Origin of the sequence: Arthrobacter ipis (genome assembly GCF_014694315.1) — a bacterium.
Taxonomy (GTDB): Bacteria; Actinomycetota; Actinomycetes; order Actinomycetales; family Micrococcaceae; genus Arthrobacter; species Arthrobacter ipis.
Genome location: NZ_JAAOXD010000009.1, coordinates 1 through 44900, shown reverse-complemented (window position 1 = coordinate 44900; position 44900 = coordinate 1). Strand labels below are relative to the sequence as shown.

Here is a 44900-nt window from a genome sequence, read left to right as displayed (position 1 = left end):
GTGTCGTTGCCGACGATCCAGACGTTGTTGTCCACATCCCAGGTCCCGCCGTCGAGCGAGAACGTGCCGGAGGTGACGAGGTTTTCGATCGTGACCCTCATGCGGAGGCCACCGCCGGTTCGGCAGCAGCGGCTGTGGGGGCTCCCGCCGGCTGGATTTCCACAACTGAGCGGAGGACTTTGCCTTCGTGCATTTTGTCGAAGGCTTCCTCGACCTGGTCGATGGTGATGCGTTCGGAGACGAACGCGTCCAGGTCCAGGTTGCCGGCCTTGTAGTGGGCCACGAGCATGGGGAAGTCGCGGGAAGGCAGGCAGTCCCCGTACCAGGAGGACTTCAGCGACCCGCCCCGCCCGAAGACATCCAGCAGCGGCAACTCCAGGACCATCTCCGGGGTCGGGACGCCGACCAGGACCACGCGGCCGGCCAGATCCCGGGCGTAGAAGGCCTGCTTGTAGGTTTCCGGGCGGCCGACGGCCTCGATCACGACGTCGGCGCCGTTCCCGTTCGTGAGGGCCCGGATCGCCTCGACCGGGTCGGAGGTGCGGGAGTTCACCCCGTGCGTGGCGCCCAACGTCTTGGCCATCTCGATTTTGTTCTCGTCGATGTCCACGGCGATGATCGTGGTGGCCCCGGCGAGCTTAGCGCCGGCGATCGCGGCGATGCCCACCCCGCCGCAGCCGATCACGGCCACCGATTCGCCGCGCTTGACCTCACCGGTGTTGATCGCCGCGCCGATGCCGGCCATCACACCGCAGCCCAGCAGCCCCACCGCGGCCGGGTCCGCGTCCTCATCGACCTTGGTGCACTGCCCGGCAGCGACCAGGGTCTTCTCCGCGAACGCCCCGATCCCCAGCGCCGGGGACAGCACGGTGCCGTCCTCCAGGGTCATCTTCTGCGTCGCGTTCGCGGTGTTGAAACAGTACTGCGGCTGGCCCTTCGCACACGCCCGGCACTGCCCGCAGACCGCACGCCAGTTCAGGATCACCCGGTCACCCGGGGACACCTCGGTGACACCCTCACCCACCGCCGAGACCACACCGGTCGCCTCATGGCCCAGCAGATACGGAAACTCATCCCCGATCCCGCCCAGCTTGTAATGCAGGTCCGTGTGGCACACCCCGCACGTCAGAACATCCACCAGGGCCTCGCCAGGACCCGGATCCGGCACCAGGATCGTCTCCACCGACACCGGAGCGTCCTTCGCCCTGACAACAACAGCCTTGACTTTATGAACCATGAGTCAATGTTCCTTTCCTGAGTCCCGGGGACTCGTTGGCAACGGCACCCGTTGCCAATCTAGCTGACTCGTTGCGGTTCAAGATCATCTTCCATCGGATCAAGGCCACCCTCCGCGCCTCCGCCTGCCCTGACCGGCTGCGGCTGCGGCTGCCCAGCCTCGCCCGAGGACGGGTGGGCCGCCACGGCAGCTGCATGCTCGGCCAGGACACCGGTCTGGTGCCTGATCTTCAGGCGGTAGAGCAGCGTGCCGCCAATGGTCACGGCGGCGACGAAGAGGACGCCACCCCACTGGAAGTACCACTCGAACGGCGGCACCGAGTTGTAGATTTCCGGCCGCGGCCAGATGAGGTTCAGCGTCATCGCCCCGCCCCAGAGCACGGCGAGGATGTTCACCGGAAGTCCCCATTTGCCCATGCTGAAGCCCACTTCATCCTGGCCTTCATGGCGCAGGGGCCACTTCTTCAGGAACCGCTTGCGCAGCATGGGAACGGTGACCAGCAGGTAGGACAGGTAGATCAGGACGATGCTGATGCTGGACAGAATCGTGAAGATCGCGGGCTGCATGACATTGACCAGCAGCGGGATAACGGCCAGGACGCCGATCACGATGGCCGCGATGGTGGGCGTCTTGCGGACCGGATCCACCTTGCTGAGCTGGCGGCTGAAGGGCAGGTTGTTGTCCCGGGCCATAGCGAACATCATGCGGATGGCAGCGGCGTGGACGGCCAGTGTGCAGACCACCACAGCCACCACGATGCACACCAGGAAGGCCTTGCCGAAGGGTCCGCCGAGGACAGAGAGGACGATGTGCTGCAGTCCGCCATCCGCCGCACCGATCTTGGGGTCGGTGAGGTCCGGCGCCGCCAGGATACCGAAGAGCAGGATCAGCCCGCCCAGCAGGAAGGAGGCGGTGACGGCCCTCAGGATTGCCTTGGGTGCCGTACGCTTGGGGTCCTTCGTTTCCTCGCCGAGGGAGCTGGCGGTGTCGAAGCCGTACATGACGTAGCCGGAGGCCATCGCGCCGATGAGGAACACGCCGAAGAATCCCAGGTCGTGGCCTTCGCCGAACCCGGCGGTGTCGAAGAAGACCTCGGGTCCCCGCGCCACATGCCAGCCCAGCGCGAGGATCAGCAGCACGGCCGCGACCAGCTCGACGAACACGCCGATACTGTTGATCATGGTCATGAGCTTCACGCCAAAGGCGTTGATAAGGGTGGAAATGGTGATCATGATGGTGGCCAGCACGACGCCGTTCATGGCGAAATCAAAGGGGCCGGTGCCATCACCGACGATCTGGAATCCGGACCACAGCTGCGGCAGGGTGATCTGCAGTGCCAGCGCCACGGACCCCAGCGCCATGATGGAGGACAGCAGCAGCAGCCAGCCGGCGAGCCAGGCCGAGGTCCCGGAGGCGAGGCGCTTGGCCCAGTTGTAGACCGAGCCGGCCACCGGGTAGCGGCCTGCCAGTTCGGCAAAGCACAGCGCCACCATCAGCTGGCCGACGAAAACGATGGGCCAGGACCACGCGTATGCAGGGCCGGCCATGGAGAAACCAAAGTAGAACAGTTGAAAAACGCCGGTGAGGATGGAGATATAACTGACGCCGGCGGCGAAGCTGGCGAACTTGCCGATGCTCCGGTCCAGGGTCTGGGCATAGCCGAACTCGTCCATGCCGCTTGAATCAGTACTCTTGCTGGGTTCCAACATCTGAACTCCTAAGTAAGAAAAGCACGATGGTGATGACCCGCGGCCGCCTTTGGACGCGGGTAACACTACACGCACATGAAACCGAATGCAGTTGGAATCATGCAGGTGTATCGACGGCCGGGCACCGCGCTGCAGCGCCCGGCCGTCTCCCCCAAAGTTGATGCCTAGCCGGCTGCGCCGAACCAGCCGCTGGGGGCCGGGGCGATGTTCTGCCAGATGTGCTTGGCCTCGCGGTACTCAGCCAGGCCGGCCTGGCCGAGTTCACGTCCGATCCCGGACTTCCCGAATCCGCCCCATTCCGCCTGCGGCACGTACGGGTGGTAGTCGTTGATCCATACCGTGCCGTGCCGGAGGGCGCCCGCGACGCGCTGCGCCTTGGACGCGTCCGAGGTCCACACCGCGCCGGCCAGGCCGTACTCGGTGTCGTTCGCGATCGCGACGGCCTCGGCCTCGGTCCGGAACGTCTCAACCGTCAGCACCGGTCCGAACGATTCCTCCCGCAGCACACTCATCCCGGACCGGCAGTTGCCCAGCACCGTCGGCGGGTAGAAGAAACCGTCAGCGAGCGGCCCGTCGTCGGGCATATAGCCGCCACACAGCAGCTCCGCGCCCTCCGCGATGCCGGCCTGCACGTACGCGTGGACCTGGTCCCGGTGCCTGGCGGAAATGAGCGGCCCCGTCTCGGCGTCGGAATCAAACGGTCCGCCCATCCGGATCTTCTTCGCCCGCTCCACCACCTCGGCCACGAAACGCTCCGCGATCGTCTCCTCGACGACGAGCCGCGCACCTGCCGAGCAGACCTGGCCGGAGTGCAGGAACACCGCGGTCAGCGCGTTATCGACTGCGGCATCCCAGTCCGCGTCCGCGAAGACGACGTTCGGGTTCTTCCCGCCAAGCTCGAACGCCACCCGCTTCACCGTTTCCGCGGCGGCGGCCATGATCGTCTGCCCCGTGGCAAGGCTTCCGGTCAGCGATACCAGGTCCACGCGCGGGTCGGAACTGAGCGGTCCGCCCACCTTCGAGCCGGACCCGGTGACCAGGTTCGCGACGCCGGCGGGGACGCCTGCCTCCGCGAGGGTCTCCATCAGCAGGATCGAGGTCGACGGCGTGAGCTCGCTGGGCTTGAGCACGAACGAGTTCCCCGCCACCAAGGCCGGGGCGACCTTCCACGCCGCCTGCAGCAGCGGATAGTTCCACGGCGCAATCAGCGCGCAGACCCCCAACGGCTCGTACACCACACGGCTGATCGCATCCACCCGGCCGGTGTCGATGACCCGGCCGGCGTCCAGCCCGGCGACCTTGCCGTAATACCGGAAGCATGCGGCGATATCGTCCATGTCGTATTCCGCCTCGACGAGCCGCTTGCCCGTGTCCAGCGCCTCCGCCCTGGCGTACGCGGCCTTGTCCCGCTCGAGCAGATCGGCAACGCGCAGCAACACCGCACCCCGCTCAATATCGGTCAGCCGCCGCCACGGGCCGTCGTCGAACGCCGCCCGTGCGCTGGCGATCGCCCGCTCCGCGTCCTCCACCGTCGACGAGGCGACCACCGCCACCTCGCGCCCGTCTGCCGGGCAGCGCACGTTGGTGGTCCCGCCGTCGGACGCCTGTTGCCAGGCGCCGTCGATGTACAGGCCCCGGGCGAGCTTCAGTTCAGTATCGATCGTCACACTCATCCCCTAGCCCTTCGCCGCAACGGCAGCTGCTGCTACTGGCATGGATCCGCCGCGTTCCAGCGGGCTCACGCCGTGCCGGTAGAACTCGGCGTGCTGGGGCGCGAGCGGCGCCTTGCCGGCGATCAGGTCGGCGGCCTTTTCGGCGAGCATCATCACGGGAGCGTAGATGTTGCCGTTGGTCACGTAGGGCATGGCGGACGCGTCGACCACGCGGAGGCCGCGCGTGCCGTGCACGCTCATGTCCAGCGGGTTCACCACGGCCATGGGATCGGAGTCCGGACCCATCTTCGCGGTACAGGACGGGTGCAGCGCCGTCTCGGCGTCGCGGGCAACCCAGTCAAGGATCTCCGCGTCGGTCTGCACGCTCCGGCCGGGAGAAAGCTCGCCGCCGCTGAAGGGACCCATGGCGGACTGGCCGAGGATGTCGCGGGCAACGTGGATCGCCTCGACCCACTCGCGGCGATCCTGATCGGTGGAAAGGTAGTTGAAAAGCATGGACGGGTGCACCGTGGGGTCAGTGGACTTGATCTTCAGGCTGCCGCGGGCGTCGGAGTACATGGGTCCGATGTGCACCTGGTAGCCGTGCTTGGCGTCCGCCTTCTGGCCGTCGTAGCGGACGGCGACCGGGAGGAAGTGGAACATCAGGTTGGGGTAGGCCACGTCGTCGTTGGAGCGGACGAATCCGCCGCCCTCGAAGTGGTTGGTGGCGGCGGGACCCTTGCGTCCCAGCATCCACTGGAGCCCGATCAGGGGGTAGCGCCACAGGTCCAGGTTGGGCTGCATGGAGACCGGCTGGGTGCAGGCGTGCTGGATGTAGACCTCGAGGTGGTCCTGGAGGTTTTCGCCGACGCCGGGCAGGTTGACCACGGAGTTGATGCCCAGCGAGTTCAGGTGGGCGGCATCGCCGACGCCGGAGAGCTGCAGCAGCTGCGGCGTGTTGATGGCGCCGCCAGCCAGGATCACTTCACCCGCGGTCACCTGGTGGGTCTTGCCGTTGCGGCGGTAGGTGACGCCGGTGGCCACGTTGCCCTTGAAGTTGACCTTGGTGACGAGGGCCCGGGTCAGGACGGTCAGGTTCTTCCGGCCGAATTCGGGCCGCAGGTAGGCGCGGGAGGCGGAGAGCCGCTGGCCCTTGTGGACGTTGCGGTCGAACGCGGCGAAGCCCTCCTGGCGGTAGCCGTTGACGTCGTCGGTCAGCGGGTAGCCGGCTTGCTGGGCGGCGGCGAAGAAGGCCTGGAACAGCGGGTTGGTGGCGGGGCCCCGTTCCAGCACCAGCGGGCCGGAGTGTCCGCGCAGTTCATCGTCGGGATCGGCTGCGAGCGCGTTTTCCATCCGGTTGAAGTACGGAAGGCAGTGCGCGAAGTCCCACGTTTCCATGCCGGCGTCGGCGCCCCAGCGTTCGTAGTCGAGCGGGTTTCCGCGCTGGAAGATCATGCCGTTGATGGAGCTGGAGCCGCCCAGGACCTTGCCGCGGGCATGCGCCACGCGGCGGCCGCCCATGTGGGGCTCGGGATCGGACTCGTAGCGCCAGTCATAGAGCGGGTTGCCGCTGGGGAAGGTCAGCGCGGCGGGCATCTGGATGAAAAGGTCCCAGGGGTAGTCGCTCCGTCCGGCTTCGAGAACCAGGACGCTGCTCTGGCCTCCGTCGCTCAGGCGGTTGGCAAGCACGGAACCCGCGCTTCCGCCGCCGACGATGACGTAATCGTAGTTGGTCTGTGTCATGAAAAATCTCCTTCTACCTGGTGCAGATCAGCGTTCACGAAGGTGTGAGTCCTTGGTTTGCCCCGGGCTCTTAGGTGACCGGTGGCCCATAACGCGATGTGGGGGTTGACGGGTTGGTCAGAAGCTGTGGCGAGTGAAGTGCCTGGGCCGGAAATCGGAGGCCGCCGATGAAACGCCTTTATTTCCGCGGGACCCCGTTTGTGTGGTGTAGGTCATACACATGCAGAATAGTCCAGCTTGAACAAGTGTTCAAGGTTAAAACTGAACCGATGTTCAAGAATTTTTGTTCATGGGCTGCCGGGGCCGTGTGCGCGTGTTTTAGCTTGGGCTTGATCCGCTAGCCGGCGAAGGCGATCTGCTCCGTGCGGGCGAGGCTCCTCCGGATGGATGCCTCGTCTACCCCAAGGAGCGCCGTCAGCCACATGCCGTTTTGCACGACGACGATGTCGGCTGCCCGCTCCCTGCATTCATCGCGGGAGAGCTCGGGTTTGGCATTCCCTATCAGCGTCGCGAGCCCATCGAGATACCGCTCAAACGCCGCCGCGTTGATTAATCCAAAGTCTTCATGGGCTTGCGCCAGCGCCCAAAGATGGAGGCGCAGTGACAGATATTGTGTGGTCAGGAGTTCCGGGCCGGCAACGCGCCGGAGGGCCGTGCGGAGCTGCTCGTCGGGGGGCGACGCGGGGTCGGCTGCGACCAGCCTGAGGTCGTGCTCGTCGATCCGGTGCAAGGCCGCACGGATCAGGCTCGACTTGTCTTCGTAGTAGTAATTCACGAGCCCCAGTGCGACGCCGGCTTCCCGGGCCACAGCGCGCATATTCACACCCGAGATGCCGTGGCGTGACAGCAGGCTGAGCGCCGCTTCAAGAATGCGTGCCTGCCTGTCGAGCTGTTCGCCGGAGTTCACGGTGCTTGTATCCACTTGGCCAGACTATGGCGAAACCCGTCAGGGTGCATCCGTCAGGGGCGCGGGGCGGCCTTGAATGTGACGCGCGCGTCCAGGCCCCGGGCTCCCGGCCTGGCGTGGAGGGAGGCGGCGGCGCCGCTGGCTTCGGCGAGCTGCTGGACGATTGCCAGGCCCAGGCCGCTGCCCTCGGACGTCGACTGGCCGCGCCAAAAGCGGTTGAAGGCCTTCTGCCGGTCTTCCTCGGAAAGCCCGGGGCCGTCGTCGAGCACGTGAAGCTCATAACCTCCCGAGGTACCGTCAGGGCGGACCACCAGCCGGACTTCCGAGTCCGGCGGGGCCACGGCCAGGGCGTTGTCGATGAGGTTGTCGATGATCTGTTCGGCCGCGCCGGGCATGGCCACCACCCTGGCCTCCGGGACCGCGTCCAGTACTGTCCGCACCCCGCTTTCCTCGGCCAGCGCTTCCCACTGATCCACACGGTTCCGGGCGATCACGCTGAGGTCCACATCCTCCCGGTCCATATGGCGGCTGTCCGCCCTGCTCAGGAGGAGCAGGCCCTCAATGATGCGCTGTAGCCGGTATGTCTCTTCCAGAGAGTCGGCCACCATGACGCGCGCGCCTTCCGGATCATTGCCGACGGCATCCACGGCGTTCTCCAGCCGCAGCCGCAGCCCCGTCAGCGGGGTGCGCAGCTGGTGCGACGCGTCGCTGGCAAACCCCCGCTGCTGCTGCAGCAGGTGCTCCAGGCGGTCCGCCATCCGGTTGAAGGACCGGGCCAGGGTGCGCAGCTCCGGCGGCCCCTGTTCCTCCTCGGTGCGGGTGTCGAGGCTGCCTTCCGCGAGCAGTTCGGTGGCCTTCTGAAGCCGCTTGATCCGCCTGGTCACGGCCCCGGCCATCAGGTAGGCCAGCAGTCCCGCGAGCAGCACGGTGATGCCCGCAACCGCCCACATCACCCTCAGCTGGCCGGAGACGCGGTCATCCACTACGGACGCAGGGTAGGTCAGGCGCACCGCACCAGTGATGTTCTCGCCGCTGAGGACGGGAACGGTGACGTAGACCAGGTCGAACCCCAAGGTGTCGGAGTGCCGCTGGCCCGAGGTGATCTGGCCGGCGAGCGCGGCGGAAATCTCGGGGCGCGAAAGGTAAGAGGCCCCGGTAGCCGACTGGTCGTCGTCGGACGTTGCCACGGCTGCACCGGAACGGTCCACCACCACCACGCGGGCCCCGCTGGCCTGGCCGTAATCGCGGACGGCGGCGGCCACGGTGCCGGGTGCCGGCCCGCCCGCTTCGAGCAGCTGCCGCGCCCGGCCGCTGAGCAGGAAGGCGTCACGTTCAAGTGAGGTGGCCAGCCGGTCGCGTTCCACGCGGACCAGGTAGCTGCCCAGCGGTACGTCCTGCACCAGCACCACCAGAAGCGTGATGGCCATGAACACGGAAATCAGCCGCCACCTCATCCGGGCACGTCCAGCCTGAACCCTACGCCGCGCACCGCCTCGATCCAGCGGGGGTCGCCGAGCTTCTTGCGGATGGCTGCCACGTGCGCGTCCAGGGTCTTGGTGGTTCCGTACCAGGTGCCGTCCCACACCGCGCGCAGAATGTCGCCGCGCTGGCACACGGCGCCGGGGTCCTCTGCGAGGTAGTACAGGAGCTCGAACTCCTTGGCGGTGAGGTGGATTTCGGTCCCGTCCACCTGGACCCGCCGGGAGCGCTGGTCAATGCTCAGGGTGCCGATGACCCGTGTGCCGTCAACCGGCGGGGTGGTCCCGGACTGCGGGTCGGCCGTGCGCCGGGCCACCGCCCGGATCCTGGCGACGAGCTCCCGCATCCCGAACGGCTTGACCAGGTAGTCGTCCGCCCCCAGCTCCAGTGCCAGCACCCGGTCGATCTCCTCGTCGCGGGCACTGACAACGATGATCGGCGTCTGTGTCAGGGACCTGATGGACCGGCAGACGTCCGTGCCGTCCATGTCCGGCAGGCCCAGGTCAAGGAGCACGAAATCAGGGCTGGAGGAGCGGACCTCGGCGAGCGCCCCTGCCCCGTCGGCGACGTGCCGGGCCTGGAAGCCGGCCCTGGTGAGGCCCTCCAGCACGCCGGCGGCCACCGATTCGTCGTCTTCAACCACCAGGATCTGCATATCCGATTATCTTCCGGCCGGAACGGTGCCGCGGCGGATAGCCACGGCCTGGACAGGCTACTTCTTTGAGCTTTGACAATTCTTGGCCCCTCAAGGTCCCCCAACCACCCCTCTCCATCCCCCAAAACCCTTCCTCAGATCCTGCAGGAAAAACCCAAACGGGTCCGCACCGATTGCGGAAGGGTTGGCCAAAAGCCTGCAAAAGCTGAGGGAGCGTCGGACGCCTGTCCGCACCCAACCCCTGCGGTAGTCTCTTGACACCGGCAGACATGCTCGGCTTCACTATTACGTATGCTGAAATAACAGTTCCATGATGCGGAACTCGATGATCCCTCGGAGAGGGGTTGCCGATCGCCGGGAGAAGACCCGGACCTCCGCATAGCCGTCACCATGGATGCCAGCATCTGCTTGAGGATCACAACGTGAAGCTTGCCGAATTCAATGCCGCGGACAGGGACGCTGCCAACGCAGTCCTGCGCCCCTGCATCGACGTCCCCCGCTGGGTGGACCAGATCGCCGCTGGGCGCCCCTTTGCCTCCCGCGAGGAGCTCCTCGCGGGAGCCCGGGCCGCCGCCGCGCCGTTCACGCCGGACGAGGTGGAAGGCGCCATGGCCCACCACCCCAGGATCGGCGAACGCCCCGCCGCGCAGACCACCGAGGCTGCCATGTCCCGGTCCGAGCAGGCAGGTGTGGACCCGGCGGACACCGGCGTGGCGGACGCCCTGGCGCGCGGCAACCGCGCCTACGAGGAAAAGTTCGGCCGCGTCTTCCTGATCCGCGCCGCCGGACGCACGGCCCCCGAAATCCTGGCAGCGCTGAACCTGCGCCTGGCCAATACCCCGGCGCAGGAAGATGCCATCGTCGCGCAGCAGCTGCGGGAAATCGCCCTGCTGCGCCTGGAAGGAGTGATCAGCGAATGAGCGTTTCCCATGTAACAACCCACGTCCTGGACGCCGGCGCGGGACGCCCGGCGGCGGGTATCGCCGTCGTGCTTTACGCGAACGACGGCGGCAGCTGGACAAAGCTGGGCACCTGCACCACCGATGCGGACGGCCGCGCGAAGGACCTGGGACCGGAGGTCCTGGCCCCCGGCAACTACCGGCTCAACTTCGCTACCGGCGACTACTACGCCCAGCAGGGCGGCACCACGTTCTTCCCGGAGGTGGACCTGGTCTTCGAGGTCACCGGCACCGAGCATTACCATGTGCCGCTGCTGCTGAGCCCGTTCGCCTACTCCACCTACCGCGGCAGCTGAAAGGAAACAGAATGCGGCTGATGCGCATTGGCCCGGCGGGCAACGAGGTACCTGTGGTCATCGACGACGACGGCCAGGCCTACGATCTGCGGCCGGTCACCCAGGACATCGACGGCGACTTCCTCCAGACCTGGGCCGGCCAGCTCACTGACCTGGACCTGTCCGGCCTCCCCCTGGTAGCCCTCGACGGCAAACGGATCGGTGCGCCGATCGCCAGGCCGGGGGCAGTGATCGGCGTGGGCCTGAACTACGCCGCGCACGCCGCAGAATCCGGCCTGCCCGTGCCGGAACGGCCCATCATCTTCTTCAAGCATCCCAACACCGTGGTTGGTCCGGACGACGACGTCGTCATCCCGCCCGGGGCGCAGCGGGTGGACTGGGAGGTGGAGCTGGGCGTCGTAATCGGCCGGCGTGCCAGCTACCTGGCATCCGACGCCGAGGCGGCGGACTGCATCGCGGGTTACGTCCTGTCCAATGACGTCTCCGAGCGCGAGTACCAGCTGGAGCACTCCGGGCCGCAGTGGTCGCTGGGCAAGTCCTGCCCCACCTTCAACCCGGTGGGGCCCTGGCTGGTTCCAGCCACGGGAGTTGATGCGGACGGCATCCGCCTCGCCTCCTGGGTCAATGACGAGGTCCGGCAGGACAGCTCGACGGCGGACATGGTGTTCGGGCCGGCAGAGCTGGTCCGCCGGCTCTCGCAGTACATGGTGCTCGAACCCGGCGACCTCATCACCACCGGCACACCAGAAGGCGTGGCACTGTCCGGCCGCTTCCCGTACCTGTTAGCCGGCGACGTCATGCGGATGTCCGGCGGGGACGTCCTGGGCGAGCAGCGGCAGCGGCTGGTCCCGGCGGGCCCGCAGGCCTAAGCAGGCTTGACCCGCCGGGGCCGGCCGGCGGGCGGGATGACAGTAGGCTAGATGGCATGTCTTCCGACCAGCCCACCCCTGAACGGCACGAAATTCCTGAACGGCGCGAGATCACCGTCCGGCGCGCCCCCAAGTATGTTCCCTTCCTGATTCTTGGCGGGCTGGTGGGCTTCGCCGCGGCGGCGGGCATTGCGTACGCCCTGCCCGGCGATGCCAGCTACGACCGTGGCGCCGTGTACGGCTTCTTCATGGTGCCGTGCGCCGCAGCCGGTGTGATTCTCGGCGCAATTGCCGCCCTGGTGCTGGACCGCACCAGCGTGCGCCGCGCCCGGCGCGGAGTCGTCGAAGCGGTGCCGGAAGCGGAGATTTCTGCCGAAGGCACGGCACCGGCCACGCGCCCGGCCCCAGAACCGGGCACGGCAGCCGCCGCGGAACCGGGCCCCACACCGGAGCAGACCACAGACAACGGCGAGCCCGGCCCGCGGTCATAATCCGGCGGCCGGAATTTCCCTACCCCATGACGTGAGATAATCGACCAGTGGCACGCGGCGATGGAAAACTTTCTCATGATCTTCTCCCTGGCGAAAAGGGCCCACAGGACGCTTGCGGCGTCTTCGGGGTCTGGGCACCAGGTGAAGAAGTAGCAAAACTTACCTACTACGGGCTGTACGCATTGCAGCACCGCGGTCAGGAGTCGGCTGGCATAGCAACCAGCGACGGCAAGCGGATCAACGTCTACAAGGACATGGGCCTCGTATCCCAGGTCTTCGACGAGACCACGCTTAACACCCTGACCGGGCACCTGGCCGTCGGCCACTGCCGCTACTCCACCACCGGCGCCAGCCACTGGGCCAACGCCCAGCCCACCCTCGGTGCCACCAGCACCGGCACGGTGGCCCTGGCGCACAACGGCAACCTGACCAACACCGCCGAACTCAACGCCATGATCCTGGAACGCAACGACGGCCAGCTCAGCGGCGAAATGAAGCAGGGCAACACCTCGGACACCGCCCTGGTGACGGCACTGCTGGAGGGTGAAGAGGGCAAGTCCCTCGAACAGACCGCCATCGAGCTGCTCCCCAAGATCAAGGGCGGCTTCTGCTTCGTCTTCATGGACGAGGGCACCCTGTACGCCGCACGGGACACGTACGGCATCCGCCCCCTTTGCCTGGGCCGGCTGGAGCGCGGCTGGGTGGTGGCGTCCGAACAGTCCGCCCTGGCCACCGTGGGCGCCAGCTTCATCCGCGAAATCGAACCCGGCGAATTCATCGCCATCGATGAGCAGGGCGTGCGGTCCCAGCGCTTTGCGGAGCCGACGCCGGCCGGTTGCGTTTTCGAATACGTCTACCTCGCGCGCCCCGACGCCGCGATTGCCGGCCGGTCCGTGTACGAATCCCGTGTGGAGATGGGCCGCCAGCTGGCCCGCGAGAACACGCAGGAAGCGGACATCGTCATCCCGGTCCCCGAATCCGGCACCCCCGCAGCCGTGGGCTACGCCGAAGAATCCGGCATCCCGTTCGCGCACGGCTTTGTCAAGAACTCCTACGTGGGCCGCACGTTCATCCAGCCCTCGCAGACGCTGCGCCAGCTGGGCATCCGGCTGAAGCTCAACGCGCTGGAGTCCGTGATCCGCGGCAAGCGCGTGGTGGTGGTGGATGACTCGATCGTCCGCGGCAACACGCAGCGCGCCATCGTCCGGATGCTCCGCGAAGCCGGCGCCGCCGCCGTGCACGTCAAGATCTCCTCCCCGCCGGTCCAGTGGCCCTGCTTCTACGGCATCGACTTCGCCTCCCGCGCCGAGCTGATCGCCAACGGCGCCACGATCGAAGAGATCTCCCAGGCAATCGGCGCCGACTCGCTGGCCTATATTTCCGAAGACGGCATGATCGGCGCCACCCAGCAGCCCCGCGAACGGCTCTGCACCGCCTGCTTCACGGGCAAGTACCCCATCGAGCTCCCCGGCTCGGACAAACTGGGCAAGAACCTGCTTGAGCGCACGGACCTCGGCGGCCTGCCGGCCACCACGGCAGGCAGCGCCCCGGCCGCCTCCGGTGACGCCGCCGCGGAAGCGGCCATCGAACCGGCCACTGCCACACCGGGCAATCCGGACAGCATCCCCGTTACCGAGGACCCTGCCGAGAAGCCGGGCGCCACCGGCTGCGATCCGGGGCCGGATGCCGAGTTCGAGAACCTGCTCACCGACGCCGACCGCGTGCCCGATCTCCACCACGACGCTGCGACCGTCGGCGCTGACAAGAAAGAGTCCTGATGACTTCCGCTTCCTCCACTGCTGACATGAATGCTGCCCAGAACAACACCGGCATCACCTACGCGGCCGCCGGTGTGGACGTCGAGGCCGGCGACCGCGCCGTCGAACTCATGAAGGACGCCGTCAAGGCGACCCACAATGCATCGGTGATTGGCGGCGTCGGCGGTTTCGCGGGGCTGTACGACGTCTCGAAGCTCCTGACCTACAAGAAGCCCCTGCTCGCCACGTCCACGGACGGCGTCGGCACCAAGGTGGCCATCGCCCAGGCCATGGACATCCACGACACCATCGGCTACGACCTCGTGGGCATGGTGGTTGACGACATCGTGGTGGTGGGCGCCGAGCCGCTGTACATGACCGACTACATCGCCTGCGGCAAGGTGGTTCCGGAGCGCATCGCGGACATCGTCCGCGGCATCGCGGCCGCCTGCTCCGTGGCCGGCACCGCCCTGGTGGGCGGCGAAACCGCCGAGCACCCCGGACTGCTGGGCGAGCACGAGTACGACGTCGCCGGTGCCGCCACCGGCGTTGTTGAGGCAGACGCGCTGCTGGGACCGGACCGCGTTCGCGAAGGCGACGTGGTGATCGGCATGGCTTCCTCGGGCCTGCACTCCAACGGCTACTCCCTGGTCCGCCGCGTCATCAACCACGCCGGCTGGGCCCTGGACCGCCAGGTGTCCGAGCTCGGCCGCACGCTGGGCGAGGAACTGCTGGAACCCACCCGCGTCTACGCCGCCGACTGCCTGGACCTGGCGCGGGCTTTCCCCGTCACCGCTGACAAGGCCGTGCACGGCTTCAGCCACGTCACCGGTGGCGGGCTCGCCGCGAACCTGGCGCGCGTGCTGCCGCAGGGCCTCGTGGCCACCGTTGACCGCTCCACCTGGGAGCTGCCCGCCATCTTCAAGCTCGTCTCCGAGCTGGGCCGCGTCCCGCTGCCCGACCTGGAGCGCACGCTGAACCTCGGCGTCGGCATGGTGGCCGTGGTCTCCGCCGAAGCCGCAGACGCCGCCGTGGCCCGCCTCAACGAGCGCGGCCTGCCGTCCTGGATCATGGGCTCCGTCAGCGCCGATTCCGACGCCGTGGTCAAGACCGGCCCGGACTACGTGCAGGGCGCCAAGGGCGTGGACGGCGGCGCCGTCCAGCTGGTCAACGCCTACGCTTAGACACCGCGAGATCCTCATCGCGCGAGATCCTCATCGAGTGCTCCGTAACCGCCCTTTAGAACCTTCATAAGGGCAGGTTGGGCCCACGCCGGCAGGGTTCCCTGGCCGAGCTTGCGAGGCGAGGGGGCCGGTGGCGAGCACTCGATCTGTTTTAAACCTCCAGGACGCTGAACACGCCGCCCTGCGGGTCCTTCAGGGTGGCGATGGTGCCGCCGTCGTCGTCGAACTCCGGCTCCACCAGCACCTCGGCGCCGGCTGCCACGGCCGACAACACGGCTTCCTTGACGCTTGAGACGCCGAAGTAGACCTGCCAGCCGCGGCTGCCGGGATCGCCGTCCTCGTCGTCCCTGCCCTCGTCGTCCACGTCCTCCTGCGGGGCAGGGGCAATGCCCGCCACCTCCGCGCCGTTCACCATCAGGGTGGTGTAAGTTCCGCCGTCGTCCTGAGGGTATTCCGTCACCTCATGGCCGAACAGCTGCTGGAAAAACCCGACGGCGGCCTGCGGCTCGGGCGTGAGCAGTTCGGCCCAGGCGAAGGCACCGGGCTCGTTGTGCCGCCCGCTGCCGGGATGGGTTCCCGCCTGCCAAACGCCGGTGGCACCGCCGCCCGGCGGCTCCACAAACACCATGGTTCCGGTGTCGCCGATGTCCTCCGGCCCGAACTGCACCGCGCCGCCGGCATGGTCGGCTTCCTCCGCGGTGGACCGGGCGTCGTCCGTGGCAAAGTAGATGTTCCACTGCGCGGGCCGCTGCATGCCACCCTGCTGCGGCTGCGGTGCCACCGTTGCCACGACGTCGTCGTCCAGGAAGGCCTTCGCGTAACTGCGGCCATCCGGAGTCGGCAGGTCCTCATAGCGCCACCCGAACACGGCGGCGTAGAAGACCTTGGCGGCAGCCACATCGGGCGTCTGGACGTCCGTCCAGCAGAGCTCTCCAAGGCTGTACCCGCTGCGCTGAACCATGCGTCCGTACCTTTCGTTGGCTGAATTCTTTCCAGCCTAGTTCCTGAAGGGCACGGTTCCTACGGGCATGGTTCCTACGGGCGCGTTCCTGAGGAGCGGGTTCCCAAGGGGGCCTGCGCGGCAACGCCAAAGGCCCGTTGGGCACGCCAAAGACTGGCGTGCCCAACGGGCCTGATAACTATGGTGTACGACGGCGGCTCACAGCCAACTGCCTTAAGGCGGTTCAGCGGGAACGACTAACCGATACGACGGCTGTCTACCTCGTCGTCGTCTTCATCCAAATCGTCCGCGTACTTATCCACGTAGGCTGAATAGTCCGGCTCGACCGGTTCATTCGCGAAATGGCTCGTGGCACGACTTCCCGGACCCGTGAGCTCTCGCTGAAGGGCCGAATAATCAGTGTTCGGGGAGTAGTACTTGATATCCCGAGCCTGCTTGGTAGCTTTTGCCTTTTGACGGCCGCGCCCCATGGCGTGACCCCCTTTTGTACTTGGACCGGAGGTGGTCACCTTTGGCGATCGGTGAGGCCCCGGAATGTTTGGTCAGTTTGTCGTACCCCTAGATTACATGCTTTCGGCGGCATCTGCTTGCCACGGAGGCCTCCACAGACCACCGCGGTCCGCTTCTCCGCGGCAATCCGGGCCTCGCAGAGATTTTTTGTTCGATAGAGTCTCCTGAACGACTGAAATAAGCGGGCAGGGGAATCCGGCAACCGGCCGCCCGGGCCACACCCGCGGAAAGGCACATTGCCGGATACCCGCCGCCGAGCGCACGCCAGGAAGGGGTGCCGCCCCACATGAATGACAACGATCCCAGCCACGACGGGGAACGCGGGCTGGCCCGCGCCGTCGCCGTGCAACCCGAACCGGCCGAGCGCGAAACGGCAAAGCCGAGATCAGCCGCACCGGGACAAGCGCAACCCAATGCGGCCCGGCCAAAGAGCCTCACCGGAGCGCTCCGCTCCCGGCTCGCACAGCCCGAGGTCCGGCAAACCCTGCTCAAGTCCGGCTTTGTCGCCGCGCTGTTCGTGGTGGGCGGCCTGCTCGTGTGGCTTCTGACGTCACTCCTCGCGGGCGCCACCATGCAGGCGGCCAACCGGCCGGGCGCCGCGGCGGCGGATCCTGCCCCCGCCCCGGCGGCCGCGTCGCCCCGGCCAAGCCTGCCCCTGGCCAGCGTGAGCCCCCTGGACTTCCGGGTGGGCGACTGCCTCAAGGATTTCGATCCCGACACATCCAAGTCCACCGTGGTTGCCTGCACCACCGATCATTCTGCCCAGCTGGTGTCGGTCACCCACTACGCCGACGGCGACGCATACCCGGGCCGTGAAGCAATGAAGACCAGGGCCAGGGAAACGTGCCAGGACGCGCCGCTGACGGCGAAATCCAACGACTACAACCTGAACTACCGCCTCGCGTATCCGAGCACGGCCAGCTGGGCCAAGGGCGACCGCCGAGTGGACTGCTATGTCACCGCGTCCGGCAACATCCTCAAGGCAAGCCTGCTCCCCTAGTTCCCAAAGGGAACCAAGGGAGCGGCCAACCACCTGCTAGTCCCGGCGGCGGACCGTAAGCCCGCTGCCCAGCCGAGCGCCGCCGTCGGGCCCCGACAGAGCTTCCAGGCCCTCGACGGTGAGCTCCCCGAGATCGGCGGCGGTGTCCACGAGGACGGTGTCGCCGTCGGAGATTTCACCGGCCAGGATGGCCTTGGCCAGCCGGTCGCCGATTTCGCGCTGCACAAGGCGGCGCAGCGGCCGGGCGCCGTAGGCCGGGTCGAAGCCGGACATCGCCAGCCAGGAGCGGGCCCCTTCGGTGACCTCGAGCGAGAGCCGCCGCTCCTGCAGGCGCTTGGTCAGCTCCGCCACCTGCAGCTCGACGATCCGGGCGAGCTCGTCGACGGACAGCGGATCGAACAGCACTACCTCGTCCAGCCGGTTCAGGAACTCCGGCTTGAAGGAAGCGTTCACCGCGGCCATTACCGCGTTGCGCTTGGCGTTCGCATCCAGCGTCGGGTCCACGAGGAACTGGCTGCCCAGGTTGGAGGTGAGCACCAGGATTACGTTGCGGAAGTCCACGGTGCGGCCCTGGCCGTCGGTGAGGCGGCCGTCGTCGAGCACCTGCAGCAGGATGTCGAACACCTCGGGGTGGGCCTTCTCCACCTCGTCCAGCAGCACCACTGAGTACGGCCGGCGGCGGACGGCCTCGGTGAGCTGGCCGCCCTCCTCGTAGCCGACGTACCCTGGAGGCGCACCGACGAGGCGCGCCACGGAGTGCTTCTCGCTGTACTCGGACATGTCGATCCGCACCATGGCGCGTTCGTCGTCGAAAAGGAAGTCCGCGAGCGCCTTGGCGAGTTCGGTTTTGCCGACGCCGGTGGGGCCGAGGAACAGGAACGAACCGGTGGGCCGGTTAGGGTCACTGATGCCGGCGCGTGCGCGGCGCACCGCGTCGGAGACGGCGGTGACGGCCTTGGACTGACCGATCAGCCGCCTGCCGAGTTCCGCCTCCATGTGCAGCAGCTTCTGGCTTTCGCCTTGGAGCATGCGGCCGGCCGGAATGCCGGTCCATGCCGAGATGACCTCGGCGATGTCGTTGGCGGTGACCTCCTCCGCCACCATCAGGGCAGATTTGTCGGCGACGGCGGCCTCAGCCTCGGCGGCGTCGTTCAGTTCGCGCTCCAGTGCCGGAATTTCGCCGTAGAGGATCCGGGACGCTGTCTCCAGGTCACCTTCGCGCTGTGCCTTGTCCGCCGTGGACCGCAGCTCGTCCAGCTTTGCCTTCAGGTCGCCAACGCGGTTCAGGCCGGCTTTCTCGGCCTCCCAGCGCGCGTTCAGGCCGGCCAGCTGCTCCTTCTTGTCCGCCATGTCCGCCCGCAGGGCAGCGAGGCGCTCCACGGACGCGGCGTCAGTCTCCCCCTGCAGTGCGAGCTCCTCCATGGTGAGCCGGTCGACGGCGCGGCGGAGCTGGTCGATCTCCTCCGGGGCAGAGTCGATCTCCATGCGCAGCCGGGAGGCGGCCTCGTCCACGAGGTCGATCGCCTTGTCCGGCAGCTGCCTGCCGGAAATGTAGCGGTTGGAGAGCGTCGCGGCAGCCACCAGCGCGGAGTCGGCGATGGCAACTTTGTGATGGGCCTCGTACCGCTCCTTCAGGCCTCGCAGGATGCCGATGGTGTCGTCCACGCTGGGCTCCCCGACGTACACCTGCTGGAAGCGCCGCTCCAGGGCAGGGTCCTTCTCGATGTTCTCGCGGTACTCGTCGAGGGTGGTGGCGCCGATCAGCCGCAGCTCGCCCCGGGCCAGCATCGGCTTGAGCATGTTGCCGGCGTCCATGGCGCTTTCGCCGCTGGCCCCGGCTCCCACCACGGTGTGCAGCTCATCGATGAACGTGACGATCCGGCCGTCGGAGTTCTTGATCTCCTCAAGGACGGCCTTGAGGCGCTCCTCAAACTCGCCGCGGTACTTGGCGCCGGCCACCATGGAGGCCAGGTCAAGGGCGATCAGGGTCTTGCCCCGAAGGCTCTCCGGCACGTCGCCGGCGACGATGCGCTGGGCGAGGCCCTCGACGACGGCCGTCTTGCCTACGCCCGGCTCACCGATGATCACGGGGTTGTTCTTGGTGCGCCGGCTGAGAACCTGAATAATGCGGCGGATTTCGGCATCCCGCCCAATCACGGGGTCCAGCTTGCCGGAGCGGGCTGTGGCGGTCAGGTCGGTGCCGAACTTTTCCAGGGCCTGAAAGGTGTTCTCGGGATCGGGCGAGTTGACCTTGCGGTCGCCGCGGACACCCGGCAGGGCAGCTGTCAGCGCCTCATGCGACGCGCCGGCGTCGCGCAACAGCCTACCCACGCCGTCGCTTCCTGCCGAGAGGCCCAGCAACAGGTGCTCGGTGGAGACGAAGGAGTCGCCCAGCTTGTCGGCTTCGTTCTGGGCGTTCTGGATCGCCTGCAGGGAAGGCCGGGACAGCTGCGCCTGCTGGACCGAGCTTCCGGACGTGGCGGGCAGTGCCTTAATGGCGGTACTGGCCTGGACGCTGACGGTATCAGGGTCCGCTCCAGTGGCGCGGAGGAGCGCGACGGCGACGCCCTCGCGCTGATCCATGAGTGCCTTGAGCAGGTGGGCGGGTTCCACCTGCGGATTACCGGCCGTGGAGGCGTTCATGGCGGCAGCTGAAAGTGCCTCCTGGCTCTTGGTGGTGAATTTGGCGTCCAAAGAGTGCTCCTTTCGAAGACGGTTTAGCTAGGTTGAGTCTACTACGCTCAACTTTGCTTTCTACGTCTTAACAGCCAAGTTTTCCCACAGCGAAATACCCTCTCGCGGGCGGGCGAATTTTCCGTGAACGGTGGCCCTTGAACTGTATCCCCAGCGGCCGAATCCCCCTAGGATCGACCTGTGGCTGCCAGGGTCAAGCCCTTGAGGCGGCCGCTGCCAGGAGCGTCAGTCCACAATCCCAAAGACCACTACCCCAGAGACAGGACCGGCAATGAAGAAGTTTGTAGTTCTTTACAACGCACCGCAGTCGGCACAATCCCAGATGGCGGAGAGTTCCCCCGAAGCCGCGCAGGAGGGCATGAAGGCGTGGATGGAGTGGGCGTCCCGGGCCGGCAGCGGCATCGTCGATATGGGTCAGCCCCTGGGTGCCGGCAAGGAGGTCAGCCAGTCGGGCACCTCGGACACGAGCGCCAGCGTGGGCGGATACGGCATCCTGCAGGCCGAGGACATGGACGGCGCCCTGGCCCTCCTCGAGGGACACCCGCACCTTATGATGCCTGGCGCAAGCATCCAGGTGTACGAGACCCTCGACCTGCCCGGGATGTAACCGCTAGGAGCCCCGAACCCCTGAGACGCTGGTGATCCAGGCCAGGTTGCGGACCACGGAGGCGTGGTTATTGTAATAACCGGTGCAAGTCGAGGGGTTCGGGGCCGGCAGAATGTCCGAGGAGGACAGGACCCCTGCAAGTTTGCCATTCACGATGAGCGGGCCACCCGAGTCCCCGCTGAGTGTGTGGCCGCTCTCCGACCGCGTCCGGACAGACGGACCGCCGTAGCTGTCCAAGCCCTGCCAAACCACCGAGACGTCCGCCGCTTTGAGGTAGTAGGACATGGCGCCGGACCCCTCTGACTGATCGCCCCAGCCATAAACCCTGGCGGGAGTTCCGGTGGCTGGGAAGGAACTGGACAGGCCCACGTAGGAGCCGTAGTACGGCGTGAACAGTTTCAGCAACAGGACGTCCCCGGCCGGTGCGGGGTAGCGCCCGGCAACCGAACGGACGGCACCTCCGGCTCCGAGGTAACTGGTGCCCAGCCGGACCGACCTGAGGCTCGTGGAGTTGCAGTGCTTGGCCGTAATGACCCAGCTCGCGGCGATCTGGCTGCCGGTGCACCCCACGTTGGTGCCTGCGGAGTCGAAGGAAACTTGCACGGCGAAGGGGGCGGCTGAAACTGCGGTGGTGCTGGCCGTGACCGTGGCCAGGATTTTGGCGATCTTCAACGTGAGGCTCCTTAGCGCCAGGTGGGAGAGGTCGGACTGCGAGGGTACGTGCAGTGACAAGATTTGTCATATTCGTTACTCGAGCGTCACTGCCTTCCTGCACCGGCGCCGGCACATGGTCTCGGCGCGCTGCGGGCATTACCCTGAGGGCCTAGCAGTAATTACTGTTCGCCAGCCTGCGGCGGCATCAGGCTCAGTTCCGCGGTGTGAGGGATCATGACTGGACTGTGGAAACAGCGGAGATGGTCCGGGGTTGCTCCGGCCGTACTTTCGATGGCGCTGGCGCTGCTGCTGACAGCGTGCCAGTCCGGCCCGCCCGCGCCGCCGCCGCCGTCGTCGTTAGGGGCGCCGGCTTCGCCTGGTACGTCCGGACGGGCAATTGCATCACCCAGCCCCGTGGGGCCCTCCTCCCCGGCGGGGCCAGCCGCCGTCCACTTCACGGCCCAGGGCGACATCGGGCTGGGCACGGGAGCCCGGAAAGTGCTTGACACGATCCGCGGCCTGCGTCCTGAGCTGAACCTGGCCCTCGGGGACTTCCCCTATGAGGCAGGGCGCGAGCAGGATTTCTGTGGCATGGTCACCGGCGAGCTGGGCGGGGACTTTCCCTACCAGGTGGTCACCGGAAACCACGAGAGCGACGGCCATGACGGCGACATCGCCAACATCGTCAACTGCCTGCCCAACAAGCTGCCGGGGCTCGAGGGCGAGTACGGAATCCAGTGGTACGCCGACTACCCCGAGCGGAACCCGCTGGTGCGTTTCATCATGGTGTCCCCGGGGATCAAATTCCATGACGGAAACAACCTGGACTATTCGCGGGGCAGTGAGCGGTGGCGCTGGACAGCAGCCGCGTTGGACGGTGCGAAGTCCAAGAACATCCCCTGGACCGTGGTGGGCATGCACACTCCTTGTCTCAGCGTGGGTAAATATGATTGCCAGGCGGGAGCTGACTTCACGGACATGCTCATCGAGAAGAAGGCGGACCTGGTCCTGAGCGCCCACGACCACATCTACCAGCGGAGCCACCAGATACGTCGGGGCCAGGATTGCCCGGCACTGGTGCCGGACATATTCTCCCAAGGCTGCCTCGCTGATTCGGACGCCGCCATGGTCCAGGGTGCCGGCACAGTCTTCGCCACAGTCGGAACCGGCGGTAAGGGGCTCTACGACGTCAACGACCAGGACTCGGAATCTCGCTACTTTGCCACCTGGTCCGGGAGCAACCGCGACGCCGCCCTCGGCACGCTGGACGTGACGGCCACCGCTGACCGGCTCGCCGCACGATTCGTTCCGGCGGCTGACTACACGTTCACGGACAGCTTCGACATAGGACGACAATAGCCGGGCCGGAACTCATGCCGGCTTCCAGATTGCGATCCAATCCAGGTAGAGGTGCCCTGCCGTCGCTGGCGCCGGACAGCCGGTAAGGCACGACTCGGTCTGGAGAATATAGTGCATCGGCGTTATCGGCGTCGCTATTGTGCCTGCTCCCAGTGATTTGCCGTCAAGGAAAAATTCGACCTTGCCCGGGGTCCACTCCAACGTGGCTACATGCCAATCAGCGAAGGTCACCTGTGACCGGAACACGTCAGTTGCCTTGGGATCATTCCCCCTGTAATGGACAGCGCCATAAAAGCTTCTTGACAGGTCACCCTCGGGGTAGTCGAGCTCGCCGTCCCTGGGCCACACACCGCTATCGGGCCATAAGAGCCAAGCGGCTTTGTAGCCGTGCAGTGAATCGGCCTTGAACCTCACCGAGATCCTTCCGTATAGCAGGCTATTGTGCCGCGGCAGCAAGCCACCGGCGCGAGAGCTGTTGTGCGGAATCTTGGGAGTAGGCGCTGCGCCCATGGAGATGCCGTTTTCCATGTGGAGATACCAGTCAAGCATGCCGTTCTTGACACTCAGCACCTTAGACGGGTAATAGCGGGATTTTGCTCCTCTTTGGCCTGCGGTATCCGGTGTTCCGTCCTTGTAGCCGGCACTCCATTTTTCCGAGTAGGCCGGACCTGGAAACGCACCTACTGGCACGTTGCCGTTGTTGAAATCCTCCAGGAATACCTGTTTCCAGCCGGGCAGGTCACCTACCGGCAGCTTCTGTGCCAGTAGATCAGGAGAAGGCAACGGTGCGGCAGGGGATTCCGGTGCCGGCGGTTCAACTGCCCGGAGAGTCGGGGCAGGCTGCGGGGCTACGGGCTGGGCTTTTCTGGCCCCTCCCGCTGAAGCGGCTGCAGTCGAGCGTGGTGAGGCCGCAGCGCGTTCTGTTGGGGGCGGTGCCGTTGCAGTGGGTCGAGCCGCCAACGGTGGTGCTGCACTGGGCCATTCGGACGGCTCAGCCGCAGGCAACCTGTCAAGCGGAAGGCGTGGAGCTTCCTGACCCAGCGGTCCAGTCATAAGGCCGCATGCTGTCAGCGTCAGCACTGCCGACAGTAAGGCGAACCGCCGGCCGCGTCGCCTATGGGAGTTGCGGTGAACTGGGGTGACCATGGGGAAAGTGTGGCATTTGGGACTTGGGGATACCAAGGAATCCCCGACCCCCAAAACTGGGGCTGTTTCAAGGAATCCCAAGCTTTTTACAGGCTGCTCAGCCGAACATAGTCCGAGGGGGAGTGCAAGCAAGTTGCCAGGACCGCAGCAGCAGGCGCTTCGATTCCCCGTAACCAGCCGGGGAGGCTGCTCGGGAGGGGCATAGGCATACGACCCCAATGAGTGGTGAGGCTAGTGACCATCCCCATACAAGTTTCGACTGTTCGTGCACCAAGTCCGGCGCCAGTTCCTCTGGCCTCCATCAGCGTGGTGATTCCCACCCTGAACGAAGCCATGAACCTCCCGTGGGTTCTGCGCCGCATGCCCTCGTACGTGGACGAAGTGGTGATCGTCGACGGCCGTTCACTGGACAGCACGGTCGACGTCGCCCGTGCCCTGCGCCTCGACGTGGTGGTGGTCTCGGAAACCAACGCCGGCAAGGGTTTCGCCGTACGGGCCGGGCTCGCTGCGGCCTCTGGTGACATCATCGTCATGCTGGACGCCGACGGGAGCATGGATCCGCAGGAAATAGGCTGGTTCGTCACCCCGCTGCAGCATGAGTTCGACTTCGTCAAGGGCTCCCGGTACGTCACCGGTGGCGGGTCTGAGGACATCACGCTGCTCCGCAGCGCCGGCAACCGGGCCCTGACGCGCCTGGCCAACGTGGTGCTCCATAGCAACTATTCCGACCTTTGCTACGGCTACATCGCCATGCGGCGGGAGTGCCTGCAGATCCTTGAGCTGGCGTCGGAAGGGTTCGAAATCGAGACCGAGCTGATCGTCCGTGCGTCCAGGGCTGGTTTGCGGATCGCCGAGGTGCCCAGCAACGAACTCAACCGGATCTCCGGCAATTCCAACCTGCATACATTCCGCGACGGGTGGCGCGTGCTGAGGACCCTGGCCCGTGAATGCGTGGGCTGGGAAGCACCCACGGCCGGCGCCCGGCCGGAGTCGCTCAGGCGCGTGAAATACAGGTACCCCAGCATCTCCCTCCCCCACATTCCGACGGATCCGGCAACCGTCCTTGGCCTGATAGCAGGTGATTAACGTGAACCACGCTGAAGGGCTTCCGGCCGTTTCGGTGGTGATCTGCTCCTACACGGAAGACCGATGGGACCGGCTGATGGCCGCCGTCGAATCCGTCCGCGCACAAACGGTGCCGCCCCAGCAGACCATCGTGGTGGTCGACTATAACGTTGACCTGTACAAGCGGCTCATCTTCTCGGTCGATGATGTCGTGCTCCTGGAGAACACGGGTCCCAAAGGCCTCTCCGGAGCACGGAACACGGGGGCGGCGGCGGCAACGGCCGGCGTCGTTGCCTTCCTCGATGACGATGCAGTGGCGGCCCCGGACTGGCTGGAGCGGCTGACGGCCCTCTACGACGACCCCGATGTGCTGGCCGTGGGTGGACGTGTGGTGCCGGAATGGGAAACAAGCCGGCCGGCCTACTTCGGCGAGGAACTGGACTGGATCATCGGCTGCACGCACCGCGGCATGCCCAAGGTGGCGGCCGAGGTCCGCAACGTCATCGGCGCCAATATGTCCTTCCGTTCCCAGGTTATCCAGGTGGTGGGTGGTTTCAACACCTCCCTGGGCAGGCAGAACTCGCTGCCTTTGGGCTGCGAGGAGACGGAAATCTGCATCCGCGCTGCCATAGGTTCGCCGGGCGGCCGCGTGGTGTACGAACCGGCGGCCGTGGTGAACCATTACGTCCCCGCGCAGCGGGGCACGCTGAACTACATGCTGCGGCGCGGCTGGTCTGAGGGGATATCAAAAGCTCTGGTCAGCAAGATCGTCGGCCACAAGCGCGCCCTGGGCCCTGAACGCCGGTACGTCCGCGGCGTGCTGCCCCGTGCTGTGGCCGCGGGCATCCTGGGCAGGATCCGGGGAACGGACCCTGCCGGATTCCGGCGGGCGATGGCAACGGTCGCCGTGCTGGCCGTAACTACTTGCGGGTACATCCGGGGACGCCGCCTGCCCCTTGATCCCACTGGCGGGGGCCTCGAGCCGCACGAGTCCCACGCCAGCTGGAGGGAAGTCAAATGATCCGGATGTACCCGCAGGGCAACTTTGCCCGAATCATCGAGACCGCTGGAGGGCCGGAAGCATGAGTCAGTCGGAAAAAGACGTCCTGAGGGACTCGCTCCCGTCCACGGGCGCCAGCTTCGATGTCCACGGCCTCGTGGGCATCGATGTGGCCCCCGGCACGCCTGGCGAAGCGCAGCTGCGTGACATGCTCGCTCCGTTCCTGGGACCGTCCCGGGCACCGCTTCGCCTGCATGTTAGCGCGGAAATGGCGGACGTGGCGGAACAGTCGCACGCCGAGGATGCCTTCCGGTTCACGCCGGAGTCGCTCCATATCCCGGCGGACCGCGTTCAGGTCCAGGAAACCCGGGATGGTTACTCGGTCCAGGGCCGCGGCGAGCTGCTGACGGCCGTCATTCCCCTACTGGACCGTCTCTGCATCAGGCAGAACGCCGCCATGATCCATGCGGCGGTGGTTGATTTCCGCGGCTCCGGAGTCCTGCTTCCGGCCTGGGGCGGAGTGGGCAAGACCAGTACGGTCGCGAAGCTTACGGCCATGCCCGGCGTGCGGTTCATGGCCGACGACTGGGCGTTCCTGGATGCCGACAGCATGCTCATGGGCTATGCCAAACCGATGTTCCTCAAGCCGCACCACCGCAGGATCTATCCCGAGGTGTTCAGCGGCGCCCGTAAGCCTTTGGCTCCGGGCTGGCTGACGAACACGGTGGCCCACCTTGCCACGGCTGTCCATCCGGTCATCGTCCGCTATCCGAAGACCGCCGCCTTCACCCGGCAATGGTCCCCGGAGCACCGCATGGTCCATCCGGAGCAGGTTTTCGGACAGGACGGCATCTCATCGGCGGCGCTCACCCGGCTGGCCATCTTCCTGGAACGCTACGACGGTTCCGAAGCCCGGCTGGAAACACGCAGCCGCGAGTGGATGACCTCCCGCATCGTCGGGAACTTCCACTCCGAGCTCCCGGTGGTGTCACGGCGGCTGATCGAGGCCCTTGGCGCGACGGGCCTCGTTCCGCTGGAAGAATTTTTCAGCCAGAAGGCAGCCGTGGTCCGCCGCGCCCTTGAGGACGTGCCCTGCTCCCTGCTCAGAATTCCCGCCTCCTGGTCCGCCGACAGGACATCGGACTATGTGGCCGGCCTGATCAGCTCCAAGCTGGAGGAGTGAGTTGCGTGCACACGTCAGCGACCTCGAAATATCCGTGGTGGTTCCCGCGCGGAATGCGGCGCGCTGGCTTGCCGAATGCCTGGAGTCCATCCGCGCGGAAAGACCGCGCGAGATCATCGTGGTGGATGGCTGCTCTACGGACAATACAGTGGAGATCGCACGCTCCATGGGCGCCCGCGTCATCTCTGATGAGGGCCGCGGGTTGCCGGCAGCGCGGATGCTGGGTGTCGAGAACGCCTGTTCCGACCTCGTAGCATTTATCGACCCCGACGTCGTCCTTCCGCCGGGCGCTTTGGGCGGTCTCCTGGACGAGTTCAAGGCCTGCGGCTACGACGGCCTGCAGTTCGGCCTGGTCAGCGAGGCGGATGGGCCCGGATACTGGGGTGCGGCCCTGGCCTGGCACCACGACCACAGCCGGGTACGCTCGTGGTTCGGCGTGCGCGCCACCCTCATGCGAAGGAAAGTCCTGCTGTCTGTGGCGTTCGATAACACCTTCCGCTCCGGCGAGGACATCAAGCTGAGGATCAGGCTGGAAGAGGCCGGCTACCGGCTTGGCATTTCCAGCATCACGGCGGTGCGGCACCGGTTCCTGGACACCTTCGGCGCCGCCCGTGACCAGTGGCTCCAGGACGGCGCCGGGCTGGCCCGCACGGTCCGCAAGCACCCAGGCCGTGCCGGCTGGCTTGTGCTGCTGCCGCTGCTGGCCACCATCCGCGGCGCCGGCCTGTCGCTGCTGCACGCGCCCCGGTTCCTTGCGTACTGGGCCTGCTTCCTCGTGTACAACTACAGGTCGATGTTCGGCGAGCTCCTGCGGCCGCCCGGCACCGGCCTGTCGGTGAGCGGGAACGCCGCCTGGCTGACCGCCGCCCGGGTGGCCCCGATGGCCACCGGTTTCCTGTTCTGGGCGATGGCGGCGATCATGCTGCCGCCCGCGCAGCTCGGCATGGGTTCTGCGGTGGTGGCCGCGGCCCTCCTGTCGGTGCATCTTGGGATGCTGGGGGTCGGGCCGGCCACGCTTACCCTGCTCCCCGAACAGTCCGACGGCGGCCGCCGGCTGATTGCCAGCAGCCTCCTCGCCGTCGGGATTTCCACAGTCGTGTTGTCCGGTGCCGTGGCGGCGGTGACCTACTGGCTGGGGTCTGGCGTGGGCCTGGCCTGGAACGATCCCGTCATAACCGGGATGTTCACCGCGACGGCACTGTTCGCCGCTGTCGCGTACCAGCTGGACCACGTGTGCGTGGCGCAGGAACGCTCCGACCGCGCGCTGGTCAGGAGCCTGACCCAGAGCCTGGTGCAACTGGCTGTGCTGGTCTTCGCCATGGCCGCCGGCATCCGGGAAGTGGCAGTGGTCGTGGTGGCGGTGGGCGCGGGCGCCCTGGGCAGTGTGGTCCTCGGGCTGCGCCAGCTCAACCGTGCCGGAGTGTCACCGGACTGGAAGCACGGGCTCCGGGTCCGACCGGTCCTGCGGCTGCTGAAACCGGGCCTGCCGAACCATGCGCTGATGCTCGCAGACCGCGCCCCCCGCTATCTCCTTCCACTGATCGTGGCCGCTACGCTCGGCCCGGCCGCAACCGCATCCTGGTACATGGCGTGGATGATGGCTTCGGCGGTTTTCTTCTTTCCTCAGTCTTCCGGGTTCTCCCTGCAGACCGCGCTGGCCGGAGGCAGGTCAAGGCCCGGACTGGTGTCCTCCGCCCTCAAGACCAGCCTCGCCCTCACATTCATTGGTGGAGCGATGTTGCTCATAGCTGGCCCCTACCTTCTCGGTTTCCTTGGCCCGGAGTACGCGGCGACCGCCATCCTGCTTCCTGTCCTGGTGCCGGCGTTGCTGCTGGGCTGCGTGACTCAGGTCTACTTCGGTCTGTGCCGGGCGCAAGGCCGCCTCGCCGAGGCCACAGCCGTAGCTGCCTTCGCTGCCGTCCTTGTCGTGGGGCCGGCCTCGCTAGGCGCCCACGAATTCGGCCTCCTCGGCGTGGCAGCGCTCTGGTCCGCCGCCCAGGCGTCAGCAGCTCTGATTGCCATCTGGCGTCTCAGGAAGCTGACTCCCGCAACGCTTCCAGCGGCTGGGCCGAACACACCGGCAGCAAGCGGTGCACGAGGCTTCTGACCGGCGGCATGATCCGATTGGCGCTCAGCCTGCCTGGGCAGCGGCAATGCCTTCCAAGTAATGCCTTACAAGCCCTGGCGGTGCTGACTGACGGAAAGGGCGCACCCGCCGCGGATAAACCCCACGAGAATTCGAGCCCGGGCGGTGCGCTGGCACCGGTTACGGCTCAGCCCCCGTCCGGACGCCGCCAGTACCGCAGCCCGCCGCCTATGGCGCCGTCGGAGGCGACGTCGACGACGGCGTACGGGAAGGTGTGACGGTCCGACTGGTCAGGGCCGCTGCCGCGGACGTCCGAACCCCACGTGCCGGTGTTGATGTACCGGGTGGGGCTCGCCTCCAGCGCCGACTCGAGGGCACGGTGGGTGTGGCCCGAGACGTACCAGGCCACCCGGCAACCGTGCTCCTCGAGCGTACGGGCAACCCGGCCCGCCGCAGCAGGAGCCTCCTCGCTGGCGATGCTGCGCCCGGCGGCCGCGAGGACCATGCGGGTCGCGGCGACCGGGAGTGCCGATATCGTCCGGAACCGGGACAGGCGGGCCAGATCCCGAACAGCCAGCCCGTCGAGCTCGAGCCGCTGTGACTCGGCCTGCAACAGCTCGCCGTACGCGACTTCCCGCACGCGGCGTTCCGCCCGTTCGGACGCCAGGCAGGCCCGGGCAACGGCCCCGGCACGGCTCAGGCGCGAACTCGACGGCCGGGCGTGCCAGGCGGCAAGTGGTGGCAGGTCCAGCTCATCGGTGCCGTTGACCGCCGAACGGAGCACCTCGGGCAGACGATGCAGCGCGTGGTGCTGGTGCCCGTGCTCCGCTACAAGCACGCGGGGCACGTGCAGGAACCACGGGTACACCCGGACCCGTGCCGGCTCCGCTGGTGACAGCAGCGCCGACAGGCGGGCGGCAACCGAGGGCCGGGCCAGCTCCACGTCGTGGTTGCCGGACACGAAGTGCAGCTGCACGCCGCGTGCCGCACACGCCTCCAGCGCCCTGTGTGTGTCCGGGTGGCTGGCGAGGATGGACTCGAGCCGGGCCACGCTCTCCTCCTCGGCCAGCCCGACCAGCTCGAACGTGTCACCGACGAAGACGACGTGCTGCTGCGGATCCGAGGTTGCGAGCACCTCGCGGCGCAGGAACTCGGCCAGCGCTCTTCCGGGGCGGCGGGGGTCGTCGTCCGACGCGCCCAGGTGAAGGTCACTGAGCAGCCACCACCGGCCCGCGCGGCTCACGAGAGCAGTCCCAGCACCCGTGGAAGGAAAAGCAACAGGTACATCGCTCCCAGGATGGCGACGACCCGAAGGGTCACCGTTGGGCTGAGGAACCTGTGCCGGCTGGGCTGCCCGGCGTCCGGTCCGACGTGCCTGACCTCGAGCGCGACGAGGGTGACGAGCAGGGCGGCAGCTGTGAACAGTCCCGCGAGTTCGATGATCATGTTGTTGCCTCCTGCCGTGCGCGTGCCAAGCACGCGAGAACTGTAATCACACCCATCGTGATGACGCACGCCTGCCACGACCACACAGCGAGGTAGAACATCGCCATGGAGACCGCCGTGAGCACGGCGAGGCCGAGAGCCAGGACGAGCAGTGCGCGGAGCGCGACGTCGGATACCTGCGTGAACCGGGCCAATGCGTGCCCGGGGAGCAAGACAAGGATCACTGCCGCCGCGACCGCCTGCAGCGGTGTCGGCAACCCGAGCAGGGTCACCAGCGACAACACGACGGCCGAGATACCGAGGGCCAGAGTGGGCCTGCTGACGCCGTTCATGGCGTCACCCGGTAAGCGCGTGCGTCGGCGTTGCTGTACACAAGCTCCACGCCTATGTGGGTGCTCAGCCACTTCTCCAGCTCGGCGAAGCCTGCCTCGCTGGTGAAGCCCTGGAGCACAAGACTCGCCTCCGACGAACGTGTGAACAGCACGACGGCACCGCCGGGACTGTGCCGGGCGTACTCGTAGACAACCGGGCCGCACTTCGCCGTCGACAAGTCGGACCGGCATAGGTCGTCCATTGTCCGGTACCGGTGTTCGAGGTAGCCCTGGCTCCGCCATGGCGTCGGGTGGGCAGCGGAGATGAGCGCCGAGCCGGTGGGTGCGAGACGCTGCGCTGCCGTGACGGCGGCCATCTCATCGTCGGTGAAAACGTCATACCGGGCGTTCCCGAATCGGCCCGTGACAGTCATCACGGCTAGCAGGGTGCAGGCGAGCGCAAGGCCGCCCGCGGCGAGGTAGGGGCGGCGTTTGCTGCCGTCGGCGGCGTGGTAGGAGCGGCGTTTGCTTCCGTCCAGGGCAGGTTTGCTGCCATCTGCGGGCAGCAGGATCGAGCCCGCCTGCAGGGCGATGAAGGGCAGCGCGAACAGCGACACGCGGATGAGCATCTCCCCGCCGTACACCTGGGCGGGGAATAGCAGGAGCGGGGTGACGGCCAGGAGGACCACCCGGATGTCGAGACGTCCCCGGCGCCAGTCGCGCACGGCCCCGGCGGCGGCGAGTCCCCACAGCACAAGGGTGAGAATTGCCCGGACCTGTACCACCAGCACGTGTCCGTCGGCCCCACGCACGCGCTCGAGGACGTTCGCCGCGGTCGCCGCCTCCAGCCCAGCGTCGGCCAGGGGGGGGTGCCCGGAGAGGTAAGCACTCGCGGGGTAGGCGAGCCAGACAGTCAGTACGACTATGGTGATCAGGGGCAGCCTGTTGGGCCACACCCGTCCGCTCAGGGTGAGAGCGGTGATAGCGATGAGCAGCATGAACGGCGTCAGCTGATGGCTGGCGCTGATGACCACGATGAGCAAGAGGGCTATCACGAGGGCGCCCACCCGGTACCCCGGCCGGGGTTCGGCGGGCGACCGGCCTCGCCACCACGCCGCCAGGTCCGCGGGTCGGAAGCCGCGGAACTGGGGGGCCCGCGCGGCCAACGGGCCGAGGAGCAGCGCGATCACGACGAGGTGCAGGAAGAAGCCAAAGGCCTGCGGAGACAGATAATCCTGGTCCTGCCAGTTGCCAAGGCAGAAGAGCCAGAGCGCGAGCCAGCGACGCCGCGGATCGCGCGTCAGGTAGCCCGTCACCACGGCAAGGGCAATGAGCCACAGACCCATGTTGAACACCGGCGCCCACAGCGCGAGGGACACCGGGTCGAGACCGGTCGCCTGGAGCACCGTGGCCAGCAGGGCGAAGAAACCTGGCCAGTTGAAGTACCCGTCGATGCTTGGGTCGATCCCGTGCGTGCGCGAGAGGGCATCGGCGATGCCGATATGGCGGAACGCGATCTCACCCCGCGGTATGTCCGTCGCGAAGGCCGCGGTCCCGAAGAGCATGAGCACGAGCACCGCGATGAGCCAGATCATGACGGGGCGGCGCGCCGGGCCGGCGGCATCCCCGCGCAACGCGACGACGAAGGCAACATTCAGAATCAGGACACCCACCCAGAAGGGGTAGGGCAGCACTGCGACGAGCCCCAGGTCGCTGTTCACGGGCACGGACACCGTGGAGGCCGCCCCCACGGTAAGCGCCAGCGACACGATGCCTGCCACTGCGCACCATACGTCACGTGCCTTCCAGCGTCCTACAGTGCGGCTGCTCGCAACTAGCGTGTCGGTCATAGCTCCTCCTGTGTGGCGGGCGCTCATCGCGCCTCCTCAGTAACGCGCCGAAGTACGGCGACTAGCCGGAGGCCGACGACGGCGGCCCCGATGGAAAGCACCAACAGCCATGCAAGGGCCATGTCGGTGGCTCCGCTGTCAGCGGCCGACAGCGCTGAAGCGCAGAGTGCGACTCCGAGCGTCACGCCGACCACGATTGCCTCCGTGTAGCGGCCCCGGGTCCGGCACACGGCGTTGTAGGCCTGCAGTACCGCGTACGGCACAAGCCCGGCCGCCAACCACCGCAGAGCTCCAGCGGACGAGTCGGCGTACCGCTCCCCCAGCAGGCTGAGTAGCGGGTGTGCGAGGAGGATAAGGACGGCGGCCCCCAGGCCTCCTAAACCGAGCGACCACCGGAGACTCGCCCAGGTGGTCGGTACCAGGCGGTCCGCGTCGCGGACACCTTCCGAGAACTGGACGATGCCCATCAGCGTGGGAGCCTGGTAGGCGGCCCAGGCCATCATCCACGCGGGATACCAGTAGGCGGCTGCCTCCGGTGCCACCGTGTGTGCGAGCAAGAGCGGCAGCACCAGCCCGGGAGTGCGTTCGGTGAGGGTGAGAAGCTGGTTCGGAAAGCCCAGCGCCAGCAGTGGGCGGCCCCGCCCCAAGCGCAGGGAAGGCCGCGGCCGGTAGCCGACCAGTTTTCGCAGCTGGACCGCCCCGACGATGCATGCCACGGCCGAGCCGAGGGTCCAGCAGGCCAGCAGCACGTCGTCGGGGGCGCCGTGCGCCCACAGGGCCACAGCTGCTGCGGCCCCGAGTGAGACCGCTCCGCCCAAGACGTACCTTGGCGTCGCGCTGGCACCCCGTCCCAGCGCTACGAGTGCCTGGTCCAGCACAATGACCAGGGTGCCGGTGACCGCAGCCACGAGGAAGGTGAGCCAGAAGAGAACCGATACGGATGCCGTCTCCGGCGCCACGGCCGACTGCAGCGCGAGGTAGCCGATGGCCAGAACGGTGCCGGCTACGCCCACGATGGCGAACGCCGCATCCAGTATCCGCGAGGGCCGTTCCCCCCGGCCTATCGCGACGATCACGGCGGACCCGGCACCCAGCACCGCGAGCTGCGTGCAGATCATCACCGCCGAGACGGCGGCAGTAGTGAGCCCGACTTCACGGTCGGACGTCGCGCGCGCGGCCACGATCCAGAAAGCGAAGCCCGCGCCCGTCTGGGCGGCCTTGCCCGCGACGAGACCGAGCGAGCTACGCAGGGCGGAGTGCCGGACGGGTGTCGCATCCGTGACAGCGGCCCCCGCCTTGGCTCTCATGACGCGAGGCCTCTCGCCAGGCCCACGTAGTTGCACCAGCAGAAGGCGGCGTAGTAGCGCAGCCACCGGGGCTGGCCCTTGGCGAGGCTCAATGCGCTGCCCCGGACCGCCGCGGCGGCGGGCAGCAGTGCCAACCTCGCGCCGCGCCAGCCGTGCTTGCGGATCATCCGTCCCAGCCCCGTTCCGTCCATGAGGAATTGGTCGAGCGCGAAATCAAAGTCGTCCGCGGCGAAACGATGTTCGACGACGACCCGGCGTGAGACCGCCGTACGCATTCCTGACTGGCGCATCCGCCAGCGCAGCTCGATGTCCTCTCCGGATTTGAACGAGTCGTCGAAGCCCACGTCCAGCATCAGCTTCCGGTCGACGACAGTCGCCACGAGCCCGAACCAGTTGCGGCTGCGGCCGGTGCGGTGGTGATGTGCCAGCGCCTGCCCCCAGTAGCCTGGTCCGCCGACACTCTCCAGGCCGGCCTGGAGGGCGTCATAGCCGCTTTCGACCAATTCGGTGAGCAGGTCGGCGACCCCCGTGGGCCCGAACACGACGTCGGTGTCGACGAGCAGGACCCAACGGGTGCTGCTGTTCCGCACACCGAGCGTTCGGGCCCATGGCAGGCCGCGGCCCTCGTCACTCAGGACCCGGGCACCGGCCTCGTGGGCGATGGCGACGGTGCGGTCGGTGGAGCATCCGTCCACCACGATGATTTCGGCGACACCGGACTGGCGCAGGGCCTCCAGGCAGCGCGGGAGCATGAGCTCCGCGTTGCGGGCCGGAACGACCGCGGTGACATCGGCAGTGCTGTGATCCACTGCGTCCTCCTCAGGCTTGCTCGTCGAGGACCGACGGCAGCAGCTCCTCGAGATGCCGCACGATGTCGTCGGATGCCTCGTCTGCCGAGTACGCGGCGGGCACCTGCAGCAGGTGGCAGGGCCGTCCGTCGAGCGCCTTGCTCAGCACGAGCCCCTTCGCCGCGAAGTGCTCGCGCCACGGGACAACGGACGTGGCTGCCAGGCCGGTTACGACCTGTTGCGAGAAGCCCGCCATCTCGATGTGGAAGTTGCCGAGCATGCGGTCGACCATCCAGTCGCTCGTCCGCTCAACGATCCGGGACCGGGCGCCCTCGAAGCGTTCCACGTAGATGGCGGCACCGAGCGGGGCCGAGGTGGTCACTTGCCGCCCCGGGAACGCGGTCGAAGGCTTGACCATGCGGTGCTCCGGCGACCATCGCCGGGAGAAGTCCGCGAGGCGCGGATAACGGATGACGTACGGGTGCACCACAGTGGTCAGGCGGCCGACGCTCTTCGAGAGCCGTGACGGGATGAGGGGCTTCCGGACACCTTCGAACAGGTGCGGGTAGATGGTCCGGTGGTGTGGCTTGATGAACATGGGCTTGGCGTAGCCGAGCAGGGTGGCGTCCTCGGCGAGGAAGGCCCAGTCGTCGCCCATGAACGACCACCCCTCGCGCCGCATTAGCTTGGCGACGGTGCTCGTCTTACCGGTCCCTCCGGCGGCGGGAAGCGCGATCGCGTGACCCCGGTACGCCATCGTAGCCGCGTGGATCATGCCGGCTCCTCGGCCAACCATGGCGGCATCGAGAACCGGGACCACAGAGGTCAACAGCTCGCCCGGCCCATGAATGCGCCACTGCTCTCCGTCCCTCACAACCTGGACCCGATCGTCTTGAAAACGCACGCTGCTCTCGGTGTACGCGAGCTCGTGCTCAAGCAGACCGGCATCCGGCATCGGCTCCGGCCGGTCATTGACCACGATGTCGGCCGGCCGTTCAGTGTCGCTGGCGAAACACGCCAACATGCTCTGAAGCTGGGCCGCTGCCGGGGCCTTTGCGTCGACTCGGATCGTGACGCGGCCGTGGATGTCGAAGTGCAGTGCCTTGCTTTGCAAGGTGCGCATGATCGTGTCCCCTGTCTGGGTGGTGTCGGGCGGATGGTGTCGGGCGGTGGTGTTGCTGGTGTGGACGGTGCCGGCCGTGCCGACACCGTCCACGTACTAGTTCAGGCTGAGCACCAGCTTGGGTGCGAGAGTGCTGCCGGCCTCCCTGGAGCTGAGGACCAGGCCGTCACTGCTACTGGAATCCATGCCAAGGGAGAGCTGTCCGCCGAGCTCACCGTTGAGGGCCGTGACCGTCAGCGGAATGCTGTAGCTGGTGTTGGTCGCTGTCGGACCGAGCGAGCCGATGGCGGTGGCGCCCATCGCCGGACGGTTGTTGTACGTGATCCCGGTTTCGGACCAGGTGTCGGTAGCGACCACCTTGACGTTCTGCTTGCCCGTCGACCCATTCGCAGCGCTCCGCAGCTGCAGCGTCGCGCTCGCCAGCGTTCTACCGGCATACGGCGACAGGTCGAACTTCAGGTACGTGGCCTGCACCGGGCTGCTATCCACATTCAACGCGGTACTCGTGCCAAAGTTCGTTGTCAGCGCCCCGTTCGACACATAGCTGTCAGCGGTGGCCGTGAGCGTGACAGTCTGCGGCGTCGTGCCGCCGCCGGTGCCGACGCTCCAGGTCTGCGTCGCTGCTGTCGCATCGGTGTTGCCGGCCGCGTCGGTGGCCCAAACAGAAAATGTGTGAGATCCGGTCGACAACGCGGTGTAGGTCCGGGGTGAGGTGCACGCAGCGCGCGCCGCACCATCCAGGCTGCACTGGAACGTCGAATTGGCTTCACTCGAGGTGAACGCGAACGAGGCGCTGGTCGACGTCGATGTCGCAGGGGGTCCCGACGTGATCGTCGTCTCCGGAGCCGTCGTATCCGCGGTACCGCCACCGCCGCCGGTGGAGTCGTAGTAGTGCCAGTACCGGCTTGTGGCGTTCACATCGGCGAGTATCAGGAGACCGCTGTTGGCCGTGCCCGAAGCACTGCTGTTAAGGTTCTGCCTCGTCGACGTTACGTTGTGGACATACTGGTCGGCGTCCACGATGCGGGCCGTCTTCGTGGTGGTGAAGTTGATGCTGGTCAGCGACGTGGACTTCTCGTAGACCGCACCACCCGAGCTGGTGCAGACACCAGCGTTCGTCGTGCCACTCGGCTTTGGATAGGTAGCGAAGGTGCGCAGCTTCTGCGCGCTCTCATCAATCATGACGATCACCCGGTTCGGGCACTCCGACACGGTCGCGATCGTGTGCGCCGACCACGCCGTACCATTCAATACCAACAGCTGGATCAGCGGCAGGGACGCCGACGTGTTCGAGGTCTTCACAGCGGCGTAAACCTGACCGCTCGTGGAGTCCAGCCACTTCAGGTTCATGTGGTCATCACCGCTGCGCAGCCCCTTCACCGCCGCCAAAGGAGTGGTCCAGGTGGTGTTGGACGCCCCATCGACGTGGTAGCTCCAGTACATGCCGTCGGTGGCGTCACCGACCTGCCTGCTCCACATCACACCGATCTTGCCGGGTCCGAACGCGATCACAGCCGAATTGTCGTCCACGGACACGTTGGCCAACGCCGCAGGATGCGCGAACGGCGTCCCCCATGTCTTGCCGTCCGTGGCAGTGACGTTCATGTAGATCCGGTTCCCCTGCTGCCAGGTGGCCCACATCCGACCAGTTGAGTCCTTGTCGATGGACAGGGTTTCGGTCGCCTGGTTGTTGATGTTTGTGGTGTCCTTCAGCGTGTACTTCTTCGTACCCGAGTCGTAGCTGTAACGCCGCATCGTCGTCGGGAAGTTCGGCTGGGCCGGCAGACCGTCATTGACGAACCGGTGGCTCGCCACGAACAGCGTCGTTCCGTCCCACAACACGTCATGATGAGTGTTCGCCCGCGTTTCCGTCGCCACACCCGTATTGACCCACGAGCTGGTCGCGGCGTTGAACCGGAAGATATGGAAATTCGAGCTGGCAGTGTCCCATAGGTTTCCCCACCAGATCCCGTCGTTGAACCACAGCGCATTCTCCTGCCGCTTTGTACCCGTCGGGGTCCCTGTCCCTGAATGCGAGAAATCCTCAACCCCGACGTCACCCACAGCAGCGGACGCCGTAACCGGCACCACCAGAGCAGTGAGCGCAAGCAGCAGCGCTGTCAGCAGCGCATGGAGCCACAGACTCCGCGACCCGCGGAGCCGGCCTCTGCCACGCCTGCCCCTGTGAAAAGTTGCATTGCTCAGCAACGTTGCTTCCCGGAGTTGAACGTCGGCCTGTATAGGGATGCTCACTAGCCTCACCACTCATCGAAGTTGTCTGCCTATGCCAGTTCCGAGCAACCTTCCGGGCTGATTCGGAGACATCGAAGCGCCTGCTACTGCGGTCCTGGCAACTTGCGTGCACTCCCCCTCGGAACATGGTCGACTCGACAACTTGTAAAAAGCTTGGAGATTCTTTAGCCAGCCCCAGTTATTGGGGGTTCAGGATCGTTGGAAACCGGCAAGGCTCAACGCGCGCTTGCCCGTGGCCAGCGCGCCCTCAGCGGTCCAGAGGACACCGGACTAGACTCTCCCCCATGGCCGTCTACCTCGATCCGCCGCTTTGGCCTGCCCATGAAACACTTTTTTCGCATCTGATTTCGGACACCTCCCTGACGGAACTGCACGCCTTTGCCGCTGCGGCGGGCATCCCGGAACGGGCATTCGACGGCGACCACTACGACGTGCCGCAGCGCCGGTATGACGGTCTGGTGGCCGCCGGCGCCATACCGGTGGAGGCGCGGGTCCTGGTCCGGAAACTCATTGCCAGCGGGCTCCGGATCCCCGCGCGCAGCCGCACGAAGTCCCTCAAGACTCCCCTGCTCAACCGCTGGAACATGGTGCTGCCGGGCCATGACGCCCTGTTCCTGGACCTGCTGGACCGCTGGAGCGAGAGTCACCGCAGGTACCACGGCTGCACCCACCTGCTCGCCGTGCTGGAGGCCCTGGACCTGCTCACCGCACCCGCCCGGCCGCCGCGCACCGTGCTGCTGGCGGCCTGGTTCCACGACGCCGTCTACCGGGGAGTGGCCGGCCAGGACGAGGAGGAATCCGCCCGGCTCGCCGAACTCAGGCTCAGCCAGGCCGGACTGCCGGAAGCGGACGTCGACGAGGTTGCGCGGCTGGTCCGGCTCACCTCGGATCACCGGCCGGAGGCCGGGGACGACGACGGCGCCCTCCTCTGCGACGCCGACCTGTCAGTTCTCGGCGGCGAACCGGCGCCCTACGCCCGGTATGTGGCGGCCGTCCGGGAAGACTATGCGCACATCGGCGACGCCGACTTTGCGGCCGGAAGGGCCGCCGTCGTGCGCCAGTTGCTGGAACTGGACCCGCTCTTCCACACCGAGCGGGCCCGCAGCCTGTGGCTGGAGGCCGCCCGGCGGAACCTGCAGGGCGAGCTGGCCTGACCGGGTGTCAGCGGTAGGCCGTGATGAACGGCCTGTCGGTGGGCACGATCTGCTTGCCCAGTGGCATGAGGGAAACCGGGATCAGCTTCAGGTTTGCGATGGCCAGTGGGATGCCGATGATGGTGACGGCCATGGCGAACGCCGTGACCACGTGCCCAATGGCGATCCAGATGCCGGCCACCAACAGCCAGATCACGTTGCCGAGGAGCGAGAACACGCCGTTTCCGCCCGGCTTATCCACCACCATCCGCCCGAAGGGCCACAGGGTGTAGGACGCGATCCGGAAGGAGGCGATGCCCCAGGGGATGGTCACGATGAGCAGGCAGCAGATGATCCCGGCGGCGAAGTAACCCAGCGCCAGCCAGAAGCCGCCGAATACCAGCCAGATGATGTTCAGGAGTGTCTTCATCCGTCCATTCTGCCGGGCCGAAGGCTGAAGCACCTCGGGATCTGCCTGATTTAACCCTTAACCTTCACGCTGGGGCTGAGGCGCGGGATCCCGGCGGCCGCGACCAGCAGCGCCAGGAGCCCCAGGCCCAGCGGGAGCGAGGCTGCCGTGGCGACGGCTCCCACCAGGAGCGGACCGCCGGCGTCGCCGAGTTCGCGTCCCAGCTCGGCCGAGCCCATGGTCCGACCCATCCGGTCCTTCGGCGTGCTGTCGGCCAAATGCGCAAAGCCCAGCGGCGTGGCCGCGCCGACGCCGGCCCCGATGACCGCCGCGGCGATGAAGATGGTTGCCGGCCCCGGGGCGGCGGCAACCAGGGCGACCCCGGCGGCGGTGAGCAGCAGGCCAGTTCGCATCCCGCCGGCGGCGCCGATGCGGTGCAGGTCGCGCATCGACCCGATCCGCGGCTGGACCAGCAGCGAGGCCACGGCCAGCACACTGACGGCGGCGGTGCCGGCCACCGGGTCCAGGCCGTGCTGCACGGCCAGGGCCGGAAGGAACCCGATAGCCGCCCCCATGGCCGCCATCGATGCCGCCAGCACCAAGGTGGGCACCAGGAACCCGCGCTCCGCCACCTGCCGGGCCAGGTCCAGCACGGTGTACCGCTTGCGCGGGAGCGGCGGCAGGTGCGGCACGGAGAGAAGGACCCACACAGCGGTGGCCGCGGCAAGCGCGGACAGAGCCACGAACAGCAGCGCAAAGCCGCCGGCCGCGATCAGCCCGGCACCGAGCAGGGGGCCAATCACATAGCCGAGGCTCTTCCAGGACCCGTATCTGCCGAAGACGGTCCCGGCGTTCTTGCCGGCCGAGAGCCGGGCCACCATCGCCGAGGACGCCGGGGAGAACGCCGATGCGGCGGCCCCCTGGCCCAGGCGGGCAAGGCCCAGCAGCAGCGGATCCGCGGCCCACAGGCCAATGAGCGACAGCGCGGCGAAGCCAATGAGTCCGCCGACAATGACCGGCTTGGCACCGATCCGGTCGCTCAGCGCGCCAAATACGGGCTTAAGGAACACCTCGGAGATGTCGTAGACGGCCAGCAGGATTCCCAGGTTCAGCAGGGTCAGGCCGATGTTGCCGCTCTGGGCGCCCATGCCGGCGGCAATGCTGTGCGCGCCGAACGCGGTCACGAATCCGGCAGCGTAGAGGGGAGCCGCGGGCGTCCGGGCGCGCGCCGCCTGAGTCACGGTGTCCCCGGAGTCATCGACCAAGTCGCGGAGCGGTCAAGGGTCATGGTGCGGTCAGCCTTTGGCTGCCGTCACGAAGGCCCTGATCTTGGCCAGGTCCTTCACTCCTTTGCTTTGTTCGACGCCGGAGGAGACGTCCACGCCCCATGCCCCGGCATCACGGGCGGCTGCGGCCACGTTGGCGGGATCGAGGCCGCCGGCCAGGAGCCACTGCCGTCCCGCCAAGCCTTTGGCGCGCACGGAACCGTAATCCCAGGCCTCGCCGGAACCGGGAACTGCGGCGTCGATAAGCAGCAGTTCCTCGCCCCAGTCGGCAAACGCGTCGGGTGCGGCACCCATGGTGACGGCGCGGATGACCTTCATGCCGGCGTCGTGCGCTATTTTGACGTCATCCGGTGTGCGATCACCGTGAAGCTGGATCCAGCTCAGCCCCGCGGCGCGGGCGATGGCCACCGCGTCGGCGGCCGGTTCGAAACGGAAGACGCCGACGGCGGCCACACCGTCGGGCACGGCCTTTACGAGTTGGGTAACCTGCGCGGGTGACACCACGCGGGGGCTGGCCGTCAGGACAAAGCCGACGGCGTCCGCTCCGGCCTCCACGGCCTCCCGGACTGATTCAGGCGTGCTCAGGCCGCAGACTTTGACGAACATTCACCGGCTCCTCGTTGTTGAAAGCGTCGACCACTTTCTGCAGCGATCCGTCGCCGACTTTACGCGGGGAAAGAGTGTGCGGGCAACGCGCCGATAGGCTGGGCTGATGCAGATCATCCGCTTCGCCGACCTCAAACCCCAGCCCTGGCGCAACGGCGGCGGTGTCAGCCGCGAGCTGGCCAGCCATCGCGGGGGCGCTTCAGCTGGGGCCGCTTCATCTGGAGCCACGTCATCGGACGACGGCGCGTGGGACTGGCGGGTCAGCATCGCCGACGTCACCAGTGCCGGGGAGTATTCCCCCTTTCCGGGGATGGAACGCGTGCTGACCGTGGTCGAGGGCGAACTGCTGTTGCTGGCCGTGGACGGGACCGAGCACCCGCTCGAGAAGTACCGGCCCTTCCGGTTTCCGGGCGGTGCGGCCTCCTCCTCGGCCCTGCCCACCGGGGATGTCCGCAACCTCAACGTCATCGCCCGGGAGGGCAATTTCAAGGCGTACACCTCCATCGTGGAGCTGTCCAAGAAGCGGGCCCATCCCGTGTTCGAGGGCCAGCTGGGCATCCTGCTGCAGGGCCAGGCAGCGGTTACCGCAGGTGCCGATACAAGTGAGACGGCCGGCGACGCTACTGAGCCTGTTCCGCTCAACCGCTACGACTCGGTGGTGGGTTCGGACAGCCAGACGCCGGAGATCCTGGGCCGCGGGTTCCTGGCCGTGGTCTCTATCGATCCGGTGGCCGGCTAGCAGCTCTGGTCCGCAGCCGGTACCGGAACCTAGACTCGGTGCCATGACCAAGTCAAAATTCAACGACCTCCTGCTGCTGCAGATAGGCAACGAATTCGCGGCCTCGCAGCAGTACATTGCCGTGGCCGTCTGGTTCGCCAACCAGGATCTCCCCCAGCTGGCCAGGTACTTCTACCGGCAGTCAGTGGAGGAACGCAACCACGCCATGATGATGGTGCAGTACATGGTGGACCGCGGCGTTTCCGTCAGCATCCCCGGCGTGCCCGCCGTCCGCAATGACTTCGCCTCCGTCACGGACCCGCTGGCACTCGCGCTGCAGCAGGAGAAGGAAGTCACCCGCAGCATCGAAGCCCTCTTCCGCGCAGCCCGGGCCGAGGACGACGCCCTCGGCGAGCAGTTCATGCTCTGGTTCCTCAAGGAGCAGGTGGAGGAAGTCGCCTCGATGACCACCCTCCTGAACATCGCCGAACGGGCGGACAACACCTTCGACATCGAGAACTTCGTCGCCCGGGAAACCATCGGCGACGGCGGCCGCGATGCCGCAGCACCGGAGGCAGCCGGCGGCGCCCTATGACCCGAGGAGCCCAGGACCCGCCGGCGGTGAGCTTTGCCACCAACGGTGGCCGCCGCCGTCGGGCGTTGCTAGGGTGAAACCCAAGGTCCCCTTCCCTGGACCTCCGGACGACGGTTCAGTACCCGGTGCGCGACAAGACTGGCCAAAGGATCTGTCATGTCGTGGTTCATCCTCATTTTTTCCGGCGCCCTCGAGGCGGTGTGGGCGGCAGCGCTGCACCGGGCGTCCCAGTCCTCCGGCCGGCGCCGGCTCGCGGCCGGGGCCCTTTTCCTCGTGGCGGTCGTAGCCAGCACCGCCGGCCTCGGCATCGCCATGCAGTCCATTCCCACCGGCACCGCCTACGCGGTGTGGGTTGGCGTGGGTGTGGTGCTGACGTCCGCCTACGCGATCGTCGCCAAAGTAGAACGGCCGACGGCGGCGCGGCTCCTGCTGCTCGCCGGAATCGCCGCGTGCGTGGTTGGCCTGAAGGCGGTGGCGTAATGCTCACAAAGCCTGCCACGGCGTGGATCATCCTGCTCGCCTCCGCCCTCCTGGAAGCCGTCTGGGCAACTGCACTGGGCCTGTCCGACGGCCTGACCCGGCCAGCGCCTACCGTTGTTTTCGTGGTGACGGCCGCGCTCAGCATGCAGGGCCTGCGTATGGCGGTGAAGCACATCCCGCTGGGCACCGCCTACGCCGTCTGGGTGGGGATCGGAGCGGCGCTGACGGTCGGCTGGGCCATGGGCACCGGCCTCGAGCCCTTCAGCCTGCTCAAGGTGCTGTTCATCGCGGGGATTGTCGGATGCGCGGCCGGCCTCAAGCTGCTGCCGGCGGGTTCTGTCCGTCAGCGCGGGACCGGGCACGGGGCCGGTTCGCCTCCCTAGACTAGGGCTCATCCCTAGACTGGGCTCATGGATACGCTCATACACTCACTTCGGGACATCACCATCCGCCGGATCTCGGTCAGCGAGATGGACAACAACGTGTATCTGCTGACGGCAAAGGAGTCCGGAGCGCAGCTGCTTATTGACGCCGCTGATGACCTGCCAGCCATCCAGAGCCTGCTCTCGGACGCCACGGCGGACACCTCACGCGAGCCCAAGCTGGCGCTCATCGCCACCACCCACCAGCACTGGGACCACGTGCGCGCACTGCCGGGCCTCGTTGAAGCCACCGGAGCCAAGACCGCCGCGGGCACGGACGACGCCCCGGAACTGCCCGTGAAGGTGGACGTGTTGCTGGACCACGGAGACGTCGGGAACTTCGACGGGTTCGACGTCACCGCCGTCCACCTGCGCGGCCACACCCCCGGCTCGGTGGCGCTCGTCTACCAGGACCCGGAGGGACCGGCCCACATCTTCTCCGGCGACTCCCTGTTTCCTGGCGGCGTGGGCAACACGCAGAAGGACCCCGAGCGCTTCAACCAGCTGCTCACGGACGTCACCGAGCGGATCTTCGGCGTCTACCCGGACGACACCGTGGTGCACCCGGGCCACGGCAAGCCCACCACGCTCGGCGCGGAGCGCCCGCATCTTGAGGAGTGGCGCGCCCGCGGCTGGTGAATCCGGCTTTAAAGCACATCGAGTGCTCCATAACTGCCGTTTTCAACCTTCAAAACGGCGGTTTCGGAGCACTCGATGGTGGTTGGCTGGGAGCGGTTGGGGATTAGCGGCCGCGGCGCTCGTTCGACGCCGGGGCCGACGCCCGGCGCGGGGCCTTCCGGGCCGGACGTCCGTCACCGGAGCGGCCGCTGCCGCCCGAAGAGGATCCGCCCGAGTACGAGCCGCCCGAGGTGCCGCCGGTGGTGGAGGACCAGACCGGACCGTTGCCGCCGGTCTTGGCGCCAGCCGCAGCGCGCTGCCCGGTAGCGGGACGCCCGGTCCGCTGGCCGCC

Annotated in this window: 43 protein-coding genes, 2 pseudogenes and 1 riboswitch; of the genes and pseudogenes, 19 read left to right on the top strand and 26 right to left on the bottom strand. The window is 67.1% G+C overall.

What is annotated here, in order from left to right; all coding sequences use genetic code 11:
• The 8 genes and pseudogenes from G9E11_RS21280 to G9E11_RS18905 form a co-directional block, all read right to left on the bottom strand.
• A pseudogene (locus G9E11_RS21280) lies at positions 1-101 on the bottom strand (MBL fold metallo-hydrolase); the annotation flags it as partial.
• Entirely contained in the window at positions 98-1237 is a 1140-nt protein-coding gene (locus tag G9E11_RS18935; RefSeq protein ID WP_190608705.1) for an S-(hydroxymethyl)mycothiol dehydrogenase, read from the bottom strand. The pseudogene G9E11_RS21280 and the gene G9E11_RS18935, both read right to left, overlap by 4 nt.
• A 59-nt stretch (positions 1238-1296) precedes the next feature.
• The gene (locus tag G9E11_RS18930) at positions 1297-2946 is read right to left on the bottom strand and encodes an APC family permease (protein WP_190608703.1); all 1650 of its coding nucleotides are present in this window, start codon (positions 2944-2946) and stop codon (positions 1297-1299) included.
• Between the two features lie 164 nt (positions 2947-3110).
• Positions 3111-4619, bottom strand: a complete 1509-nt coding sequence (locus G9E11_RS18925; protein WP_190608702.1) for an aldehyde dehydrogenase family protein — start codon at positions 4617-4619, stop codon at positions 3111-3113.
• A 3-nt stretch (positions 4620-4622) separates the two neighbouring features.
• Positions 4623-6341, bottom strand: a complete 1719-nt coding sequence (betA, locus tag G9E11_RS18920) for a choline dehydrogenase (RefSeq protein ID WP_190608701.1) — start codon at positions 6339-6341, stop codon at positions 4623-4625.
• A 337-nt stretch (positions 6342-6678) separates the two neighbouring features.
• Entirely contained in the window at positions 6679-7263 is a 585-nt protein-coding gene (locus G9E11_RS18915) for a TetR/AcrR family transcriptional regulator (RefSeq protein ID WP_190608700.1), read from the bottom strand.
• A 38-nt stretch (positions 7264-7301) separates the two neighbouring features.
• Complete coding sequence (locus G9E11_RS18910; protein ID WP_246469058.1) at positions 7302-8702, bottom strand: sensor histidine kinase; 1401 nt, start codon at positions 8700-8702, stop codon at positions 7302-7304.
• Positions 8699-9382, bottom strand: coding sequence for a response regulator transcription factor (locus tag G9E11_RS18905; protein ID WP_190608699.1), 684 nt, complete (start codon positions 9380-9382; stop codon positions 8699-8701). The genes G9E11_RS18910 and G9E11_RS18905 overlap by 4 nt, the downstream gene beginning before the upstream one ends.
• A 422-nt stretch (positions 9383-9804) precedes the next feature.
• Between G9E11_RS18905 and uraD the strand changes: the two genes are divergently transcribed.
• From uraD to purM, 6 genes are read left to right on the top strand one after another with little or no spacing between them, the layout of a single operon-like run.
• Complete coding sequence (uraD, locus tag G9E11_RS18900) at positions 9805-10302, top strand: 2-oxo-4-hydroxy-4-carboxy-5-ureidoimidazoline decarboxylase (protein ID WP_190608698.1); 498 nt, start codon at positions 9805-9807, stop codon at positions 10300-10302.
• Positions 10299-10637 carry a hydroxyisourate hydrolase gene (uraH, locus tag G9E11_RS18895; protein ID WP_190608696.1) on the top strand — a complete coding sequence of 113 codons (339 nt, stop codon included), beginning with the start codon at positions 10299-10301 and terminating at the stop codon, positions 10635-10637. Before uraD ends, uraH begins: the two co-directional genes overlap by 4 nt.
• Before the next feature lie 11 nt (positions 10638-10648).
• Complete coding sequence (locus tag G9E11_RS18890) at positions 10649-11506, top strand: fumarylacetoacetate hydrolase family protein (RefSeq protein ID WP_190608694.1); 858 nt, start codon at positions 10649-10651, stop codon at positions 11504-11506.
• 56 nt (positions 11507-11562) lie between these two features.
• The gene (locus G9E11_RS18885) at positions 11563-11997 is read left to right on the top strand and encodes a hypothetical protein (RefSeq protein ID WP_311764418.1); all 435 of its coding nucleotides are present in this window, start codon (positions 11563-11565) and stop codon (positions 11995-11997) included.
• Positions 11998-12044: 47 nt separating this feature from the next.
• The gene (purF, locus tag G9E11_RS18880) at positions 12045-13775 is read left to right on the top strand and encodes an amidophosphoribosyltransferase (protein ID WP_190608692.1); all 1731 of its coding nucleotides are present in this window, start codon (positions 12045-12047) and stop codon (positions 13773-13775) included.
• The gene (gene purM / locus G9E11_RS18875) at positions 13775-14938 is read left to right on the top strand and encodes a phosphoribosylformylglycinamidine cyclo-ligase (protein WP_190608689.1); all 1164 of its coding nucleotides are present in this window, start codon (positions 13775-13777) and stop codon (positions 14936-14938) included. Before purF ends, purM begins: the two co-directional genes overlap by 1 nt.
• A gap of 151 nt (positions 14939-15089) precedes the next feature.
• Here the strand turns inward: purM and G9E11_RS18870 are convergent, their stop codons facing one another.
• Both G9E11_RS18870 and G9E11_RS18865 read right to left on the bottom strand, forming a co-directional pair.
• The gene (locus G9E11_RS18870; protein WP_190608688.1) at positions 15090-15899 is read right to left on the bottom strand and encodes a VOC family protein; all 810 of its coding nucleotides are present in this window, start codon (positions 15897-15899) and stop codon (positions 15090-15092) included.
• Between the two features lie 236 nt (positions 15900-16135).
• Positions 16136-16369: a DUF3073 domain-containing protein gene (locus G9E11_RS18865; RefSeq protein WP_003803040.1), complete on the bottom strand. Its 234-nt coding sequence runs from the start codon at positions 16367-16369 to the stop codon at positions 16136-16138.
• 326 nt (positions 16370-16695) lie between these two features.
• Here G9E11_RS18865 and G9E11_RS18860 point away from each other — a divergent pair, with 326 nt between their 5' ends.
• A complete protein-coding gene (locus tag G9E11_RS18860) occupies positions 16696-17409 on the top strand; it encodes a septum formation family protein (protein ID WP_190608685.1) in 714 nt (237 codons plus the stop codon).
• Between the two features lie 36 nt (positions 17410-17445).
• Here the strand turns inward: G9E11_RS18860 and clpB are convergent, their stop codons facing one another.
• Entirely contained in the window at positions 17446-20103 is a 2658-nt protein-coding gene (gene clpB / locus G9E11_RS18855) for an ATP-dependent chaperone ClpB (protein ID WP_190608683.1), read from the bottom strand.
• Positions 20104-20374: 271 nt separating this feature from the next.
• On the opposite strand from clpB, the gene G9E11_RS18850 reads away from it, so the two are divergent.
• Entirely contained in the window at positions 20375-20710 is a 336-nt protein-coding gene (locus G9E11_RS18850; RefSeq protein WP_190608681.1) for a YciI family protein, read from the top strand.
• Between the two features lie 3 nt (positions 20711-20713).
• Here G9E11_RS18850 and G9E11_RS18845 read toward each other — a convergent pair whose 3' ends face one another.
• Positions 20714-21382, bottom strand: a complete 669-nt coding sequence (locus tag G9E11_RS18845) for a S1 family peptidase (RefSeq protein WP_246469057.1) — start codon at positions 21380-21382, stop codon at positions 20714-20716.
• 161 nt (positions 21383-21543) lie between these two features.
• Entirely contained in the window at positions 21544-21873 is a 330-nt protein-coding gene (locus G9E11_RS18840; RefSeq protein ID WP_190608679.1) for a hypothetical protein, read from the bottom strand.
• Between G9E11_RS18840 and G9E11_RS18835 the strand changes: the two genes are divergently transcribed.
• Complete coding sequence (locus G9E11_RS18835) at positions 21863-22723, top strand: metallophosphoesterase (RefSeq protein WP_190608677.1); 861 nt, start codon at positions 21863-21865, stop codon at positions 22721-22723. The genes G9E11_RS18840 and G9E11_RS18835 overlap by 11 nt on opposite strands.
• Positions 22724-22735: 12 nt before the next feature.
• Here the strand turns inward: G9E11_RS18835 and G9E11_RS18830 are convergent, their stop codons facing one another.
• Entirely contained in the window at positions 22736-23506 is a 771-nt protein-coding gene (locus tag G9E11_RS18830) for a glycoside hydrolase family 16 protein (protein WP_246469056.1), read from the bottom strand.
• 669 nt (positions 23507-24175) lie between these two features.
• Here G9E11_RS18830 and G9E11_RS18825 point away from each other — a divergent pair.
• The 4 genes from G9E11_RS18825 (at position 24176) to G9E11_RS18810 (ending at position 29224) form a co-directional block, all read left to right on the top strand.
• Positions 24176-24955: a glycosyltransferase family 2 protein gene (locus G9E11_RS18825; RefSeq protein WP_311764417.1), complete on the top strand. Its 780-nt coding sequence runs from the start codon at positions 24176-24178 to the stop codon at positions 24953-24955.
• A gap of 1 nt (position 24956) precedes the next feature.
• Positions 24957-25955, top strand: coding sequence for a glycosyltransferase (locus tag G9E11_RS18820; RefSeq protein WP_190608672.1), 999 nt, complete (start codon positions 24957-24959; stop codon positions 25953-25955).
• Between the two features lie 61 nt (positions 25956-26016).
• The gene (locus G9E11_RS18815; protein ID WP_190608669.1) at positions 26017-27117 is read left to right on the top strand and encodes a hypothetical protein; all 1101 of its coding nucleotides are present in this window, start codon (positions 26017-26019) and stop codon (positions 27115-27117) included.
• A gap of 1 nt (position 27118) precedes the next feature.
• Positions 27119-29224, top strand: a complete 2106-nt coding sequence (locus G9E11_RS18810; RefSeq protein ID WP_190608668.1) for a glycosyltransferase — start codon at positions 27119-27121, stop codon at positions 29222-29224.
• Positions 29225-29390: 166 nt separating this feature from the next.
• Here G9E11_RS18810 and G9E11_RS18805 read toward each other — a convergent pair whose 3' ends face one another.
• Genes G9E11_RS18805 through G9E11_RS18770 form a run of 8 tightly spaced genes read right to left on the bottom strand, consistent with a single transcriptional unit; the run spans position 29391 to position 38092 of the window.
• The gene (locus G9E11_RS18805; protein WP_190608665.1) at positions 29391-30446 is read right to left on the bottom strand and encodes a metallophosphoesterase family protein; all 1056 of its coding nucleotides are present in this window, start codon (positions 30444-30446) and stop codon (positions 29391-29393) included.
• On the bottom strand, positions 30443-30649 hold the full coding sequence (locus G9E11_RS18800; protein ID WP_190608662.1) for a hypothetical protein: 207 nt from the start codon (positions 30647-30649) through the stop codon (positions 30443-30445). The genes G9E11_RS18805 and G9E11_RS18800 overlap by 4 nt, the downstream gene beginning before the upstream one ends.
• The gene (locus G9E11_RS18795) at positions 30646-30981 is read right to left on the bottom strand and encodes a hypothetical protein (protein ID WP_190608660.1); all 336 of its coding nucleotides are present in this window, start codon (positions 30979-30981) and stop codon (positions 30646-30648) included. Before G9E11_RS18795 ends, G9E11_RS18800 begins: the two co-directional genes overlap by 4 nt.
• Positions 30978-32810 carry a glycosyltransferase gene (locus G9E11_RS18790; RefSeq protein ID WP_190608658.1) on the bottom strand — a complete coding sequence of 611 codons (1833 nt, stop codon included), beginning with the start codon at positions 32808-32810 and terminating at the stop codon, positions 30978-30980. The genes G9E11_RS18795 and G9E11_RS18790 overlap by 4 nt, the downstream gene beginning before the upstream one ends.
• A 23-nt stretch (positions 32811-32833) precedes the next feature.
• Entirely contained in the window at positions 32834-34117 is a 1284-nt protein-coding gene (locus G9E11_RS18785) for a lipopolysaccharide biosynthesis protein (protein ID WP_190608655.1), read from the bottom strand.
• A complete protein-coding gene (locus tag G9E11_RS18780) occupies positions 34114-34926 on the bottom strand; it encodes a glycosyltransferase (protein ID WP_190608653.1) in 813 nt (270 codons plus the stop codon). Before G9E11_RS18780 ends, G9E11_RS18785 begins: the two co-directional genes overlap by 4 nt.
• A 10-nt stretch (positions 34927-34936) precedes the next feature.
• A complete protein-coding gene (locus G9E11_RS18775; RefSeq protein WP_311764416.1) occupies positions 34937-36121 on the bottom strand; it encodes a hypothetical protein in 1185 nt (394 codons plus the stop codon).
• A 3-nt stretch (positions 36122-36124) separates the two neighbouring features.
• Positions 36125-38092, bottom strand: a complete 1968-nt coding sequence (locus G9E11_RS18770; protein ID WP_311764415.1) for a CBM96 family carbohydrate-binding protein — start codon at positions 38090-38092, stop codon at positions 36125-36127.
• Between the two features lie 473 nt (positions 38093-38565).
• Here G9E11_RS18770 and G9E11_RS18765 point away from each other — a divergent pair, with 473 nt between their 5' ends.
• Positions 38566-39435 (top strand): DUF4031 domain-containing protein, encoded by an 870-nt coding sequence (locus tag G9E11_RS18765; RefSeq protein WP_190608648.1) that lies wholly within the window; start codon positions 38566-38568, stop codon positions 39433-39435.
• A 7-nt stretch (positions 39436-39442) separates the two neighbouring features.
• Here the strand turns inward: G9E11_RS18765 and G9E11_RS18760 are convergent, their stop codons facing one another.
• The 3 genes from G9E11_RS18760 to G9E11_RS18750 are packed head-to-tail and all read right to left on the bottom strand — an operon-like array spanning position 39443 to position 41715.
• Positions 39443-39844 (bottom strand): YccF domain-containing protein, encoded by a 402-nt coding sequence (locus G9E11_RS18760; protein WP_111902276.1) that lies wholly within the window; start codon positions 39842-39844, stop codon positions 39443-39445.
• Positions 39845-39894: 50 nt separating this feature from the next.
• The gene (locus G9E11_RS18755) at positions 39895-41088 is read right to left on the bottom strand and encodes an MFS transporter (protein ID WP_194718356.1); all 1194 of its coding nucleotides are present in this window, start codon (positions 41086-41088) and stop codon (positions 39895-39897) included.
• A 30-nt stretch (positions 41089-41118) separates the two neighbouring features.
• The gene (locus tag G9E11_RS18750) at positions 41119-41715 is read right to left on the bottom strand and encodes a phosphoribosylanthranilate isomerase (RefSeq protein WP_190608646.1); all 597 of its coding nucleotides are present in this window, start codon (positions 41713-41715) and stop codon (positions 41119-41121) included.
• A gap of 106 nt (positions 41716-41821) precedes the next feature.
• Between G9E11_RS18750 and G9E11_RS18745 the strand changes: the two genes are divergently transcribed.
• From G9E11_RS18745 to G9E11_RS18725, 5 genes are all read left to right on the top strand, one after another.
• Positions 41822-42454, top strand: a complete 633-nt coding sequence (locus G9E11_RS18745; protein ID WP_190608643.1) for a HutD/Ves family protein — start codon at positions 41822-41824, stop codon at positions 42452-42454.
• 43 nt (positions 42455-42497) lie between these two features.
• A complete protein-coding gene (locus tag G9E11_RS18740) occupies positions 42498-43028 on the top strand; it encodes a ferritin (RefSeq protein WP_190608641.1) in 531 nt (176 codons plus the stop codon).
• An 80-nt stretch (positions 43029-43108) separates the two neighbouring features.
• A riboswitch (guanidine-III (ykkC-III) riboswitch) is annotated at positions 43109-43175 on the top strand.
• Between the two features lie 9 nt (positions 43176-43184).
• Entirely contained in the window at positions 43185-43508 is a 324-nt protein-coding gene (locus G9E11_RS18735; RefSeq protein ID WP_190608636.1) for a DMT family transporter, read from the top strand.
• The gene (locus G9E11_RS18730) at positions 43508-43891 is read left to right on the top strand and encodes a DMT family transporter (protein WP_190608633.1); all 384 of its coding nucleotides are present in this window, start codon (positions 43508-43510) and stop codon (positions 43889-43891) included. Before G9E11_RS18735 ends, G9E11_RS18730 begins: the two co-directional genes overlap by 1 nt.
• 27 nt (positions 43892-43918) lie before the next feature.
• Positions 43919-44569 carry an MBL fold metallo-hydrolase gene (locus tag G9E11_RS18725; RefSeq protein ID WP_190608631.1) on the top strand — a complete coding sequence of 217 codons (651 nt, stop codon included), beginning with the start codon at positions 43919-43921 and terminating at the stop codon, positions 44567-44569.
• A 103-nt stretch (positions 44570-44672) separates the two neighbouring features.
• Here the strand turns inward: G9E11_RS18725 and G9E11_RS18720 are convergent.
• Positions 44673-44900: pseudogene (locus tag G9E11_RS18720) on the bottom strand (DEAD/DEAH box helicase); the annotation flags it as partial.

Coding starts and splice junctions, on each gene's coding strand:
- G9E11_RS18800 (WP_190608662.1), bottom strand. CDS start 30,649: ATGATCATCGAACTCGCGGGACTGTTCACAGCTGCCGCCCTGCTCGTC.
- G9E11_RS18870 (WP_190608688.1), bottom strand. CDS start 15,899: ATGGTTCAGCGCAGCGGGTACAGCCTTGGAGAGCTCTGCTGGACGGAC.
- G9E11_RS18865 (WP_003803040.1), bottom strand. CDS start 16,369: ATGGGGCGCGGCCGTCAAAAGGCAAAAGCTACCAAGCAGGCTCGGGAT.
- G9E11_RS18790 (WP_190608658.1), bottom strand. CDS start 32,810: ATGACCGACACGCTAGTTGCGAGCAGCCGCACTGTAGGACGCTGGAAG.
- G9E11_RS18725 (WP_190608631.1), top strand. CDS start 43,919: ATGGATACGCTCATACACTCACTTCGGGACATCACCATCCGCCGGATC.
- G9E11_RS18935 (WP_190608705.1), bottom strand. CDS start 1,237: ATGGTTCATAAAGTCAAGGCTGTTGTTGTCAGGGCGAAGGACGCTCCG.
- G9E11_RS18930 (WP_190608703.1), bottom strand. CDS start 2,946: ATGTTGGAACCCAGCAAGAGTACTGATTCAAGCGGCATGGACGAGTTC.
- uraH (WP_190608696.1), top strand. CDS start 10,299: ATGAGCGTTTCCCATGTAACAACCCACGTCCTGGACGCCGGCGCGGGA.
- G9E11_RS18730 (WP_190608633.1), top strand. CDS start 43,508: ATGCTCACAAAGCCTGCCACGGCGTGGATCATCCTGCTCGCCTCCGCC.
- G9E11_RS18815 (WP_190608669.1), top strand. CDS start 26,017: ATGAGTCAGTCGGAAAAAGACGTCCTGAGGGACTCGCTCCCGTCCACG.
- G9E11_RS18785 (WP_190608655.1), bottom strand. CDS start 34,117: ATGAGAGCCAAGGCGGGGGCCGCTGTCACGGATGCGACACCCGTCCGG.
- purM (WP_190608689.1), top strand. CDS start 13,775: ATGACTTCCGCTTCCTCCACTGCTGACATGAATGCTGCCCAGAACAAC.
- G9E11_RS18860 (WP_190608685.1), top strand. CDS start 16,696: ATGAATGACAACGATCCCAGCCACGACGGGGAACGCGGGCTGGCCCGC.
- G9E11_RS18740 (WP_190608641.1), top strand. CDS start 42,498: ATGACCAAGTCAAAATTCAACGACCTCCTGCTGCTGCAGATAGGCAAC.
- betA (WP_190608701.1), bottom strand. CDS start 6,341: ATGACACAGACCAACTACGATTACGTCATCGTCGGCGGCGGAAGCGCG.
- G9E11_RS18850 (WP_190608681.1), top strand. CDS start 20,375: ATGAAGAAGTTTGTAGTTCTTTACAACGCACCGCAGTCGGCACAATCC.
- G9E11_RS18905 (WP_190608699.1), bottom strand. CDS start 9,382: ATGCAGATCCTGGTGGTTGAAGACGACGAATCGGTGGCCGCCGGCGTG.
- G9E11_RS18890 (WP_190608694.1), top strand. CDS start 10,649: ATGCGGCTGATGCGCATTGGCCCGGCGGGCAACGAGGTACCTGTGGTC.
- G9E11_RS18910 (WP_246469058.1), bottom strand. CDS start 8,702: ATGAGGTGGCGGCTGATTTCCGTGTTCATGGCCATCACGCTTCTGGTG.
- G9E11_RS18745 (WP_190608643.1), top strand. CDS start 41,822: ATGCAGATCATCCGCTTCGCCGACCTCAAACCCCAGCCCTGGCGCAAC.
- G9E11_RS18885 (WP_311764418.1), top strand. CDS start 11,563: ATGTCTTCCGACCAGCCCACCCCTGAACGGCACGAAATTCCTGAACGG.
- G9E11_RS18760 (WP_111902276.1), bottom strand. CDS start 39,844: ATGAAGACACTCCTGAACATCATCTGGCTGGTATTCGGCGGCTTCTGG.
- G9E11_RS18750 (WP_190608646.1), bottom strand. CDS start 41,715: ATGTTCGTCAAAGTCTGCGGCCTGAGCACGCCTGAATCAGTCCGGGAG.
- G9E11_RS18795 (WP_190608660.1), bottom strand. CDS start 30,981: ATGAACGGCGTCAGCAGGCCCACTCTGGCCCTCGGTATCTCGGCCGTC.
- G9E11_RS18925 (WP_190608702.1), bottom strand. CDS start 4,619: ATGAGTGTGACGATCGATACTGAACTGAAGCTCGCCCGGGGCCTGTAC.
- G9E11_RS18765 (WP_190608648.1), top strand. CDS start 38,566: ATGGCCGTCTACCTCGATCCGCCGCTTTGGCCTGCCCATGAAACACTT.
- G9E11_RS18735 (WP_190608636.1), top strand. CDS start 43,185: ATGTCGTGGTTCATCCTCATTTTTTCCGGCGCCCTCGAGGCGGTGTGG.